Origin of the sequence: Micromonospora sp. NPDC049114 (assembly GCF_040648635.1) — a bacterium.
Classification (GTDB): domain Bacteria; phylum Actinomycetota; class Actinomycetes; order Mycobacteriales; family Micromonosporaceae; genus Micromonospora.
Map to the genome: position 1 here is coordinate 1 of NZ_JBEZEA010000009.1, position 54,935 is coordinate 54,935.

At 71.1% G+C, this 54,935-nt stretch carries 62 protein-coding genes and 1 pseudogene (1 of these 63 running past the window's edge); 46 read left to right on the forward strand and 17 right to left on the reverse strand.

Annotated features, from left to right (window positions below):
• Positions 1-165: 165 nt before the first annotated feature.
• From AB0B39_RS23340 to AB0B39_RS23360, 5 genes are all read right to left on the reverse strand, one after another.
• A complete protein-coding gene (locus AB0B39_RS23340; protein WP_357575362.1) occupies positions 166-828 on the reverse strand; it encodes a hypothetical protein in 663 nt (220 codons plus the stop codon).
• Entirely contained in the window at positions 825-3,500 is a 2,676-nt protein-coding gene (locus AB0B39_RS23345) for an FtsK/SpoIIIE domain-containing protein (RefSeq protein ID WP_357490177.1), read from the reverse strand. The genes AB0B39_RS23340 and AB0B39_RS23345 overlap by 4 nt, the downstream gene beginning before the upstream one ends.
• Positions 3,493-4,584, reverse strand: a complete 1,092-nt coding sequence (locus AB0B39_RS23350) for a hypothetical protein (protein WP_357490179.1) — start codon at positions 4,582-4,584, stop codon at positions 3,493-3,495. The genes AB0B39_RS23345 and AB0B39_RS23350 overlap by 8 nt, the downstream gene beginning before the upstream one ends.
• A 6-nt stretch (positions 4,585-4,590) precedes the next feature.
• Positions 4,591-4,851: a hypothetical protein gene (locus AB0B39_RS23355; protein ID WP_007076395.1), complete on the reverse strand. Its 261-nt coding sequence runs from the start codon at positions 4,849-4,851 to the stop codon at positions 4,591-4,593.
• A 152-nt stretch (positions 4,852-5,003) separates the two neighbouring features.
• Complete coding sequence (locus AB0B39_RS23360) at positions 5,004-5,384, reverse strand: hypothetical protein (RefSeq protein ID WP_234582026.1); 381 nt, start codon at positions 5,382-5,384, stop codon at positions 5,004-5,006.
• Between the two features lie 140 nt (positions 5,385-5,524).
• On the opposite strand from AB0B39_RS23360, the gene AB0B39_RS23365 reads away from it, so the two are divergent.
• Genes AB0B39_RS23365 through AB0B39_RS23375 form a run of 3 tightly spaced genes read left to right on the forward strand, consistent with a single transcriptional unit; the run spans position 5,525 to position 8,645 of the window.
• Positions 5,525-8,080, forward strand: coding sequence for an ATP-dependent Clp protease ATP-binding subunit (locus AB0B39_RS23365; RefSeq protein WP_357490181.1), 2,556 nt, complete (start codon positions 5,525-5,527; stop codon positions 8,078-8,080).
• On the forward strand, positions 8,077-8,295 hold the full coding sequence (locus AB0B39_RS23370) for a hypothetical protein (protein ID WP_357490183.1): 219 nt from the start codon (positions 8,077-8,079) through the stop codon (positions 8,293-8,295). Before AB0B39_RS23365 ends, AB0B39_RS23370 begins: the two co-directional genes overlap by 4 nt.
• Positions 8,295-8,645 carry a DUF3140 domain-containing protein gene (locus AB0B39_RS23375; protein ID WP_234582023.1) on the forward strand — a complete coding sequence of 117 codons (351 nt, stop codon included), beginning with the start codon at positions 8,295-8,297 and terminating at the stop codon, positions 8,643-8,645. Before AB0B39_RS23370 ends, AB0B39_RS23375 begins: the two co-directional genes overlap by 1 nt.
• Positions 8,646-8,700: 55 nt before the next feature.
• On the opposite strand, the gene AB0B39_RS23380 is transcribed toward AB0B39_RS23375, so the two are convergent.
• A complete protein-coding gene (locus AB0B39_RS23380) occupies positions 8,701-8,946 on the reverse strand; it encodes a hypothetical protein (protein WP_266241928.1) in 246 nt (81 codons plus the stop codon).
• An 80-nt stretch (positions 8,947-9,026) separates the two neighbouring features.
• On the reverse strand, positions 9,027-9,770 hold the full coding sequence (locus tag AB0B39_RS23385) for a TetR/AcrR family transcriptional regulator (RefSeq protein ID WP_357490184.1): 744 nt from the start codon (positions 9,768-9,770) through the stop codon (positions 9,027-9,029).
• Positions 9,771-9,793: 23 nt separating this feature from the next.
• Between AB0B39_RS23385 and AB0B39_RS23390 the strand changes: the two genes are divergently transcribed.
• Complete coding sequence (locus AB0B39_RS23390; RefSeq protein WP_357575363.1) at positions 9,794-10,948, forward strand: NAD(P)/FAD-dependent oxidoreductase; 1,155 nt, start codon at positions 9,794-9,796, stop codon at positions 10,946-10,948.
• 15 nt (positions 10,949-10,963) lie between these two features.
• On the opposite strand, the gene AB0B39_RS23395 is transcribed toward AB0B39_RS23390, so the two are convergent.
• Positions 10,964-11,935, reverse strand: coding sequence for a LysR family transcriptional regulator (locus AB0B39_RS23395; protein ID WP_357490188.1), 972 nt, complete (start codon positions 11,933-11,935; stop codon positions 10,964-10,966).
• An 88-nt stretch (positions 11,936-12,023) separates the two neighbouring features.
• Positions 12,024-12,632 carry a hemerythrin domain-containing protein gene (locus tag AB0B39_RS23400; RefSeq protein WP_357490189.1) on the reverse strand — a complete coding sequence of 203 codons (609 nt, stop codon included), beginning with the start codon at positions 12,630-12,632 and terminating at the stop codon, positions 12,024-12,026.
• Positions 12,633-12,806: 174 nt separating this feature from the next.
• Here AB0B39_RS23400 and AB0B39_RS23405 point away from each other — a divergent pair, with 174 nt between their 5' ends.
• A complete protein-coding gene (locus AB0B39_RS23405) occupies positions 12,807-14,135 on the forward strand; it encodes a M20/M25/M40 family metallo-hydrolase (protein ID WP_234582017.1) in 1,329 nt (442 codons plus the stop codon).
• Positions 14,136-14,193: 58 nt separating this feature from the next.
• On the forward strand, positions 14,194-14,853 hold the full coding sequence (locus tag AB0B39_RS23410) for a hypothetical protein (RefSeq protein WP_234582016.1): 660 nt from the start codon (positions 14,194-14,196) through the stop codon (positions 14,851-14,853).
• 136 nt (positions 14,854-14,989) lie between these two features.
• On the opposite strand, the gene AB0B39_RS23415 is transcribed toward AB0B39_RS23410, so the two are convergent.
• A complete protein-coding gene (locus tag AB0B39_RS23415; RefSeq protein ID WP_053655860.1) occupies positions 14,990-15,181 on the reverse strand; it encodes a DUF5703 family protein in 192 nt (63 codons plus the stop codon).
• Positions 15,182-15,344: 163 nt separating this feature from the next.
• Positions 15,345-16,316 carry an aldo/keto reductase gene (locus AB0B39_RS23420; RefSeq protein WP_357490191.1) on the reverse strand — a complete coding sequence of 324 codons (972 nt, stop codon included), beginning with the start codon at positions 16,314-16,316 and terminating at the stop codon, positions 15,345-15,347.
• 187 nt (positions 16,317-16,503) lie between these two features.
• Between AB0B39_RS23420 and AB0B39_RS23425 the strand changes: the two genes are divergently transcribed.
• From AB0B39_RS23425 to AB0B39_RS23480, 12 genes and pseudogenes are all read left to right on the forward strand, one after another.
• Complete coding sequence (locus AB0B39_RS23425) at positions 16,504-17,556, forward strand: LLM class F420-dependent oxidoreductase (RefSeq protein ID WP_357575364.1); 1,053 nt, start codon at positions 16,504-16,506, stop codon at positions 17,554-17,556.
• The gene (locus tag AB0B39_RS23430) at positions 17,553-18,389 is read left to right on the forward strand and encodes an undecaprenyl-diphosphate phosphatase (protein ID WP_357575365.1); all 837 of its coding nucleotides are present in this window, start codon (positions 17,553-17,555) and stop codon (positions 18,387-18,389) included. The genes AB0B39_RS23425 and AB0B39_RS23430 overlap by 4 nt, the downstream gene beginning before the upstream one ends.
• Before the next feature lie 179 nt (positions 18,390-18,568).
• Complete coding sequence (locus AB0B39_RS23435) at positions 18,569-20,026, forward strand: sugar porter family MFS transporter (RefSeq protein ID WP_357490195.1); 1,458 nt, start codon at positions 18,569-18,571, stop codon at positions 20,024-20,026.
• 173 nt (positions 20,027-20,199) lie between these two features.
• Entirely contained in the window at positions 20,200-20,502 is a 303-nt protein-coding gene (locus AB0B39_RS23440; protein ID WP_179778963.1) for an urease subunit gamma, read from the forward strand.
• Positions 20,503-20,546: 44 nt separating this feature from the next.
• Positions 20,547-20,882: pseudogene (locus AB0B39_RS23445) on the forward strand (urease subunit beta); the annotation flags it as partial.
• Between the two features lie 174 nt (positions 20,883-21,056).
• Entirely contained in the window at positions 21,057-22,775 is a 1,719-nt protein-coding gene (locus AB0B39_RS23450; protein WP_357490196.1) for an urease subunit alpha, read from the forward strand.
• A 63-nt stretch (positions 22,776-22,838) separates the two neighbouring features.
• Positions 22,839-23,402, forward strand: a complete 564-nt coding sequence (gene ureE / locus AB0B39_RS23455; protein WP_234582009.1) for an urease accessory protein UreE — start codon at positions 22,839-22,841, stop codon at positions 23,400-23,402.
• A gap of 22 nt (positions 23,403-23,424) precedes the next feature.
• Positions 23,425-24,102 carry an urease accessory protein UreF gene (locus AB0B39_RS23460; RefSeq protein WP_357490198.1) on the forward strand — a complete coding sequence of 226 codons (678 nt, stop codon included), beginning with the start codon at positions 23,425-23,427 and terminating at the stop codon, positions 24,100-24,102.
• A 60-nt stretch (positions 24,103-24,162) separates the two neighbouring features.
• Positions 24,163-24,792 (forward strand): urease accessory protein UreG, encoded by a 630-nt coding sequence (gene ureG / locus AB0B39_RS23465; RefSeq protein ID WP_357575366.1) that lies wholly within the window; start codon positions 24,163-24,165, stop codon positions 24,790-24,792.
• A complete protein-coding gene (locus AB0B39_RS23470; RefSeq protein ID WP_357490200.1) occupies positions 24,789-25,706 on the forward strand; it encodes an urease accessory protein UreD in 918 nt (305 codons plus the stop codon). The genes ureG and AB0B39_RS23470 overlap by 4 nt, the downstream gene beginning before the upstream one ends.
• A gap of 19 nt (positions 25,707-25,725) precedes the next feature.
• A complete protein-coding gene (gene yut, locus AB0B39_RS23475; protein ID WP_357575367.1) occupies positions 25,726-26,751 on the forward strand; it encodes an urea transporter in 1,026 nt (341 codons plus the stop codon).
• A 26-nt stretch (positions 26,752-26,777) separates the two neighbouring features.
• Entirely contained in the window at positions 26,778-28,436 is a 1,659-nt protein-coding gene (locus AB0B39_RS23480) for an ammonium transporter (RefSeq protein WP_357490203.1), read from the forward strand.
• A gap of 2 nt (positions 28,437-28,438) precedes the next feature.
• Here the strand turns inward: AB0B39_RS23480 and AB0B39_RS23485 are convergent, their stop codons facing one another.
• The gene (locus AB0B39_RS23485) at positions 28,439-29,158 is read right to left on the reverse strand and encodes a YoaK family protein (protein ID WP_234582003.1); all 720 of its coding nucleotides are present in this window, start codon (positions 29,156-29,158) and stop codon (positions 28,439-28,441) included.
• Positions 29,159-29,315: 157 nt separating this feature from the next.
• Between AB0B39_RS23485 and AB0B39_RS23490 the strand changes: the two genes are divergently transcribed.
• From AB0B39_RS23490 to mshC, 4 genes are all read left to right on the forward strand, one after another.
• On the forward strand, positions 29,316-30,038 hold the full coding sequence (locus AB0B39_RS23490; protein ID WP_357490206.1) for an MSMEG_4193 family putative phosphomutase: 723 nt from the start codon (positions 29,316-29,318) through the stop codon (positions 30,036-30,038).
• Between the two features lie 115 nt (positions 30,039-30,153).
• Positions 30,154-30,735: a DUF3090 domain-containing protein gene (locus AB0B39_RS23495; RefSeq protein ID WP_234582001.1), complete on the forward strand. Its 582-nt coding sequence runs from the start codon at positions 30,154-30,156 to the stop codon at positions 30,733-30,735.
• Positions 30,732-31,550 carry an SCO1664 family protein gene (locus AB0B39_RS23500; RefSeq protein WP_357575368.1) on the forward strand — a complete coding sequence of 273 codons (819 nt, stop codon included), beginning with the start codon at positions 30,732-30,734 and terminating at the stop codon, positions 31,548-31,550. The genes AB0B39_RS23495 and AB0B39_RS23500 overlap by 4 nt, the downstream gene beginning before the upstream one ends.
• A gap of 66 nt (positions 31,551-31,616) precedes the next feature.
• A complete protein-coding gene (mshC, locus tag AB0B39_RS23505; protein WP_357575369.1) occupies positions 31,617-32,855 on the forward strand; it encodes a cysteine--1-D-myo-inosityl 2-amino-2-deoxy-alpha-D-glucopyranoside ligase in 1,239 nt (412 codons plus the stop codon).
• Positions 32,856-33,120: 265 nt separating this feature from the next.
• Here the strand turns inward: mshC and AB0B39_RS23510 are convergent, their stop codons facing one another.
• Both AB0B39_RS23510 and AB0B39_RS23515 read right to left on the reverse strand, forming a co-directional pair.
• Positions 33,121-33,912 carry a GntR family transcriptional regulator gene (locus AB0B39_RS23510; protein ID WP_234581998.1) on the reverse strand — a complete coding sequence of 264 codons (792 nt, stop codon included), beginning with the start codon at positions 33,910-33,912 and terminating at the stop codon, positions 33,121-33,123.
• Between the two features lie 124 nt (positions 33,913-34,036).
• Positions 34,037-34,906, reverse strand: coding sequence for a PAC2 family protein (locus tag AB0B39_RS23515; RefSeq protein WP_007459801.1), 870 nt, complete (start codon positions 34,904-34,906; stop codon positions 34,037-34,039).
• A gap of 262 nt (positions 34,907-35,168) precedes the next feature.
• Between AB0B39_RS23515 and metH the strand changes: the two genes are divergently transcribed.
• A complete protein-coding gene (gene metH, locus AB0B39_RS23520) occupies positions 35,169-38,684 on the forward strand; it encodes a methionine synthase (RefSeq protein WP_357575370.1) in 3,516 nt (1,171 codons plus the stop codon).
• A gap of 64 nt (positions 38,685-38,748) precedes the next feature.
• On the opposite strand, the gene AB0B39_RS23525 is transcribed toward metH, so the two are convergent.
• The 3 genes from AB0B39_RS23525 to AB0B39_RS23535 form a co-directional block, all read right to left on the reverse strand.
• The gene (locus tag AB0B39_RS23525; RefSeq protein ID WP_357575371.1) at positions 38,749-38,973 is read right to left on the reverse strand and encodes a hypothetical protein; all 225 of its coding nucleotides are present in this window, start codon (positions 38,971-38,973) and stop codon (positions 38,749-38,751) included.
• Positions 38,974-39,036: 63 nt separating this feature from the next.
• Positions 39,037-40,113 (reverse strand): tyrosine-type recombinase/integrase, encoded by a 1,077-nt coding sequence (locus AB0B39_RS23530; RefSeq protein WP_357575372.1) that lies wholly within the window; start codon positions 40,111-40,113, stop codon positions 39,037-39,039.
• 94 nt (positions 40,114-40,207) lie between these two features.
• Positions 40,208-40,888 carry a helix-turn-helix transcriptional regulator gene (locus AB0B39_RS23535; protein ID WP_357575373.1) on the reverse strand — a complete coding sequence of 227 codons (681 nt, stop codon included), beginning with the start codon at positions 40,886-40,888 and terminating at the stop codon, positions 40,208-40,210.
• 141 nt (positions 40,889-41,029) lie between these two features.
• On the opposite strand from AB0B39_RS23535, the gene AB0B39_RS23540 reads away from it, so the two are divergent.
• The 23 genes from AB0B39_RS23540 to AB0B39_RS23650 form a co-directional block, all read left to right on the forward strand.
• Positions 41,030-41,218, forward strand: coding sequence for a helix-turn-helix domain-containing protein (locus AB0B39_RS23540; protein ID WP_328382970.1), 189 nt, complete (start codon positions 41,030-41,032; stop codon positions 41,216-41,218).
• 85 nt (positions 41,219-41,303) lie between these two features.
• Positions 41,304-41,888, forward strand: a complete 585-nt coding sequence (locus AB0B39_RS23545; protein WP_357575374.1) for a hypothetical protein — start codon at positions 41,304-41,306, stop codon at positions 41,886-41,888.
• Positions 41,885-42,724, forward strand: coding sequence for a hypothetical protein (locus tag AB0B39_RS23550; RefSeq protein ID WP_357575375.1), 840 nt, complete (start codon positions 41,885-41,887; stop codon positions 42,722-42,724). Before AB0B39_RS23545 ends, AB0B39_RS23550 begins: the two co-directional genes overlap by 4 nt.
• On the forward strand, positions 42,721-43,767 hold the full coding sequence (locus tag AB0B39_RS23555) for an AAA family ATPase (RefSeq protein WP_357575376.1): 1,047 nt from the start codon (positions 42,721-42,723) through the stop codon (positions 43,765-43,767). Before AB0B39_RS23550 ends, AB0B39_RS23555 begins: the two co-directional genes overlap by 4 nt.
• Before the next feature lie 233 nt (positions 43,768-44,000).
• The gene (locus AB0B39_RS23560; RefSeq protein WP_357575377.1) at positions 44,001-44,570 is read left to right on the forward strand and encodes a hypothetical protein; all 570 of its coding nucleotides are present in this window, start codon (positions 44,001-44,003) and stop codon (positions 44,568-44,570) included.
• Positions 44,571-44,619: 49 nt separating this feature from the next.
• Positions 44,620-44,862 (forward strand): hypothetical protein, encoded by a 243-nt coding sequence (locus AB0B39_RS23565; protein WP_357575378.1) that lies wholly within the window; start codon positions 44,620-44,622, stop codon positions 44,860-44,862.
• A 17-nt stretch (positions 44,863-44,879) separates the two neighbouring features.
• Positions 44,880-45,047, forward strand: a complete 168-nt coding sequence (locus tag AB0B39_RS23570; RefSeq protein WP_357575379.1) for a hypothetical protein — start codon at positions 44,880-44,882, stop codon at positions 45,045-45,047.
• A gap of 2 nt (positions 45,048-45,049) precedes the next feature.
• Positions 45,050-45,718: a hypothetical protein gene (locus tag AB0B39_RS23575; RefSeq protein ID WP_357575380.1), complete on the forward strand. Its 669-nt coding sequence runs from the start codon at positions 45,050-45,052 to the stop codon at positions 45,716-45,718.
• The gene (locus tag AB0B39_RS23580) at positions 45,715-46,101 is read left to right on the forward strand and encodes a hypothetical protein (protein ID WP_357575381.1); all 387 of its coding nucleotides are present in this window, start codon (positions 45,715-45,717) and stop codon (positions 46,099-46,101) included. The genes AB0B39_RS23575 and AB0B39_RS23580 overlap by 4 nt, the downstream gene beginning before the upstream one ends.
• A 289-nt stretch (positions 46,102-46,390) precedes the next feature.
• Positions 46,391-46,675 (forward strand): HNH endonuclease signature motif containing protein, encoded by a 285-nt coding sequence (locus tag AB0B39_RS23585; protein WP_357575382.1) that lies wholly within the window; start codon positions 46,391-46,393, stop codon positions 46,673-46,675.
• A 19-nt stretch (positions 46,676-46,694) separates the two neighbouring features.
• Complete coding sequence (locus tag AB0B39_RS23590; RefSeq protein ID WP_357575383.1) at positions 46,695-46,967, forward strand: hypothetical protein; 273 nt, start codon at positions 46,695-46,697, stop codon at positions 46,965-46,967.
• 383 nt (positions 46,968-47,350) lie between these two features.
• A complete protein-coding gene (locus tag AB0B39_RS23595) occupies positions 47,351-47,746 on the forward strand; it encodes a bifunctional DNA primase/polymerase (RefSeq protein WP_357575384.1) in 396 nt (131 codons plus the stop codon).
• 10 nt (positions 47,747-47,756) lie between these two features.
• Positions 47,757-48,071: a hypothetical protein gene (locus tag AB0B39_RS23600; protein WP_357575385.1), complete on the forward strand. Its 315-nt coding sequence runs from the start codon at positions 47,757-47,759 to the stop codon at positions 48,069-48,071.
• A gap of 16 nt (positions 48,072-48,087) precedes the next feature.
• Positions 48,088-49,560: a hypothetical protein gene (locus tag AB0B39_RS23605; protein ID WP_357575386.1), complete on the forward strand. Its 1,473-nt coding sequence runs from the start codon at positions 48,088-48,090 to the stop codon at positions 49,558-49,560.
• The gene (locus AB0B39_RS23610; RefSeq protein ID WP_357575387.1) at positions 49,557-50,999 is read left to right on the forward strand and encodes a phage portal protein; all 1,443 of its coding nucleotides are present in this window, start codon (positions 49,557-49,559) and stop codon (positions 50,997-50,999) included. Before AB0B39_RS23605 ends, AB0B39_RS23610 begins: the two co-directional genes overlap by 4 nt.
• Positions 50,983-51,696 carry a hypothetical protein gene (locus AB0B39_RS23615; protein WP_357575388.1) on the forward strand — a complete coding sequence of 238 codons (714 nt, stop codon included), beginning with the start codon at positions 50,983-50,985 and terminating at the stop codon, positions 51,694-51,696. Before AB0B39_RS23610 ends, AB0B39_RS23615 begins: the two co-directional genes overlap by 17 nt.
• Before the next feature lie 66 nt (positions 51,697-51,762).
• Positions 51,763-52,284 (forward strand): hypothetical protein, encoded by a 522-nt coding sequence (locus AB0B39_RS23620; RefSeq protein WP_357575389.1) that lies wholly within the window; start codon positions 51,763-51,765, stop codon positions 52,282-52,284.
• An 18-nt stretch (positions 52,285-52,302) separates the two neighbouring features.
• Complete coding sequence (locus AB0B39_RS23625) at positions 52,303-53,199, forward strand: phage major capsid protein (protein ID WP_357575390.1); 897 nt, start codon at positions 52,303-52,305, stop codon at positions 53,197-53,199.
• A 12-nt stretch (positions 53,200-53,211) separates the two neighbouring features.
• Positions 53,212-53,481, forward strand: a complete 270-nt coding sequence (locus AB0B39_RS23630; protein ID WP_357575391.1) for a hypothetical protein — start codon at positions 53,212-53,214, stop codon at positions 53,479-53,481.
• Between the two features lie 17 nt (positions 53,482-53,498).
• The gene (locus tag AB0B39_RS23635) at positions 53,499-53,978 is read left to right on the forward strand and encodes a hypothetical protein (RefSeq protein ID WP_357575392.1); all 480 of its coding nucleotides are present in this window, start codon (positions 53,499-53,501) and stop codon (positions 53,976-53,978) included.
• Positions 53,969-54,325, forward strand: a complete 357-nt coding sequence (locus tag AB0B39_RS23640; RefSeq protein WP_357575393.1) for a hypothetical protein — start codon at positions 53,969-53,971, stop codon at positions 54,323-54,325. Before AB0B39_RS23635 ends, AB0B39_RS23640 begins: the two co-directional genes overlap by 10 nt.
• Positions 54,326-54,625 (forward strand): hypothetical protein, encoded by a 300-nt coding sequence (locus AB0B39_RS23645; protein WP_357575394.1) that lies wholly within the window; start codon positions 54,326-54,328, stop codon positions 54,623-54,625.
• On the forward strand, positions 54,625-54,935 hold the 5' portion of the coding sequence (locus tag AB0B39_RS23650) for a hypothetical protein (protein ID WP_357575395.1). It continues 145 nt past the right edge of the window; 311 of the gene's 456 nt are visible here — the first part of the coding sequence; its start codon is at positions 54,625-54,627; its stop codon lies off the right edge, out of view. Before AB0B39_RS23645 ends, AB0B39_RS23650 begins: the two co-directional genes overlap by 1 nt.

The following is a 54,935-nucleotide window of genomic DNA, read 5'->3' on the forward strand; positions in this document are numbered from 1 at the left end:
CTGGCCGACCAGGCCCGCAAGGAACACACCCCGTAACCCCGCCTGCCATGCAGGGACGGGGAGGAACCGGCGATGACTCTGGGGTATACCGCTCACCGCCACCTTCGCCCCGCCGGACGTGACTGACAGTGACCGCGGCCAGCGGGCCGCAGGTGTCGGCTCAGGTCAGCGGCCGAGCACCAGCAGCAGCACCGTCGTGACCAGCCCGGCGCCGAGCACCACGGTGATCGGTCGAGGGCCGAGCACCGCGTGTCGGCGGTCGGCGAGCACCCGCGCCGGCACGAGACCGATCAACGGCCCGAGCAGGGTCACCACCAGCGCCAGCACCGGCATCCCGACTGCCAGGTCCCCGCCGTACCCGACGCCGAGCGCCCGTGCGCCGGAGCCCAGCGCATACGCCACGACCGCGCCGGCCACCCCGCAGAGCGCCAGCAGCGGGTTGACCGAACCCGGCAGCTCACCGGGCTGCCCGGCCCGGTCGAGCAGGTCCCGGACCCGACCGAGCAGCAGCACCGGCTCGCCGGCCGCACTGTCGTTGGTCGGCGCGGGCGGCGCACCGAGGCGGCGGGCGCCGAGGCGGGCCCGCACCTGCTGCCACAGGTGCGCCACCTCGGCGTCGACGCGTTCCTGCTCCTCGCGGGCGTCGACCAGCTCCTGCTCGGCGCGGCGTACGTCGTCGGCGGCGTCGGCGACGGCCCGCTCGGCCGCCGCGCACTGCCGCTCGTACCAGGTGTGCGCCTCGGCGCGCTGTTCGCGTACCCGGGCGCTCAGCTCGGCCAGTCGCCGCAGTTGCGCCGTGTACGTGTCACTGGTCACCGGTTGGTTCATCGCGACGGTCCATAGGGGATGAGCACCTGGCCGGTGCGGTGCACCGCCCGGTCGAAGAAGAGCCCGCGCCAGGGCCGGGGATACCAGTCCGGGCCGCCGGTGCCCGGATACAGCGAGGCGCCCAGCTCGCCGCCGTGCGTGTCCAGAGCAACCCAGGCGCCGATCTGGTCGGTGCGGGCGGCCGGGCCGCCCAGGTCCGCGCGCATCCGCGCCACGCCCCGCCACCAGGCCAGCACGTGGGTGCGCCGCTCCGGACCGTCGTGCAGGATCCGGCGCAGATGCTCCAGGCCGGTGCGCCGACCCGTGCGCGCGGCGAGGGCGCCGGCCGCCGCGTCGACCGCGAACAACAGCAGGTAGTGCGGGCTGCCGGGGCCGGACAGCCCGTCGGCCGTCTCGCCCATCAACTCGCCGACGGTCTCCTCGTCGTACCAGGAGGCGTCGTCGGCCAGGTCGTCGTAGAGCGCGCGGGCGATCGGATCGGCGTCCGGGTCGAGGCAGGCGATGGAGAACCGGGCGGTGCCCGGCGGGTGTTGGCGGGCCAGCGACCGGGCGGCCGAGTCGAGCACCGCGCACGCCTCGTCCACCCGCGTACCCAGCACCGCCAGGTTGCGCCCGGGCGCGCGGGGCAGCCGCAGCGCCGCCGAGCGGGACTGCACGTCGATGATCTCGCCGAGCAGGGCCACCGGGTTGCGCGGCGCGCGGCCGTCGGTCGGGGCTTCGAGGCCCCGGAAGTCCGGGGCCTCGTCCAGCCGGGGGATCGCGTCACCGTCGAAGAGCCGGGCCGGCGCGGCGTCCGGCGGGCGCATCCGCCACAGCCGGTGTTGCAGGCCGCTCCACGTCTCCCAGTCGCTGGCCGACGGGATCCGCGCGACCTCGTTGCCCTCCACCATCCCGGACTCGGCGTTGACCACCGCGTGCCAGCGGGGCAGCGACTGCGCCGCGTCGTTGCGCTCGGCCAGGATCCGCAACGCCTTGGGCAGCGCGATCCGCAACGTGAACTGGGCGACCAGCGCCGGACGGCCCCACAGCGCCTCGATGCCCCGTACGTCCTGCGAGGCGAGCACCAGGTGGATGCCCTGCGACCGGCCGCGGCGAGCCAGGTCCTCCAGCAGGTCGGCGGCCTCCCGGGCGACCACGTCCCGGCCGGCCAGCAGCATCTGGAACTCGTCGACAACGGCGACGATCCGGGGCCAGTGCCCGGTCGGGTCGACCGCCCGCAGCTCGGCCAGCTTGGTCACCTCGTGCTTCTTGGCGGCGTCGGCACGGCGACGCAGCTCCTCGGTGAGGAACCGCAGCAGCGCCAACCCGAACTCCCGGTCGGTGTTGACGTTGATGCCGACCAGGCGCATGTGCGGCAGCCAGCTCGGGTCGCGTCGGCCCTGCGCGAACCGGGCGAAGGACACCCCCTCCTTGAAGTCGAGCAGATAGAACTCCAACTCGGCGGGGGAGTAGCGGGCGGCGAGGGCGCCGATCCACGCGAAGATCAGGTTGGTCTTGCCGGTGCCGGACGGCCCGCCGATCAGCGCGTGCGGTGGATAGTCGCCCAGGGTCAGGCGCACCGGTCGGCCCTGCGGCCCCTCGCCGATCGGGGCGGTCAGCCCGCTGGCCGAGTCCTCCCGCCACATCTGCTCCGGCGGGGGCAGCAGGTCGGCGAACGGGGTCGGCGGCGGGCCGGCGTTGACGCGGGCCGCGATCTCCCGGCAGGTGTCGGTGACAAGCGTCGCCGGTGGCGGCGGGTCCAGCCGGACCGACAGGCCGGACGGGCCGCCGATCCACGCGCCGGACGCCTCGGTCACCACCCGGGTCACCGTCGGGTCGTCCGGCAGCGGGATGCCCCGGACCACGAGGTGCACCCCGCAGGCGGCGCCGGCGCGGACCACGCGTTCGAGTTGGCCGCGTTCGTGCCGGCTCAGCTCGTCGCCGCCGAGCAGCACCGCCACCCGCCACGGCTCGGGACGGCGGCCGGTCGCCGCGGCCAGCTCCCGCAGCGAGCCGTGTTCGCCGGCCAGCACCGTCTCGTTGATGCGGCGGATCTGCTCGACCAGGTCGTCCAGCAGCGGACCCAACCCGCCCGGGCCGACGAAGGTGAGCAGCCCCGCGGTGCCCAGGGGCGCGAACCCGGCCAGGCCGCCGCCAAGGTGCTCCGGGTCGTAGCCGACAAGGCGTACCCCGCCCGGGTCGGCGCGGCCGACGGCCCGCAGCAGCAGCGCGGACACGACCGCGTCGCAGCCGGCGCGGTCGTCCCCGGACAGGTGCACGTGCCCCGCGTCGAGCAGCGGCACCAGCGCGGGCACCGGGTCGACGTCGTCGAGCCGGACCGTGCCGACCCGCAGCGCGCCGGGCGGCTCGGCCCGGCGGGTGGGCGTGGGCGTCCAGCCCGGCCAGTCGGCGCCGGCGCAGCCGGGTGCCTCCCGGCGGGCGGCGTCGGCGGCGTGGCGGGCCAGCTCGGCGAGCCGGGTGGCGTGCCGGGCGTCGATCTCGGCGAGGCGGCGGTCCCGTTGGGCGCCCACCCGCTGCGGTACGGCGGCCGCCGCGCGCCGGACCCGGGTCAGCCGTTCGCGACCAGCCGTCAGGTCGGCCTGGGCGGCCGACAGTCGGGTACGCGTGGCACCCAGCGCCTCGGAGAGGGTGTCCCGGATGCGGGTGACGAGTTGGCTCCGCCGGTCAGCCATCGGAACCCCGGCGGGCCGGCGCGTCCCGCCACGGGCTGCCGGTCTGCGGCGGCAGCCCGGCGGGCCGCTGCGGTACGACGCCGCCGGACGCCTGCCTGCCGTTCACCGCGCCAGGACGGGGACCGACGCCGCCCGAGGGTGGTGGTTCGGGGGGCCGTGGACGACTCGCGTTCCCGGAGCGTTGCTCGGCGGGACGAGCACCCGCGTCGCCGGTGCGCTGGTCACCGGTGGCCGGTGGCGTGCCGGTGGCAACGGGCAGGTCGCGGCCGAGGCGGGCGAGCAGCAGCCCGGTCGCCACGCCTGCGGTGACCGCGGAGTCGGCGGCGTGCGGCGGTTCCCCCGAGGAGCGGGGTGGCGGCATCCGGCACACCCGGGTCAGCAGCGTCTCCAGCACCGGCGGCGGCAGTCCGGGGAGCAGGTCCCGGACCCGCCCGTCCAGCTCGCCGCGCAACCGGCCGAGGTCGGCGGCGCGCGGCGGATGACCCAGCAGCTCGCCGGCCAGCTCCCGCAGCAGCGGCGGCGCGAGCGCGGCCATCCCGAGCCCCACGTCGGCGGACGCCCGCCGCAGCTCGGTGCGCAGCCGGTCCCGGTCGCCGGCGCGCACCCCGCCGACGACCCGGCGCAGCAGCTCCTGCGAGTCGCGCAGCCGTTCGTCGGGCTCGTCGGGGCCGCCGTCGCGCCCGCCGGTCAACTCGGCCACCCGTACCGACCACCAGCGACGCATCCGCACCTGCTCGGCCTGCTCCGGTGCCACAGTGGTCGGCCCGTGCGGCGGGGGCGCGTCGTGGCGCGGGTCGCGCTGCTGCGGGCGGGGCGCCGGGGCGCCGTCGGCGGCCAGCCCGATCGCGGCCAGATACGCCGACAGCTGCTCCTGCGCCACCCGCAGCGCGTAGTTGGCGCTCTCGGCGTGCTCGGTCGCGGCGGACAGCTCGGGCACCCCCATCGGGTTGGCCGACTCCTGTCGGACCCAGCGCAGTCGTTCCGCGGCCAGGCCGAACTTCTCCAGGGCCTGCCCGAGCAGGCCCACCGGGAACTCCTCGCTGGCCGCGCGGACCTGGCCGCCGATGTCCTCGATGATGGACACGGTGGCCTACAGGGTGGAGACGTAGAGCTGCGCCTGCTCGACCGCGACAAGTGTCGCGGCGAGGCACTCCTCCAGCTCCTGGCTGGCCTGGGTCAGCGACGCCTGGGCCGCCTCGACCGTCTCGTGCCCGCTGCCCTCCAGCGCGCCGGCAAGGGTCTGCTGCGCCTCGGCGAGCTTCTCACCGGCTGCCTGGACGGCTGTCTGCCCGTCGCCGATCTGTTGGAGGGCGACATCGATGGCAGCCTTCAGCTCGGCGACGCTCGCCACGGCGGAACCTCCTGGGGGCGGGGAGATCTCCATTAGAGCTTACTGGCGTCGGTGGGAGAACATCCGCCCTGGCGGTGTTCCTGCCCGACTGACCGTTAACCCCCCTGAAGTGCCGGGAGTCCGTTCTGTGGGAGTCCCAGTATGAGAACTTCTCAATTATCGCGGAGCCAGCGCGGCCCGTACACCTCCGCGCCGAGGGCGGTCACCCGCTCGCGCAGCTCCCGGTCGGCGGTGACCACCAGCCGACGGCGCTGCGGCGCCGCCTGGACCAGTTCGACAACCGTGTCGTCGCCGGAGCCGGGGGCGGAGACGACGCGGACGTCGTCGGTGCCGGGTACGTCCCGGGCGGCGCCCTCGACCACGAGCACCACCTCGACCGGGGCGGTCAGACGGGCGGGCAGGCCCGTGGCGGCCACCGGGGCCAGGGAGTCCCGCAGCCGGGCGGCGGCCCCGGCCCGGTCCCGCCACCACCCGTTCGGGCGGGAGCCCACCACGTTGGCGCCGTCCACGATCAGCAGCGGGTTCTCAGTCATGGCGTCAGCCTGCCACCCGTGGCCGGCGCCGGCCGGGTGCCACTCCACAACGCGGTGTGCGCCGCCACGTGCGGCGTTTGTCGGGCCGAGCGCCGGGTAGCCCCTGGCGACCGTGCCGCGCCCGACTGCGGAGGACAGACATGATGGGACCCGGTGACCTCGGCTCCGACCCGTGGGACGAATTCCTGGCCCGGTACTTCGGCCGGGGTGAGGGAGGACGCCGACCGCCGCACCGGGTCGACATCACCCGACTGATGACGGCCGACGCGCGCGAGATGCTGGCCGACGCGGCCCGCCGCGCCGCGCAACGGCAGAGCAACGACCTGGACACCGACCACCTGCTCTGGGCCGCCCTGCAACGCGAACCCCTGCGCGACCTGGTACGCCGCGCCGGCGCCGACCCGGACACCCTGCTCAACGCGTTGGGCGGCAAGGGCGACGGCGCACCGCGCGGGGAGGTACCGCCCAACCTGTCGCTGACCCCGGCCGCCAAGCGGGCGCTGCTCGACGCCCACCAGCTGTCCCGGGCGATGGGCGCCAACTACATCGGCCCCGAGCACATCCTGATGGCCCTGCCGCTCAATCCCGAGTCGCCGGCCGGACGGATGCTGGCGGCCGGCCGGATCCAGCCCGAGTCGTTGCAGGCCGCCAATGCCGAACGCGGCCCGATGACCGGGCCGAAGCCGGACCGCGGCACCCCCACCCTGGACCAGTACGGGCAGGACCTCACCGACCTGGCCCGCGCCGACCAGATCGACCCGGTGATCGGGCGGGCCGACGAGATCGAGCAGGCGGTGGAGATCCTGTCCCGGCGGACCAAGAACAACCCGGTGCTGATCGGCGAGGCCGGTGTCGGCAAGACCGCGATCGTCGAGGGTCTGGCCGAGCGGATCTGCGACGGCGACGTGCCGCAGACCCTGCTCGGCAAGCGCGTGGTGCAACTCGACCTCGCCGGCCTGGTCGCCGGCACCCGCTACCGGGGCGACTTCGAGGAGCGCCTCAAGAAGGTGATCGACGAGATCCGGGCGCACCGGGACGAGCTGATCATCTTCCTCGACGAGATCCACACCCTGGTCGGCGCCGGCGGGGCCGGCAGCGAGGGCGGAATGGACGCGTCCAACATGCTCAAGCCCGCCCTCGCGCGGGGTGAACTGCGGGTGATCGGCGCGACCACGCTCGACGAGTACCGCAAGAGCATCGAGAAGGACGCCGCGCTGGCCCGGCGGTTCCAGCCGGTGCTGGTGCCCGAGCCCAGCGTCGACGACACCATCGCCATCCTGCGCGGCCTGCGCGACAGGTACGAGGCCCACCACCAGGTGCGCTTCACCGACGAGGCGCTGGTCGCCGCCGCCGAGCTGTCCGACCGGTACGTCACCGACCGGTTCCTGCCGGACAAGGCCATCGACCTGATCGACCAGGCCGGCGCCCGGGTCCGGCTGCGCACCCGCACCCCGGCCTCCGACGTGCGGGAGCTGGAGCAGGAGCTCGACGACGTACGCCGGGACAAGGAGCAGGCAGTCACCGACGAGCAGTACGAACGGGCCTCGGCGCTGCGGGACCGGATCTCCGAGCTGGAGGAGGAGATGCGCCGCGCGACCGGCGCCGACGGCTCGTCCTCGCAGGTGCCCGAGGTGGGCCCGCAGGAGATCGCCGAGGTGGTCTCGCGGGCCACCGGCATCCCGGTCAGCCAGCTCACCGAGGAGGAACGCGACCGGCTGCTGCGCCTGGAGGGTCATCTGCACGAGAGGGTGGTCGGTCAGGACGACGCGGTCACCGCGGTGGCCGAGGCGGTGCGCCGCTCCCGGGCCGGGCTGGCCGACCCGGAGCGCCCGATGGGCAGCTTCCTGTTCCTCGGCCCCACCGGCGTCGGCAAGACCGAGCTGGCCCGGGCCCTGGCCGAGGCGTTGTTCGGCGAGGCGGACCGGATGGTCCGGGTGGACATGAGCGAGTTCCAGGAGCGGCACACGGTCAGCCGGCTGGTCGGCGCCCCACCCGGGTACGTCGGTTACGAGGAGGCCGGTCAGCTCACCGAGGCGGTGCGCCGCCGCCCGTACGCGGTGGTGCTGCTCGACGAGATCGAGAAGGCCCACCCGGACGTGTTCAACATCCTGCTCCAGGTGCTCGACGACGGGCGGCTCACCGACAGTCAGGGCCGCACGGTGAACTTCAAGAACACCGTCCTGATCATGACGAGCAACCTCGGCTCCGAGCTGATCACCGGGGCGCAGCGGGCCGTCGGGTTCGGCACCGGCGCACCCGGCAGCGAGCAGGAGAACGACGAGCTGCGCGAACGCCTGATGCGCCGCCTCCAGGAGAACTTCCGGCCGGAGTTCCTCAACCGCATCGACGAGGTCATCATCTTCCGCCGGCTGGAGGCCGAGCAGTTGCGCGACATCACCGCGCTGCTGCTGGAGGAGACCCGCCGCCGGATGCACGCCCAGGACATCCAGGTGGAGTTCACCAACGCCGGCATCGACTGGCTGGCCGAGCACGGCTACCAGCCGGAGTTCGGGGCCCGTCCGCTGCGCCGGGTGATCCAGCGGGAGGTGGACAACCACCTGTCGCGGATGCTGCTGGAGTCGGCGATCTCGCCCGGGCAGAAGGTCACCGTGGACGCCCGCGACGGGCAGCTCACCTTCGACGTGACCGCAGGTGAGCGGGGGTACACCGCCGCCACGACAACGCACCCCCGATGACCGGGCCGGCGCGACGGGACGACCACGAGGACCCGCACGAGCACGCGGGGTCCGCGAAGCCCCGGGACGAGGACGACGACGAGCATCCCGACCCGATCCTGGCGCCCCCGACCGCGAACCCGCGCCGCACGCGGGTGCCCGCCGAGGGCCTGCATCCGAAGACCGACCAGGACGACCCGGAGACGTCGGGTCACCATCGTCGAGAGGAGACCTGATGGTACGCGACACGCGGCTCGACCCCGAGGTGGAAGTGCTCTGGGAGGACTTCCACGCCGAGGTGAACGTCCCGTCGGAGCAGCTGCGCACCTGGCTGCTGACCCGGGGCTCCGGCGAGGAGTCGTTCAGCCCGAACCCGGACCTCGACCTGCCCCAGCCGGGACGGGAGATCCTCAAGGTGCTCAACAAGCGCAAGGTCGATCTGACCCCGGAGGACATCGAGGTGATGCGGGAGGCGGTCGAGCGGATCCGCGAGCTGATGGACGCCAAGCCCCGACGGGGCAACGCCGACGACGAGTGGCGGCACTCGCTGCTCGACCTCGGTCACGACCCTCTCGTCGAACGCTGAGCGAGGCCGTACGCGACGGTGCCGTCCCGGTGTGGGGCGGCACCGTCGCGTGCCGCTACTGGCCCTGGTCGGGTTCCAGGCTGCCGATGGTCAGTCCCGCCGCGTCGGCGGCGGCGTCGCGCTCGCCCCGGGTCTGGTCCTCCCGGGTGAGCAGGTTGGCGTACTCGGTGACGTCGGCCGGGTCGGGCACCTCCGGCAGCCGGCGCAGGAACGCCTCCACCTGGCGGGTGGCGGCGGTGTGCGCGGCGGCGGCCTGGCGGAGCAGTTCCCGGTCGTCGGCGGGCGGGTAGAGATCGGTCATGTCCGCCAGATACCCCGACAGCGGCCGTTCGCACCGCCACCGACCTGCCAGTAGGCGGCGTCCGGGTCGCGTCGCCGGGACTACCCGCCCGTACCGCCGGTCGGTTGGGGGTGGCCGGTGATGCCGTCCAGGATGGTGGTCAGGTTGTGGTTGAAGGTCTCCTCGGCGCTGAGGTGGGCGCCCTCGATGACGAGCCGGGCGACGGTGGGGTAGCGGCCGGTGTCGAGCATGCGGGTCAGGTAGGGGCCGAGGCTGGTCTGCCAGGCGCTGAACTCGGTGCCGGTGGAGCGGGCGGTGCGTCGCTCGGTGACCTCTCGGCGCAGGGCGCCGCCGACGAAGGCGTTGAGGGCGCCCAGGGCGCGCTGAAGGTCGTCGATGCCGTGTATGCCGGGGGCCTGGCTGAGGGCCGCGGCTGTCGTTTCGCCCACGGCGAGCGCGTGCGGGCCCAGGTGTGGCCGCCCGCCGAGCAGGTCGGCGAACCACTCGTGGTCGAGGGCGGCGGCGCGGGTCCGCCGAAAGACGGCAAGCACGGTGGCCCGCCACCCGGCCTGCTCGCCGGTCTCGGCGATCCGGGCGTAGACCGTGTCGACCATCAGGTCGAGCAGCTCCGATTTGGTGGCGACGTAGTCGTAGAGCCGCATCGGACCGACACCGAGCTCTTTGGCGATCTTGCGCACCGACAGTCCGTCGAGGCCGTGCGCGTCGGCGAGCCGGATCGCCGTGGCGGCGATCTTCGCACGGCTCAACGGCACCGGCGTCGCCCGGGGCTGGGGCTCGGGGCGTTCCCAGACGGGCACGACCTCATTACCGTACGATGTATCCACGCAATACAGTGTACGGTAAGGGCATGACGAAGCGACTGGCGATCGCCGGTGGTGGCCTGGGTGGCCTGACGCTGGCACGGATCCTGCACCGGCACGGCATCGACGCGGTGGTCTACGAACGCGAGGCCGGTCGCACCGCGCGCTCCCAGGGCGGAATGCTCGACCTGCACCCGGAGTCCGGGCAACTGGCCCTCGCCGAGGCGGGTCTCGACGACCGGTTCCGGTCCGAGGCCCGGCCCGAGGGCGAGGAGCATCGCATCCTCGACCCGGCCGGGCGCACCCTCGTGCACCACACGCCCCAACCCGGCTCGTTCGCCGGCCGCCCCGAGATCGACCGCACCGTCCTGCGTGATCTTCTGCTCGACTCGCTGCCGCCCGACGCGGTGGTGTGGCGGCGCCGCCTCGTCGCGGCCACGGCCCGACCGGGCGGGGGCTTCGGGTTGACCTTCGACGGCGGCCACCGGGCCGACTGCGACATCCTCGTCGGCGCGGACGGCGCACGCTCCGTCGTCCGGGCGCTGCTGACCGACGCGGGCCTGTCCCACGTGTCCAGCCACGTGGACCTGACCATCGACGACGCCGACCGACGCCACCCCGATCTCGCCGAGCTGGTCGGCCCGGGAAACCTCTGGTGCGTCGGCGTGAGCCAGATCCTCGCGGCGCAACGCCTCGGCGACGGCAGCATCCGCGTCGGGATCTCCCTACCCGCCGACGACCGGGACCTCGACACCTACCGGGACAAGCGTGCCCTGCTGGGCCTGTTCGACGGCTGGGACACCCGCCTCACCGCCCTGATCGACGCGGCCGACGGCCCACCGACGCCGCGCCGGGTCATGGTGATGCCGGTCGGCGCGCGCTGGGCCCACCAGCCGGGAGTCACCCTTCTCGGCGACGCCGCGCACCTCATGCCGCCCGTCGGCGAGGGCGCCAACCAGGCCATGCTGGACGCCGCCGAACTCGCGCGCGAACTCGCCGAGAACCCGGCCGACCCGGACGCGGCGATCCGGGCGTACGAGGAGGCGATGTTCGCCAGGATCCAGCCGATCGCCGAGATGTGCGCGCGAGTGCAGGCGATGATGCTGTCCCCGACGGCGGCGGACGACCTCGTCCGCTTCTTCACGCCCCGGTCCGCCACGCCGTCGGGTGGGGACGAGGAACCCGTCGCCGCGCACCGGTAGACCGCTCGTGCGCCCTCACACCTCGCTGGGCTGCCGGACGCCGAAAGCCGGATTGCGCACCAGCCAGTCCAGGTAGGTGGGGTGCGGCGCCAGCGAGTCGGTGTACGCCGCCTTGGCCGTGGCCAGCAGCAGCTCCGCGTCCCCGGCGGCCGGCGAGTCCGGATGCCACCCCAGCAGCAGCCGCCAGCGCAGCGGGACACCGGCCAGCCGGCGGGTGACCAGGCCGCCGACGGGGCGGAACGTCGCCTGGCAGAGGGCCACCGCCACGCCCGCCTCCACCAGATCGACGCAGCCACGGATGTCGGTCTCGTACACCTTGCGCGGGGTGAAGCCGGCGCGGGCGCACGCGGCGGCGAAACAGTCGCCGAAGCAACCGTCGCCCGGCGCGGCCACCCACTGCTCATGGCCCAGGTCCGCCAGGCGCACCTCGGCCCGCGCCGCGAGCGGGTGGGTCTCCGGCAGCAGCACCAGCACCGGGTCGACGGCCACCTCCCGCCAGCTCAGTCCGAACGCGGCCGACGGGGTGGCGTCGCCGCACACACCGGTGAGGGCGAAGTCCAACCGCCCACCGGCCACCAACTGCGCAAGCTCGTCCACCGACCAGGAGGCGTACGTGGTGATCTGGGCCGGTGGCTGCTCGGCGGCCAGCCGGTGCACCAACCGGCCCAGGATCGGGCTGTTCACCCCGCCGAGGCGGTAGCAGCGGGGCGCCGCGCCCGCGCCGGCGAGCCGGGCCGCCTCGTCCTGCAGGCCCTTCATCGCCGGCAGCAGCACCCGGGCGCGGGCGAGCACCAGCTCACCGAGCGCGGTGGGCCGGGCGCCGCGCCGATCCCTGTCGAACAGCGGCCCGCCCAGCGTCCGCTCGATCCGCTGAAGCTGGGCGGTGAGCGCCGGCTGGGCGAGCCCGAGCGCCGACGCCGCCTTGGTCACACTCCCTGTCTCCGCGATCGCGCAGACCACCCGCAGGTGTCGCAGCTCCAGGTTCATACGGTGACGGTAGGACCACGCCGCAGCCTGCGGAAGAGGCCAAGCGGATCGGTGACGTTGAATGCATTTAGTGGCGCGGCCCGCGCTGTCAGTCGCGCGGCGGCTCCGGCAGGTCCGCCAGGTACGTCGGCCGCCGCGTCACCGCGTCACGGACCTTGTCCACCACGCCCACCGCCGGCTCGACGATCCGGTTCCACGGTGGCGTGGCCGGCGTGCCCGGGTGCGGCCGGGTCGGCGCGGCCTCCTCGGCGATCTCCAACCGGTTGCCCAGGCGGATCAGCTCCTCGGAGGTGGCCACCGCGCGCAACTCGGCCACGAGCGCGCCCACCCCGTCGACGTGGCGGCGGACCCGCTCGGCGACCTCGGTCAGGGTCTCGTCGGACAGTCCCTTCAGGGCCGCCAGCAGTGCGGCGTCAGCGTCGATCTCCGCGTCCACCCGGTCGGCGCGGGCCGGCAGCGCCGCCCGTACCGCCGGCAGCAGGTACTGCTCCTCGGCGGAGACGTGTCGCGACAGCGCGGCGGTGAGCACCGCCAGCCCCTCCTGCGGCGTGGCGTCCGGGCCGGTCAACTGGTCCACGAGAGCCAGCAGCTGCCGGTGCTCGCGGTCCACGATGTCGGCGATGCTGCGGCCACCGGGCCGGTAACCGTCCTCGGACACGGGCGCGGGCGGCAACGGGGGCAGGGGGACGGCGGACATGGTGCCCTCCTCGACTGGCGGGCGGAAGCTCCGGCAGGGGATGTGCGGTCGTGGGCGGCGGTACCCGAACGCGGACGCCGCGAAACCGGCACGCGGATCCGCCGAGGTGAATGCCCGGCCCCGGCACGCCGGTGCGCCGGCCCGCCGGTCACCGCGGACTGGTATGAAGGGGCGATGACGAGCGACGCCGCCTCCGCCCGACCGGACCCCAGCGCGGAGGTCGTGGACCTCTGCCGCGACCTGCTGCGCATCGACACCACCAACACGGGTGACAACGCCACGAGCGTCGGCGAGCGCCGCGCCGCCGAGTACGTGGCGGAGAAACTCGCCGAGGTGGGCGTCGAATCGGTCCTGCACGAGTCCGCGCCCGGCCGGGCCAACGTGGTGGCCCGCATCCCCGGCGCCGACCCGAGCCGGGGTGCGCTGCTGGTGCACGGCCACCTGGACGTGGTGCCCGCCGACGCCGACGAGTGGTCCGTGCACCCGTTCTCCGGCGAGGAGCGCGACGGCTACCTGTGGGGTCGCGGCGCCATCGACATGAAGGACTTCGACGCGATGGTGCTCGCCGTGGTGCGGCACTGGCAGCGCACCGGCGTACGGCCCCCGCGCGACATCGTGCTCGCGTACACCGCCGACGAGGAGGCGGGCAGCGACTACGGCGCGCGCTTCCTGGTGGAGAACCACCGCGGCCTCTTCGACGGCTGCACCGAGGCGATCGGTGAGGTCGGCGGCTTCTCCTACTCGGTCAACGACAGCCAGCGGCTCTATCTCATCGAGACCGCCGAGAAGGGCATCGACTGGCTGCGGCTGCACGCCAAGGGCCGCCCCGGGCACGGGTCGATGGTGCACGACGACAACGCGGTCACCGCGCTCGCCGAGGCCGTGGCCCGCATCGGCCGGCACCGCTTCCCGGTGGTGGTCACCGACACCGTACGGGCGTTCCTGGAGGAGGTCTCGGACCTGCTCGGCATCGAGCTGGACCCGAACGACCCGGAGACGGCGATTGCCAAGCTCGGCCCGATCGCCAACATCATCGGGGCGACCATCCGCAACACCGCCAACCCCACCCGGCTCAGCGCCGGTTACAAGGACAACGTCATCCCCGGCCGCGCCACCGCCACCATCGACTGCCGCAGCCTGCCCGGCCAGTCCGAGCTGCTGGAGCGGCAGCTGCGCGAGCTGGTCGGCCCGGACATCGCCATCGAGTACGTCCAGCGGCAGCCGGCGCTGGAGACCACCTTCGACGGCGACCTGGTCGAGGCCATGTCGGCGGCCCTGCGTGCCGAGGACCCGGGCGCGCGGCCGGTTCCGTACATGCTCTCCGGCGGCACCGACGCGAAGGCGTTCTCCCAGCTCGGCATCCGCTGCTTCGGGTTCGCGCCGCTGCGGCTGCCCGCCGACCTGAACTTCTCGGCGCTGTTCCACGGCATCGACGAGCGCGTTCCGGTCGACGGACTACAGTTCGGCGTGCGGGTTCTCGACCGGTTCCTCCGCTCCTGCTAACCGTGTCCGGTAGCTGCACCCGGCGCGTTATCTCCCCATCGTGAAGGGACTGCCCCACATGACCGACCAGCACGGTGAGCTGGACGCCGCTCTCGAGCGGGTGATCGAAGCGGCCCGCCACCACCTGGCCGCCGTACGCGCCGCGCAGGGCCGCGTCGACGACGACGACGTCTGGCAGGCGTACGTGGCGTTGAACAACGCGTCCTTCGCCTACGACGAGCAACTCCTCGACGCCTTCGGCGAGGTGACCCCGTGGGACGTCGACTCGATCGACCCGGACGAGGCCGACGAGCGCTTCGGCGGTGAGGGCGCCGAGGCCAGCGACCCCCATCCGCGGGTGATCTCGGTTCGTCAACGTCGCGACTACCGGGTGCCGAGCATCGCCGCGCTGCTGCGGGCGGCCGAGGCGGCCCGACGCGAGGGCACCCCGGAGGACGACGAGCCGGCGCCGGTGGAGGGCGTCGGCGAGGCGGTGCTGGAGCTGCTGCAGAGCGGCGACGGCTCGCTCGGCGCGCTGGACGTCCCCGAGTTGGAACCCCTGGACGGGGTGGTCATGGTCAGCGAGGTGGGCACACCCGTGGACCTGGAGTCGTTCGACGATGACGACGCCGTCGGCCCGTTCCAGCCGGCGAGTGACGACCGGCTCGTCGGCCGACTCGACGAGCACCCGTTCCTGGAGCTCGACGACGACCACGACCACGCCGGGCACCAGCACTAGGGCCGGCGTCCCGCCCGTCGCCGGTGCGCCTGCGCCTCGCGCGACCGGGGACCAGGCACGAGGCCAGGTGAGGCCCGGGGCCCGAACCGTTCGCGGTTCGGGCCCCGGGCGTGTCGCCGCCCGTGCGGGCCCGGCGTCAGTACGACAGGCCCGGCTGCGGTTGGTTGACCCGCCGACGACGCAGCACGACCTGCCGCGTGCCGTCACGGAACAGCCGCACCCGAGCCAACTCCCAACCGGAGAACTCGGCCTGGATCGCCAACTGCGCCGCTGCGGTCAACCGGTCGACGTTCGGCGGCAGCCGCAGCGGCGCGTACTCGTAGTCCATGCCGTCCATGCTGCCCAGCCCAGCGGCCGTCCGCCACCCCCTCGGGGGTGACCAACGCCGCTGCCCTGCCTGATTCGTGCCGTCCCGGGTGCCCGCGCGTGGTCCTCGTCGCGGTCCGCGGGCGCCCCCGGTCAGCGCCCGACCCGGTGCGCGCGCACGTGCGTCAGCCGTCGCGCTCGGGGTAGCCGATGGGCACCGACGAGACGTCGTCAAGCGCCGTGGTGATCTCCTCGGGCAGCGTGATCCGCTCGACCTGCAACGCGCCGAGCAGCTGCCCCACCGTCCGGGCGCCGAGGATCGGCGCGGTCACCCCCGGTCGGTCCCGGATCCACGCCAGCGCCACCTCCAGCGGCGACACCCCCAGGCCGCCGGCCGCGGTCGCCACCGCCTCCACGATGCTCGAGCAACGCGGCTCCAGGTACGTGGAGACGAACCGCTCGAAGTGCGGCGAGGCGGCCCGCGAGTCCGCCGGCCGGCCGTGCCGGTACTTGCCGGTGAGCACGCCCCGACCCAGCGGCGACCAGGGCAGCACGCCGAGGCCCAGCGCGTCGCACGCCGGCAGCACCTCCCGCTCCACGCCCCGCTCCAGCAGCGAGTACTCGACCTGGGCGGCGACCACCGGCGCCCGGCCCGGCCAGGCCGTCTGCCAGGCGGCGGCCCGCGCGGTCTGCCAGCCGGAGAAGTTCGACACCCCCACGTAGCGGACCTTCCCGCTGGCCACCGCGTGGTCCAGGGCGGCCAGGGTCTCCTCCAGGGGGGTGTCCGGGTCGTACCCGTGCACCTGGAACAGGTCGACGTGGTCCGTGCCGAGCCGGCGCAGCGACGCCTCCAGGGTGCGCAACAGGTGGCCCCGGGAGCCGTCACGACGCCTACCGCTGCCCGGCCGCAGCCCCGCCTTGGTGGCGATCAACAGCTCGTCGCGCGGAACGAGGGTGCCCAGCAGCGACCCGATCACCGACTCGGCGTCGCCGTCGCCGTACACGTCTGCGGTGTCGATCAGGTTGCCGCCCGCGTCCAGGTAACTCTTCAGCTGGGCGGCCGCATCGTCGGCGTCGGTGTCCCGGCCCCAGGTCATGGTGCCGAGCGCGAGCCGCGAAACCGCCAGCCCGCTTCGGCCGAGCGGTCGCTGTTGCATGGGTGAACCTTATTTCGAACCCGCCGCCACGGATATCCTCGCTCCCGTCATCTCTGCCGGTTCTGCCGGTTCCGCCTCCGGCGGACACCGTGACGGGCGGGGGATCATTGGCGGTGAGCCGGTGACAGGGTCCGTTTTCGGCATTGCGTAACCTGGTGCGACCTGTGCCACGGATGGGGGAGGACCAGTGCGACTCGGGCTCAACCTTGGATACCAGACAGCGTGGAGCACACCCGCCGACCACCTGGCGCTGGCCCAGGAGGCGGATCGCCTCGGCTACTCGGTGGTGTGGGCGGCGGAAGCCTACGGCTCCGACTCGCCGAGCACGCTCGCCTGGATCGCCGGCCAGACGCAGCGGATCGACGTGGGCTCGGCGGTGATGCAGATTCCCGCCCGTACGCCGGCCGCGACCGCGATGACCGCCGCCACCATCGACGCGCTCTCCGGCGGCCGGTTCCGGCTGGGCCTCGGCGTGTCCGGCCCGCAGGTCTCCGAGGGCTGGCACGGGGTGCGGTTCGCCAAGCCGCTGGGCCGGACCCGCGAGTTCGTCGACATCGTCAAGCTGGCCGTCGCCCGCAAGGAGGTGGCGTACGACGGCGAGCACTACACCCTGCCGCTGCCCGGCGGCCCCGGCAAGGCGCTGCGGCTGAGCTTCCACCCACCCCGCGAACACATCCCGATCTACCTCGCCGCGGTCGGGCCGAAGAACCTGGAGTTGGCCGGCGAGATCGCCGACGGCTGGCTCGCCGTGTTCTACGCCCCGGAGTTTGCCGACGAGCACCTCGCCGCGGTGGCCGCCGGGCGGGCCAAGGTCGGCAAGGAACTGGCCGGTTTCGACGTGGTGCCCTCCGTGCCGGTCGTCGTCGGCGACGACGTGGCCTCCTGCGCCGAGCTGGTGCGCTGGTACGCCGCGCTCTACGTCGGCGGGATGGGCAGCCGCACGCAGAACTTCTACAACCAGCTCGCCACCCGGATGGGTTACGGCGACGCCGCGCGCGAGGTGCAGGACCTGTACCTGGCCAAGCGGCAGCGCGACGCGGCCGCCGCGGTGCCGATGGAGTTCATCGACCGCACCTCGCTGCTCGGCCCGAAGGAGCGCATCGCCGAACGGATGCGAGAGTACGCAGCCTCCGGCGTCACCACGCTGTCGGTGACCCTGTTCGTGGCCGACCGGGACAGTGGCGTGCAGACCCTGCGTACGGTCGCCGAGGCGCTCGACCTTTCCGGAGTCGGCGAGTGACCTGGATCGAGGCCATCGTCCTGGGCGTCGTCCAGGGGCTGACCGAGTTCCTGCCGGTCAGCTCGTCGGGGCATCTGCGGATCACCTCGGCGATCTTCTTCGACCGCGACGCGGGCGCGTCGTTCACCGCCGTCACCCAGCTCGGCACCGAGGCGGCCGTGCTGATCTACTTCGCGAAGGACATCTGGCGGATCACGCGTACCTGGCTGGTGGGGCTGCGCGACAAGTCGGTGCGTTCCAGCCTCGACTACCGGATGGGCTGGTACGTGATCGTCGGCTCGATCCCGATCGGGCTGTTCGGTTTCGTGTTCAAGGACCAGATCAAGACCGCCGGACGCAACCTGTGGGTCGTGGCGACCACGCTGATCGTGTTCGCGTTCGTGTTGGCGTTCGCGGAGTACTGGGGGCGGCAGACCCGCACCCTGGAGAACTTCCGAATGAAGGACGGCATCGTGATGGGCTTCGCCCAGGCGATGGCGCTGGTCCCGGGCGTGTCCCGCTCCGGCGGCACGCTCACCGCGGGCCTGCTGCTCAACCTGACGCGGGAGGCGGCGGCGCGCTACTCGTTCCTGCTGGCCATCCCGGCGGTCGTGATGTCCGGCGTGTTCAGCCTCGGGGACGTCTTCGAACCGTCCGCTCCGGGCACGTCAGTGCCCACCGTGGCCCAGACGATCGTGGCCACCGTCATCGCGTTCGGTATCGGCTACGCGGCCATCGCCTGGCTGCTGCGCTACGTCGCCCACCACACCCTGTACGTCTTCGTGCTGTACCGGGTGGCGCTGGGCACCCTGGTCCTCGCTCTCCTGCTGACCGGCACGATCAGCGCCACCTGAGTCGACCGCGCCCGGCCCCCATCCCGTGGTTGAGGGGTGGGGGCCGGTCCCTGTCCACGGGCCGGCGAAACTGGTCGTTTCCCCCGTTGTGCACGCAAGCCACTTAGCGCACCTATCCTGCTGATATCGGGCTGTCCCCGGGTGGGATCTGTCGGTGGCTCGCGTCGGAGGGGGCGACAGTGACTGCCAGTGCTGGCCCGAAGCGCGGCCGGGGGCTGCCGCCGAGGCGCAACCTCGTCGCCGTCGTGTCGATAGTGGTGCTGTCCGGCGCGTTCTTCGGCTACGACCAGGGCATCATCAGCGGCGCGCTCCGCGACATTCGCCAGACCTTCCACGCGGACACCTTCGCCGTCGAGGTGGCGGCGAGCTGGGTGACGCCCGGGGCGTTGGTGGGTGCGTTGCTCGGTGGTCACCTCGCGGACCGGATCGGTCGGCGGGGGGCGCTCTGGGTCGCCGCCGCCACGTTCGCGGTGGGCACCGTCGTGCAGGCGGTGGCGCCGGTCATCGGGGTCATGTTCGGTGCGCGGTTGATCCTGGGGCTGGGCATCGGCGTGGCCTCGGTCGCCGGCCCGATGTACGCGGCGGAGGCCGCGCCGGAACGGATCCGCGGCAGTCTCCTGGCGATCTACCAGTTCTCCACCACGTTCGCCATCTTCATCGGCTACCTGGCGGACGAGCTGTTCGAGGCCGGCACCTCCTGGCGTTACCTGCTGGCGGCGGCCTCCCTGCTGGGCGTGGCCCTCGCTCTGGTCACCACGGTCATCCCCGACTCGGCGGTCTGGTACTTCGGACGGGGGGACCGGCGCCGGGCGGAGGCATCCCTGCGGGCGACAGTGCCGCAGTCGAAGGTGCCCCAGCGGCTGCACGCCATCGAGGAGAGCCTCTCGGCCGGCAAGGCGGGGTGGCGGGAGGTGCTGTCGCCACAGTGGCGGCGTCCGCTGGTGCTCGGTGTCGGCATGGCGCTGTTCCAGCAACTGACCGGGATCAACGGGATCATCTACTACGCCGATGAGATCTTCTCGTCCGCCGGGTTCCACACCCCGCAGGCGCAACTGGCCGCGACCACCTGGGCGATCGGCGCTGTCGACTCACTCTTCACGCTTGTCGCTGTCGCCTTCCTGGATCGGCTCGGTCGCCGGCCGCTGCTGCTGGTCGGGCTCCTGGGCATGGCGGTCTCGCTCGTGGTGGTCAGTCTCAGCTTCGCCCGGATGGCCCCGGGGGCGCAGAGCGCCGGAGCGACCGGGCACCATCCCACCGACGCGGGCATCTTCCTGCTGATCGGCGTGGTCATGTTCGTGGCGTTCTACGCGATGTCCATCGGGCCCACCGCCTGGACGGTCATCAACGAGATCTTCCCGGGTCGCATCCGGGGCCGGTGCGTCGCGATCGCCTCCGCCACCCACTGGGGCACCGAGTACCTGATCACGCAGTTCTTCCTGAGCATGCTCGACGCCCTGGGAAGGTCGGGCGTGTTCGCGCTCTTCGCCGGCACCTGTGTGCTCGGCTTCGTGTTCGTCTGGCGGTACCTGCCGGAGACCAAGGGCAAGACCCTCGAACAGATTCAGCGGATGTGGCAGACCGACGCGCGTGCCCGCCGGCCGCACCGTCGCGACGACCGGTCGGCCGGTACGGCGTGATTCTCGGCTTCTGACCCGCGACGCAGGGGATCGGGCGTACGGTTCCGGTAAAGCCGTCCAAAACGGATTTAGTGGACAAATAAGTTCATTCGGGTGGAGCGTTGGTGCCCACCCGGGGCGAATCCGCTCGGCGGGCTGGCGGCTCCCGACCGACCGTCGCGAAGGACCAGGACGTGCATCTGACACCAAGGGAATTCGACAAGCTGACGATCCTCTCGATGGCCATCGTCGCCAACGCCCGCAAGGCCAGGGGGATCAAGCTGAACCACCCCGAGGCCGTGGCGGTGATCTGCGCCGCGGCCCTGGAGGGGGCCCGGGAGGGCAAGACCGTCGAAGAGGTCATGAACGACGCCCGTAGCACCCTCAGCGCCGACGACGTGATGCCGGGCGTACCGGACATGCTGCCCATGATCCAGGTCGAGGCGGTCTTCACCGACGGCTCGCGCCTGGTCACCGTGCACTCACCGATCCGCTAGGCGCAGCCAGCCCAGAGGCGATCTCCAGGAAGGTGGAGCAGGAAATGGCCACGCAACATCCCGGCCCCAACTCGAAGCACGTGCGACCCATCGGGGGCTACGTGCTGAGCGATCAACCGCTGGAGCTGAACGCGGGGCGGCCCGTCACCGAGGTCGTCGTCCACAACACCGGTGACCGGCCGATCCAGATCGGCTCCCACTTCCACTTCTTCGAGGCCAACCGGATGCTCGCCTTCGACCGTGAGGCCGCCTTCGGCAGGCGGCTGAACATCCCGGCGACGACCTCCATCCGCTTCGAGCCGGGCGACAAGAAGACCGTCGAGCTCATCCCCTTCGGCGGGCAGCAGCGCGTCTACGGATTCAACGGCCTGGTGCAGGGGTGGAGCGGCAGCGAGTCGACCCCCAGCTACCGGCCGGACCGTACCGAGGCGATCCACAACGCCAAGACCCGGGGCTTCAAGTTCGCCCCGGAGCAGCAGGACGACCCCAAGGGCAAGAAGAAGTAGATCGATTAACCCGCAGGGCTGCGCGCCTCGGGCAGGAGAGATGATTCGATGAGCCAGATTTCCCGGCAAGAGTATTCCGGCATGTACGGCCCCACGACGGGTGACCAGATCAGGCTCGGCGACACCGACCTGTACATCGAGATCGAGAAGGACCTGCGGGTCCTCGGCGACGAGGTGATGTACGGCGGGGGCAAGACGCTGCGCGACGGCATGGGGGTCAACAACCAGTACACCAACGCGCAGGGTGGCCTGGATCTGGTCATCACCAACGTGACCATCCTCGACGCGACGCTCGGCGTGGTGAAGGCCGACGTCGGGGTCAAGGACGGCAAGATCGCCGGCATTGGCAAGGCCGGTAACCCGAACATCATGGACGGGGTCACCCCCGAGCTGGTGACCGGTCCGGGCACCGAGGCCATCTCCGGCGAGCACCTCATCCTGACCGCCGGGGGCATCGACACGCACGTGCACCTGGTGACGCCGCTGCAGGCGCAGGCCGCCCTGAGCAACGGCGTGACCACCCTGTGGGGCGGCGGCACCGGCCCGACCGACAGCACCAACGGCGTCACCATCACCCCCGGGCCCTGGAACATCCACGCGATGATGCGGGCCTTCGAGAGCATCCCGATCAACATCGGCCTGATGGCGAAGGGCAACAGCACCGGCCGCGCGCCGCTGGTGGAACAGATCATGGCCGGTGCGCCGAGCTTCAAGATCCATGAGGACTGGGGTGCCCCGCCGGCGGTGATCCGGGCCTGCCTGGACGTCGCCGACGAGTTCGACGTGCAGGTCAGCATCCACACCGACACTCTCAACGAGAGCGGATACCTCGAGGACAGCATCGCCGCGTTCGAGGGCCGGACGATCCACACCTTCCACACCGAGGGCGCCGGTGGCGGCCACGCGCCGGACGTCATCAAGGTCGCCGGCCAGATGAACGTGCTGCCCAGCTCGACCACGCCTACGGTGCCGTACGGCATCAACAGCCAGTCCGAGCTGTACGACATGATCATGGTCTGTCACAACTTCAACCCGCAGGTCCCCTCGGACGTGGCCTTCGTGGAGAGCCGGATCCGGACCGAGACGATCGCGGCCGAGGACGTCTTGCTCGACGAGGGCGTCATCTCGATGATGCAGAGCGACTCGCAGGCCATGGGGCGCGTCGGCGAGACCTGGCTGCGCACCATCCAGCTCGCCGGGCAGATGAAGACCGCCCGCGGCAAGCTCGCCGAGGACTCCAGCGCCAACGACAACTTCCGGGTGCTGCGGTACGTCGCCAAGATGACCATCAACCCGGCCATCACCCAGGGGATCTCGCACGTGCTGGGATCGGTCACGCCGGGCAAGATGGCCGACCTCGTGCTCTGGGAGCCGGCGTTCTTCGGGGCCAAGCCGAAGCTCGTGCTCAAGGGCGGCATGATCGCCTGGTCGATCATGGGTGACCCGAACGCGTCACTGCCGACACCGCAGCCGGTCTACTACCGGCCGTCGTTCGCCGCGTTCGGCAGCCAGCTGGCCAAGACCTGCGTGACCTTCGTGTCCCGGGCCGCGCACGAGGCCGGCATCGCCGAGCAGCTCGGCCTGCAACGGCAGGTCATGCCCGTGTACCGCACCCGCGGGCTCACGAAGCGGGACATGGTCCGCAACGACCGGCTTCCCAAGCTCGAGGTCGATCCGGAGACCTTCGCCGTGAAGATGGACGGCGTGCACGCGACGGTGCCGCCGGCCCGGAACCTGCCGCTGAGCCAGCTCTACTTCTTCAGCTGACCCCCCCGCCGGGACCGCCTCGTGGGTGGCTGGTCCCGGCACACCTACCGAAAGGAGAGGCCCGTGCTCGTCGAGACGGTGCTGGGCAACATGAACGAGCCGGACTGGACGCTCCGCCTGAAGGAAGCGCGCATCGACGACCTGGTCCTCGACCAGTGGGACGCCCAGAAGAGCCGCATCCGCAAGATGACCAGCTCCGGGGCCGAGTTGTCGGTCGCGCTCGCGCGTGGGGTCCGCTTGCGCGACGGCGACGTCCTGGCCTGGGACGACCTCACCGCCACGGCGGTGGTGGCCCGGGTGCAGCTGGGCGAGGTGATGGTGGTCCACCTCGACCAGCTGCGCGGCGAGTCGGCTGAGCTGCTCATCCGCTCGGCCGTCGAGCTGGGTCACGCCATCGGCAACCAGCACTGGCCCGCCGTGGTCAAGGGCACCAAGATGTACGTCCCGCTGACGGTGGACCGCAAGGTGATGGACTCGGTGATGCGCACCCACGCCTTCACCGGGATCACCCACGAGTTCGTGCCCGGCACCGAGGTCATCGCGTACCTCGCGCCGCACGAGTCGCGGCGGCTGTTCGGCGGCGCCGACTCGACGCCGCACTCCCATCTCCCCGCCGACCTCAACTGAGCGGGGCCGCACGGTGCGCACGATGGCCGAAACCCTGAAGCTGCTCCAGTTCGGCGACTCCGTCTTCCCGGTCGGCGCCTTCTCCTTCTCCAGCGGCCTGGAGATGGCCGTCGAGCACGGTGTCGTCCACGACCGGACGACCCTGCAGGACTACGTCCGGACGGTCACCCGGCTCGCCGCCACCGGGGACGGGGTCGCGCTGCTCGCCGGTCACCGGGCCGCCGGCGCGGGGGACCTCGACCGGATCCGGCGGGCCGACGAGGCCGTCCACCTCCGCAAGATCAACGAAGAGATGCGGACGATGTCCGTACGCATGGGACGCAAGCTGGCCGAAGCCGCGACCCGGATCGTCGGGGAGACCCTGCTCAAGAAGCGCCTCAGCGAGTCGGCCGGCGGCGTGCCGGTCACCTACCCGGTCGCGCTCGGGGTGGTCTTCGCCGACCTCGGCGTGCCCGAGGAGGACGCGTTCGCCGCCCACCAGTACGGCGCGGCCTCGACGGTGCTCAGCGCCGCCATCCGGTTGATGCGGGTCGACCATCTCGATGCGCAGTCGATCCTGTTCGCGGTCAACGAGAAGGTCACCGACGACTACCGCGACGTGCGCACGGCCGACCTCGACGACATGCAGACCTTCGGGCCGCACCTCGACGTCCTGGCCGCCGCGCACCAGCACGTCCACGTGCGGATGTTCATGAGCTGAGAGCCGAACATCCGCATTCTCCCGCACCTGAAACGCCTTTCGAGAAGGACAGGTCACATCATGAAGTCGGCAAGTCGTATCGGCGTCGGCGGCCCGGTGGGCAGCGGCAAGACCGCGATCATCGAGGCTGTCGTGCCCCGTTTCGTGGACAACGGACTGCGCGTACTGGTGATCACCAACGACGTCGTCACCACCGAGGACGCGAAGCACGTGCGCCGCGCCCTGACCGGGGTCCTGGTCGAGGAGCGGATCCTCGGAGTGGAGACCGGTGCCTGCCCACACACCGCAGTGCGGGAGGACCCGAGCATGAACCTGGCCGCGGTCGAGGACATGGAATCCCGCTTCCCGGACAGCGACGTCGTGCTCATCGAGAGCGGCGGGGACAACCTCACCCTGACGTTCAGCCCCGCGCTCGTCGACTTCTTCATCTACGTCATCGACGTGGCGGCCGGCGACAAGATCCCGCGCAAGAACGGTCCGGGGATCTCCAAGTCCGACATCCTCGTGATCAACAAGACCGACCTCGCCCCCTACGTGGAGGCGGACCTCGGCGTCATGGCGCGCGACGCGGACCTGATGCGCAACGGCAAGCCCGTCGTGTTCACCAACTGCAAGACCGGCGAGGGCATCGACGAACTGGTGTCGCTTATCCGCCGCAACGCGCTCTTCGACGCCGAAGTGGTCGCATGATCACACTGGACAGCGCGCGGGAACTGGAGCCGTACCAGGACCAACCGGCCCAGTTGCCCGCGGCGTCCAATGGCAAGGTCGGCATCCTGCGCCTCGGGTTCGAGCGGCGCGGCGACCGGACGATCCTGCACGACCTCTACCGGCAGTCGCCCCTGCTCGTCCAGCGGGCCCTCTACTGGGACGAGGAGATGCCGCAGCTGCCCTGCGTCATGATCCTCACCACCTCCGGCGGTGTGCTCCAGGGCGACCGCCTGCACCTGGACGTCGACCTGGCGCCGGGCAGCCAGGCGCACCTGGTCACGCAGGCCGCCACCAAGATCCAGGAGATGGACGCGAACTACGGCTCGCAGATCCAGCGGTTCACCCTGGCCGAGGACACCTATCTGGAATACCTCCCGGAGCCGACGATCCCGTACCGGGGCAGCCGGTTCGTCACCGACACCGAGGTGCGGCTCCCGGAGAGCGCCACCATGCTCTACGGCGAGATCCTGCAACCCGGCCGGAAGTACTACCGCGACGGCGAACTCTTCGCGTACGACCTCTTCTCCTCCTGTCTGCGGGCCGAGCGTCCGGACGGCCGGCGGTTGTTCGTGGAGAAGTTCGTGGCGGCCCCCGGCCGGTTCCCGGTGGCGCGGCTCGGGGTCCTGGACCGCTTCCACATCTTCGGCAACGTCGTGCTGCTCACCAGCGCCGAGCGGGCCGCCCGCGTCTTCGAACGGACCGCGACGCCGGTCTGGGACGAGCAGACGCCGCTGGCCAGCGCCGTCAGTCGGCTGCCGAACGACGCCGGCCTCATGTTCAAGGTCCTGGGGCAGGAGACCGAGCCGGTTCGTGCCGCGGTCCGCGCCTTCTGCGTGGCCGCCCGTGAAGAGGTGACCGGCCGCACCTTCCCGCCGACGTTCAGCTGGCGATGACGCATCCGAGGAGAGTGTCGTGACGAGCGTGACCCAGGGCTGGGACAGGCTGAGTGACCGCAACCCGTTCCTCGGGTTCGTCGACGCCTGCCTGCGCGGGCCCGCGCAGGTCGTCCTGCAGAACAACCCGCTCACCGGCCTGCTCGTCCTCGTGGCGGTCGCCTGGGGGGCCGTCGAGAACGGGCAACCGCGGATTTTCGGGGGAGCGGTCCTCGGCCTGGTTGTCGGCACCGCCACGGCCGTCGCCCTGCGGGTCGACGAGCCCTCGTTACGTAAGGGACTGTTCGGCTTCAGCCCGTTCCTGACCGGCATCGCCGTCCCGACGTTCCTCGACGACCGGCCGCTCATGTGGCTCTACCTGGTGCTCGGCGCGATCGCCACGACGGTGGTGACCCTGGCCCTGAACGCGATCTTCAAGACCTGGGGGCTGACCGCGTTCACCATGCCGTTCGTGCTGACCACCTGGGTCCTGCTGATGGCCGCCTACCAGTTCGACAGGTTCACCGTGCTCACCAAGCTGAAGCCCATGTTCCCCGGTGCGGGGCAACTGACCGGGGGCCGCTTCGACTGGGACCTGATCCCCACCTTCCTGCGCGGGGTGTCCCAGGTCTACCTGATCGACAGCTGGGTCACCGGTCTGCTCATCCTGGTCGCGTTGCTGGTCAACTCCCGCTGGTCGGCGCTGTTCGCGGTGATCGGCGCCGTCGGCGCGACCCTGCTGGCGCTCTGGTTCGGCGCCGACGCGTCCTCCCTGGACAAGGGCCTGCTCGGCTTCAACGCGGTGCTGACGGCGATCGCCGTGGGCGCGGTGCTGCACCGTCCCGGAGCGATGGTCACCCTCTACACCCTCTTCGGCATCGCGCTGACGCTCTTCGTCCAACTGGCCCTGGCGACGGTCCTCACCCCGCTGGGCATTCCGGTGCTGACCGGGCCGTTCAACATCGCCACCTGGCTGCTGCTGCTGCCCAGGCGGCACTTCGCGCCGGTGCCCAACCACGAACGCGTCAAGGAGTCCATCCTCACCGAGGTGAGACGCACCGTCTGACGTACCGAAAGGAGAGGTGAGCTCCCATGCTCGCTCAGGAAGCGGTGAACTCGGGCGACACCGCCTGGGTGCTCGTCTGCGCCGGCCTGGTGCTGTTCATGACTCCCGGCCTGGCCGCCTTCTACGGCGGGATGGTCCGCACCCGCAACGTGCTCGCCATGCTCCAGCAGAACATGATCGCGCTCGGCGTGGTCAGCCTGACCTGGGTCCTGGTGGGCTACACCATCGCCTTCGGTGACGACGCCGGCACCGGCCTCTTCGGCAACCTCGAACTCTTCGGCCTGACCGACCTCCGGGTGCCGCCCGCGCCCCACCTGCACGTCATCGCCGGTCAGGTGACCATACCGACCCTGGCGTTCGTCGCGTACCAGATGATGTTCGCGGTGATCACCCCCGCGCTCGTCACCGGCGCGACGGCGGGCCGGCTCAAGTTCGCCGGCTGGGTCGCGTTCCTGGCGATCTGGTCCATCGTGGTCTACGCGCCGGTCGCGCACTGGCTCTGGCACCCCGACGGTTGGCTGGCCAGGTTGGGCGCCCAGGACTGGGCCGGTGGGATGGTCGTGCACGCCTCGGCGGGTGCCGCCGTGCTGGGCACGTTGCTGGTCGTCGGGCGCCGGCGCGGTTGGCCACGGACCGCCTCCCCGCCCAACTCGATCCCGCTGACCATCCTGGGCGCGGGCATCCTCTGGTTCGGCTGGTTCGGGTTCAACGGCGGCGACGGACTCCAGGCCAACGGTCTGGCCGCCCAGGCGCTGATCAACACCCATCTCGCGGCCGCCGCCGGAATGCTCGTCTGGCTGGTGGCGGAGCGGGTGAAGGACGGCCACAGCACCGTCGTGGGTGGCGTCTCCGGCGCGGTCGCGGGGCTCGCGACGGTCACCCCCGCCGCCGGGTACGTCAACACGGTGTCCGCCATCGCCATCGGCGCGATCGCCGGATTCGTCTGTCACTTCGCGCTGCGGTTGAAGTACCTGCTGCGGCTCGACGACGCGCTGGACGTCCTCGCGGTCCACTTCGTCGGCGGAATGCTCGGCTCGCTGCTGGTCGGCTTCTTCGGCGACAGCGGCGTCAACCCGCTCGGCAAGGACGGCCTGTTCTTCGGCGGCGGCGGATCCCTGCTGTGGCACCAGATCGTCGGCGTGGTCACCGTGGTGGCGTTCTCGTTCGTGCTCAGTTGGGCGATCGCCGCCGCGGTGCAGGCCGTGCTCGGGCTGCGTGCCCCCGCCGACGTGCAGGACAACCTCGACCACGCCCAACAGGACGCCGACGCCTACCACCTGGGCGGCGTGGCGGGTCTCAACGGCAGCGGGGCGCCGCAACGCCGCCAGCCGGGAGCGGGACGCGCCGCCGAACGGCCCACCCGGCCGGTCCAGAACGCCCGGCTGGTCACCGCGACGGTCAACCCGACGCTGCTGCCGACGACCCGGGAGCTTCGCGACGCCCTGGTCGGCGCGGGAGCCACCTCCATCGTGCTCTCCGACGCGACGGTCTCCACCGCCGAACCGACAGCCCGTTCGCTGCCCCGGGGCTACTGGCAGGACCAGGATCTCGTGGGCCGGGCCCGGGTCGAGGTGGTGGTGGAGCGCGAGGCGGTGCCCGCGGTGCTGGACGTGCTGGGTCGGTACGGCGCCGAGCGGTCGGACGGCTTCGTGCAGGACGTCCAGCTCGCGACCGACGTGCGCTGAGGTCAGGTGCGGGCCCGTCCGGAGCGGACCAGGAACGCGAGGGCGGACAGGCCCAGCGCTCCCCACGCCGGCACCCAGAGGGGTTGTTCCTGCGCCATCGTGCCGAGGCCACCACCGGCGGCGTAACAGGTCAGGGCCAGGAGCCCGAGGAAGGTGCCGTGGCGGGCCCGCCTCCTGCCGGTGTCCGGTCCGGCCAACCAACGACCGATGCGTTCACCGATCTTGTCCACCGTGCCGGACTGGTAGGTGATGGCGGTGGTGATCCCGGCGGTGCGGACGAACAGGGTCGCCAGGGCGCCCATGGCGAGACCGCCGGCGGCGGCCAGCGCGATCCGTGGCCACCCGCCGTGACGGCCGTAGTGCAGCAGGACGTTCAGCACCGCCCAGAGCGCCAGGGCGACCACGGCGCAGCCGAGGCCCCGGTAGGACGGCGACCATCGGCTCCGCGCCGCCCGTACCTGGGAGACCACGCCCGTCCCGGCGGCGAACGCGATCAGTGACGCCGCCGACTCGGGCCAGGCGGCGTGCCGCCCGGCCAGGCCGATGCCGAGCAGGACGGCGTTGCCCGACTGGTTGGCGACGAACGCGCCGTAGCGCAGGAACGCGAAGGCGTCCACGAAGCCGGCGATCCCGGTGGTGAGGGCGAGGACCAGCAGCGGGTACCGGAACTCCCGGGACGCGTCCTGCGGGTCCGACTGCTGTCCGGAGGTCGAGTCGCCCATCGCGTTCCCCACCTCCGGTAGCGCGGACCCGGACACGCCAGGCATCCCGTATTTTACGGTCACGCTGCTCCTTCATCCCCTTTTCGTCCAGCCCGACCGCAGCGGCCCGGACGCGCCCCCGCCCGACGGCGACGTCCGGTCGGGCGCAGGTCATAGGGTGGTCCCCGTGGCGACCCTTCTGCTTCTGCGACACGGCCGGACGACCGCGAACGCCGACGGCGGCCTGGCCGGCCGCCAGCCGGTCGAGTTGGACGAGACGGGCCGGGCCCAGGCGGCGGCGGTCGGCGAGCGCCTGCGGCGGGTGCCGCTGGCCGCGGTGGTGACCAGCCCGCTCATCCGGTGCCGGCAGACCCTGGAGCTGGCGCTGCCCGACGCCGCCCCGATCGTAGAGGACGGGTTGATCGAGTGTGGCTACGGAGCCTGGGAGGGGCAGCCACTGAAGAAGCTGGCGAAGGAGTCGCTCTGGCCGGTCGTCCAGCAGCACCCGAGCGCCGCGGTCTTCCCCGAGGGTGAGGCGATGGCGGCGATGGCCGCTCGGGCGGTCGCGGCGGTGCGGGCCTGGGATGCCCGGATCACTGCCGAGCACGGCCCGGAGGCGGTCTGGCTGGCGTGCAGCCACGGCGACGTGATCAAGGCGATCGTGGCCGACGCGCTCGGCGTACACCTTGATCTTTTTCAGCGGATCGTGGCCGACCCGGCGTCGGTGACGGCGATCCGGTACACCCCGCTGCGGCCGTTCCTGCTGCGGCTCAACGACACCGGTGGCGACCTGGGCGCACTGGCGCCGCCGCCCCGCAAGCGCCGCCGGGCGACCCGGGCGGCGGCGAGCGCCGCCGACTCCGACGCGCCGGTGGGCGGCGGCGCGGGGGCCGGCCGGTGAGCCGGCGTCCGCCACGCCCGGGTGCGAGGGGTGGTACGCCGGGCGTGGCGAGCAGCACGGTGATTAGGGTCGGTGGGGTGCGCGATGCCATGGCGGGCCGGATAGGGTCGTGGGTATGACCCACCAGGTGCACGCCTTCGAACCGCCGGAGCGGTTCGTCGCCGGGACCGTCGGGCCGCCGGGGGAGCGCACGTTCTTCCTGCAGGCCCGCGGCGGCGGCAGGCTGGTCAGCGTCGCGCTGGAGAAGGTCCAGGTGTCCCTGCTCGCCGAGAAGCTGGAGGAGCTGCTCACCGAGGCGCAGCGTCGCTTCGGGGTGGACCTGCCCGAGCTGGCCCCGGTGATCGGCGACAACGAGCCGCTGGACACTCCGGTCGACGAGGAGTTCCGGGTCGGGACCCTCGGGCTGGCCTTCGACGTGGACACCGCGACCGTGGTGATCGAGGCGATCGCCGCCGGCGAGGTGGAGCCCGAGGTCGAGCTGGGCGACGAGGACGACGAAGACGACGAGGACGAGGACGAGGAGCCGGACGAGGACCTGGACCGGCTCCGGGTCCGGCTCACCCCGCAGGCCACCCGCCAGTTCATCGAGCGGGCCCGGCGCGTGGTCAACGCGGGCCGGCCGCCGTGCCCCCTGTGCGGCCAGCCGTTGGATCCCGCCGGGCACCTGTGCCCGCGGCACAACGGTTACCACCGGTGACCTTGTCCGGCCTCGAACCCCTGCGCGACGGTGACGCCGCGCTGCGGCTGCTGCGCGACGGCACGCTCGACCTGGAGGGCCGGCTGGTCGACGCCTCGAACACCACCCTGCGGGGCATCCTGACCCTCGACGGCGTCACGGCCCGCTGTGTCTACAAGCCCGTGCGCGGCGAGCGGCCGCTGTGGGACTTCCCGGATGGCACCCTCGCCGGGCGGGAGGTGTCGGCGTTCCTGGTCTCCGACGCCACCGGCTGGGGCCTGGTGCCACCCACCGTGCTGCGTGACGGTCCGTTCGGCCCCGGCTCGTGCCAGCTCTGGATCGACGAGCCGGCCGACGCCGAGCCGCTCGTCGGGTTCGTGCCGGCCGACGAGCTGCCGCCCCGCTGGCACCCCATCGCGGCGGCGCGGGACGACGACGGCGTCGCGTACGCCCTCGCCCACGCCGACGACCCGCGGCTGGCCCGTCTCGCGGTGCTCGACGCGGTGATCAACAACGCGGATCGCAAGGGCGGCCACGTGCTGGTCGGCGCGGACGACCGGATCTACGGCGTGGACCACGGGGTGAGCTTCCACGTCGAGGGCAAGCTGCGGACGGTGCTGTGGGGCTGGGCGGGCAGGCAGTTGCCGCCGGACGCCGTGGAGATGCTCGACGGGCTCGCCGAGCAGGTCGCCGGGGCGCTCGGCGACGAGTTGGCCGATCACCTGACGATCAGCGAGATCGCCGAGTTGGCCACTCGCATCGACGTCCTGCGCAAGACCGGGCGCTTCCCGCAGCCGCCGGAGGACTGGCCGGCGGTGCCCTGGCCGCCCATGTGACCCGCTGTCATCTTGATCACCCGTGGGGCGGCCCGGTGCCGCCTGAGGGCTGGTTAGGCTGAGGCCATGGAGTCTTGGGCGGGACACGAGGTGCCACGGCTGCCGGGCAGGGGCGAGCCGCTGGCGTTGTACGACTCGGCGCGGCAGGGTGTCCACCCGAGCGAGCCGGCCGACGCGGGAAGCATGTACGTCTGCGGCATCACCCCGTACGACGCGACCCACCTCGGCCACGCCGCCACCATGATCACGTTCGACCTGGTGCAGCGGATGTGGCGGGACGCCGGCCGTCAGGTGCGCTACGTGCAGAACGTCACCGACATCGACGACCCGCTGCTGGAGCGGGCCGCCCGCGACGGCGAGGACTGGGTGGTCCTGGCGATGCGGGAGACGGCGCTGTTCCGCGAGGACATGGAGGCGCTGCGGATCATCCCGCCGGAGCACTACGTGGGCGCCGTCGAGTCGATCCCGGACATCGCCGACAAGGTCGAGGTGCTGCTCAAGGACGGCGACGCGTACCGGCTCGACGACGGCACCGGCGACGTCTACTTCGACATCTCCGCCACCGGCCGGTTCGGCTACGAGTCCAACCTGACCCGCGAGCAGATGCTGGAGATCTTCCCCGAGCGCGGCGGTGACCCGGACCGCGCCGGCAAGCGCGACCCCCTCGACCCGCTGCTGTGGCGTGGCGCCCGCGAGGGTGAGCCGTCCTGGCCCGGCGGGGAGCTCGGCCCGGGCCGCCCCGGTTGGCACATCGAGTGCGCGGTCATCGCGCTGAACCTGCTCGGCGACCGGATCGACGTGCAGGGCGGCGGCAACGACCTGCTGTTCCCGCACCACGAGGCGTCCGCCGCGCACGCCGAGCGGCTCACCGGCCAGGCGCCGTTCGCCGAGCACTACGTCCACGCCGGGATGATCGGCCTGGACGGCGAGAAGATGTCCAAGTCGCGCGGCAACCTGGTCTTCGTGTCCCGGCTGCGCGCCGACAAGGTCGACCCGATGGCGATCCGGCTTGCGTTGATCTCCGGGCACTACCGCGGCGACCGCACGTGGACCGACGAGCTGCTCACGGCCGCGCAGGAGCGCCTGGACCGCTGGCGGCGGGCCGCCGCCGCGCCCGCCGGGCCGTCCGGGGCCGAGCTGCTGGCCGGAGTACGCGAACGCCTGGCCGACGACCTGGACACCCCGGGTGCCCTGGCCGTGGCCGACCGTTGGGCCGACGCGACCCTGTCCGGCACCACGGACGACACCGAAGCCCCGACCCTGTTCGCCAAGACGGTCGACGCCCTCCTGGGCATCCACCTCTAACAGCAGCCCGCCCCCGCCAGCCCTCGCGCGCCCGTGGGGCGCCTCGCGCGCCCATGGGGGCGTCGATCATGGAGTTGTGGTGGCCGGTGTGCGGTGCTGCGCCCGCTATGCGAGGCACCACAACTCCATGATCGATGACGCGACCGCCACACCTCTGCGTCGATCTTGCACTTGCTGTCGTGACGAAGGTTGCCTATCGGGGCAAAGCGGCGACAGAAAGTGCAAGATCGGCGGGGCGGGGCGGGTGCGGGGGGTGGGAGCAGGGTCAGCCTAGGACCAGGCCGGGGTCGGGCTCCGGGTCGGGGGTTGGGCCGGGGATCTTGTACTCCTCGGTGAGGGTGGTCATCGGGCCGGGCCAGGTGGCCTGGGCCACCTCGATGGGCTTGCGGTTCGCGTCGTACGCGACGTGCAGCAGGTGCAGGACCGGAGTGTCGGGCCGGATCTGGAGGGTCTCGGCCTCTTCCCGGCTGGGCTGGCGGGCGCTGATCGTGTCGGTGGCCGAGACGTACCGCCGGCCGGTGGCCTCCTCGGCCTCCTGGTAGAGCGGCCGGCCGAACGCCTCGGCGCGCTCCAGCGAGGTGCCGGCGGTGTCGGCGGGCAGGAACCAGGAGGCGCCCACCTCGACGGGGGAGTCGTCGGTGCGCACGAGGTGGCGGCGGCAGAGCAGGTCCGTGCCGTCGGAGACGCCGAACGCGTCGGCGACCTCGGCGGGCGCGGGGGCGCGGCCGACGGAGACGAGTTGTTGGCGGTACCGGGCGGCCAGGTCCGTGTGATAGCCCCGGAAACCGCCGTACCGGCCCCGGGAGAGCCGGTTGAGTCGGCGCCGGGTGCCCCGGACGTACGTACCGGAGCCGGGTTTGGTGATCAGGATGCCCTCGACCCGCAGCTGGTCGACGGCGCGTTGCACGGTCTGCTTGGCGACGCCGAACATCTCGGCGATGGCCGGGATGGACGGTAGGCGTTCGCCAGGCGCCCAGTCACCGCGGCGGACCTGGGCCTTGAGCTGCGCGGCGATCTGCCGGTGGGGGAACTCGGCCGCGCCGGGGTTGATCTGCACACCCGCCTCCTTGATCACATCTAGGTTCCTAGGATGACCTAGAGGGTGTGACGACGCCACCCCGGACACGCCAAAACGGGCCCCCGGGACCACAAAAGGTCCGAGGGCCCGCCGGTGAACGGTGCTACCAGGAGCCGGCGGTGGGGCCTGCCGAACCGCCCCGACGCCGCAGGTACTTCTCGAACTCCTGCGCGATCTCGTCGCCGGTCAACGGGGTGATGCCCTCATCGCCGACCCGTTCCTCCAGCTCGCGGACGTACTCGCCCAGCTCGGCGTCCTGCTCGGCGGCGCTGCGCACCCGCTGCTCCCACTCGGCGGACTCCTCGGCCAGGTCGGCCATCGGCACAGGCAGGTCGACGACCTCCTCGACGCGGTGCAGCAGCGCGAGGGTGGCCTTGGGGCAGGGCGGGTTGTTGGCGTAGTGCGGCACGTGCACCCAGAACGACACCGCGTCGACCTCGGCGCGGGCGCAGGCGTCGTGCAGCACGCCGACGATGCCGGTCGGCCCGTCGTAGCGGGTCGGGGTGAGCTGGTAGCGCTCCGCGGCCTGCGCGTCGGAGGCGCTGCCGCTGATCGGCAACGGCCGGGTGTACGGCACGTCGGCCAGCAACGCGCCGAGCAGCACCACCCGTTCCACCTCCAGGCTGTGGCAGATCTCCAGAACCTGCTCGCAGAACGTCCGCCACCGCATGCTCGGCTCGATGCCCCGGATCAGCACCACGTCGCGCTCGGTGCCCTCGGGGCTCGCGACCATGAACCGGGTCGTCGGCCACTCCACCCGGCGGGTCTCTCCGTCGGCCATGGTGATGGTGGGCCGGCTGACCTGGAAGTCGTAGAAGTCCTCCGGATCCAGCTCGGCGATCTGCCGCGCGTTCCAGACCTGTTCCAGGTGCTCGACGGCCGCGGTGGACGCGTCGGCGGCGTCGTTCCAGCCCTCGAATGCGGCAATGGCCACGGGGGACCGCAGTACCGGCAGTCCGTCGAACTCGGTCACGCCGTCACCTCACCCTGCTCGTCGCGGCCGACACCGGGACCGCGCCCGGTCGTCGGGCCGTGGTGCACGGTGGCGTCCCTGTTGTCCTTCACGTCCGCCAGCCTACGTGCCGGGCAGGGATGCGGCCCGTCGGCCGCGCCGGTCCGCCCGGTCCACGACCGGGCATACGGCGGCGAACCGGACAGCGTGATCCGCCCGACACAATATGGGATCGGGCGCGGACGGCGCTCGGGTTCGCGCAGGACCGCACTAACCTGAACGGGTGCGGACTTCGTTGCTTGATGTGCTGGCCGATCGGATCCTCATCGCCGACGGGGCGATGGGCACGATGTTGCAGGCCGCTGACCTCACGCTCGACGACTTCGACGGGCTCGAAGGGTGCAACGAGATCCTCAACGTGACCCGTCCCGACGTGGTGCGGGGGGTGCACGACGCCTATCTGGCCGCCGGCGCGGACTGCGTGGAGACCAACACCTTCGGCGCCAACCTGGCCAACCTCGGTGAGTACGACATCCCGCACCGCATCCGCGAGCTGGCCGAGGCCGGCGCCCGGATCGCCCGGGAGGCGGCCGACGCGGCCAGCACCCCGGCGCGGCCCCGGTTCGTGCTCGGCTCGATCGGGCCGGGCACCAAGTTGCCGACCCTCGGGCACGCCGGCTACGCGACCCTGCGCGACGCCTACCAGGAGAACGCCGCCGGTCTGATCGTCGGCGGCGCGGACGCGTTGATCATCGAGACCTGCCAGGACCTGTTGCAGGTCAAGGCCGCGGTCGTCGGGTCGAAGCGGGCGATGGCCGAGCTGGGGCAGCAGGTGCCGATCATCTGTCACGTGGCGGTGGAGACCACCGGCACGATGCTGGTGGGCAGCGAGATCGGCGCGGCCCTGGCGGCGATCGAGCCGCTCGGGGTGGACCTGATCGGCCTCAACTGCTCCACCGGCCCGGCCGAGATGAGTGAGCACCTGCGCTACCTGTCGCAGCACTCCCGGATCCCGCTGTCGGTGATGCCGAACGCCGGCCTGCCGGTGCTGACCGCCGACGGGGCGTACTTCCCGCTGACTCCCGTGGAGCTGGCCGACGCTCTGGAACGGTTCATCACCGAGTACGGCGTGGGGCTCGTCGGCGGCTGCTGCGGCACCACGCCGGAGCACATCCGGGTGCTGGCCGAGCGTCTGCACGGCGTCACCGCTCCGGCGCGCGAGCCGCAGCACGAGGCGGGTGTCTCGTCGGTCTACCACCCGGTGCCGTTCGCCCAGGACGCGTCGGTGCTGATGGTGGGGGAGCGGACCAACGCCAACGGTTCCAAGGCGTTCCGGGAGGCGATGCTCGCCGGTGACTGGCGGGCCTGTGTGGAGATCGCCCGCAGTCAGGCACGCGACGGTTCGCACCTGCTGGACCTGTGCGTGGACTACGTCGGCCGCGACGGCACCCAGGACATGCGCGAGCTGGCCGGCCGGTTCGCCACCGCGTCCACCCTGCCGATCATGCTGGACTCCACCGAGCCGAACGTGGTGGAGGCCGGGTTGGAGATGCTCGGCGGCCGCTGCGTGGTCAACTCGGTGAACTTCGAGGACGGCGACGGCCCCGACTCCCGCTACGCGCGGGTGATGCCTGTCGTGCGCGAGCACGGCGCCGCCGTGGTGGCGCTGCTCATCGACGAGGAGGGCCAGGCGCGTACGAAGGAGTGGAAGGTCCGGGTCGCGGCGCGGCTGATCGAGGACCTGACCGGCCGGTGGGGCATGGACCGCGCCGACATCCTGATCGACGCGCTGACGTTCCCGATCGCCACCGGTCAGGAGGAGACCCGCCGCGACGGCCTCGAGACGATCGAGGCGATCCGGGAGATCTCCACCCGCTACCCGGGGGTCAACTTCACCCTGGGCATCTCGAACATCTCCTTCGGCCTCAACCCGGCGGCCCGCCAGGTGCTCAACTCGGTGTTCCTGCACGAGTGCGTGCAGGCCGGCCTGACGTCGGCAATCGTGCACGCCAGCAAGATCCTGCCGATGTCGAAGATCCCCGACGGGCAGCGCGAGGTCGCGCTGGACCTGGTCTACGACAGGCGTCGCGAGGGGTACGACCCGGTGCAGCGCTTCCTGGAGCTCTTCGAGGGCGTCGACGTGACCAGCGCGCGGGCCACCCGGGCGCAGGAGCTGGCGGCGCTTCCGCTGGACGAGCGGCTCAAGCGGCGCATCATCGACGGTGAGCGCAACGGCCTGGAGGCCGACCTGGACGAGGCGATGGCCGGCGGCCGGTCCCCGCTGTCGATCATCAACGACATCCTTCTGGACGGCATGAAGGTCGTCGGTGAGCTGTTCGGCTCCGGGCAGATGCAGCTGCCGTTCGTGCTCCAGTCCGCCGAGGTGATGAAGACCGCTGTGGCGTACCTGGAGCCGCACATGGAAACCACCGAGGACGGCGGCAAGGGCCGGATCGTGCTGGCCACCGTGCGCGGCGACGTGCACGACATCGGCAAGAACCTCGTGGACATCATCCTGTCCAACAACGGCTACGAGGTCGTCAACATCGGCATCAAGCAGCCGATCAGCGCCATCCTCGACGCCGCCGAGCAGCACCGCGCGGACGCGATCGGCATGTCCGGGCTGCTGGTCAAGAGCACCGTCATCATGAAGGAAAACCTGGCCGAGATGGCCACGCGCGGGGTCGCGGAGCGCTGGCCGGTCCTGCTCGGCGGGGCGGCGCTGACCCGCGCGTACGTCGAGGACGACCTGCGGTCGATGTTCCCCGGGCAGGTGCACTACGCGCGGGACGCGTTCGAAGGTCTGTCCCTGATGGACAAGGTGATGACGGCCAAGCGCGGCGGCGCCCCGGTCATCGACCCGGAGCGCGAGGCGGCCCTGGCGGCCCGTCGTGCCCGCCGGGAACGACAGCGGTCCATGGTCACCGAGTCCCTGCCGGAGCTGCACGACTCGTCGGTCCGCTCCGATGTGGCGCTGGACGTGGAGGTGCCCGCCCCGCCGTTCTTCGGCACCCGGGTGGTCAAGGGTGTGCCGATGGCCGACTACGCGGCGCTGCTCGACGAGCGGGCCACGTTCCGCGGGCAGTGGGGGCTCAACGGCGCCCGCGGCGGCAACGGCCCGTCGTACGACGAGCTGGTGGAGACCGAGGGTCGCCCGCGCCTGCGGTACTGGTTGGACCGGCTGATCGCCGACCAGATCCTCGAAGCGGCTGTGGTGTACGGCTACTTCCCCGCGTACTCCGAAGGCAACGACCTGGTGGTGCTCGACGAGAACGGCCACGCGGAGCGCGCCCGGTTCTCCTTCCCCCGCCAGCGCCAGGAGCGACGGCTCTGCCTGGCCGACTTCTTCAAGCCCAAGGGCGACCAGCTCGATGTGGTCGCGCTGCAACTGGTCACCGTCGGGCAACCCGTCAGCGAGTACGCGGCGAAGCTGTTCGCCCGCAACGAGTACCGCGACTACCTGGAGGTGCACGGGCTGTCCGTGCAGCTCACCGAGGCTCTGGCCGAGTACTGGCACCGGCGCATCCGCGCGGAGCTGACCCTGCCCGACGGGCGCCCGCTGGGCCACGACGACCCGACGGACCTGGCCGGCATCCTGCGCAACGACTACCGGGGCTGCCGGTACGCGTTCGGCTACCCGGCCTGCCCCGACCTGGAGGACCGGGCGAAGATCGTGGAGCTGCTGGGGTCGGAGCGGATCGGCGTGGAGCTGTCCGAGGAGTTCCAGCTGATGCCGGAGCAGGCCACCGATGCCATCGTGGTCCACCACCCGGAGGCGAGCTACTTCAACGCCAAATAGGCTGCTGGGTGGCTAAAGTGCCTCTGACCTCCTGTTTCTCTGGGTGGGAATCGGTTCTTGGGCACTAGGTGGGCACATCAGCTTTCGGGGTGCCCGCCAGGTACGCCTCAACCTCGTCGATGGTGAGCCCGGCGGGGTCACCCTGAATCGACCCCTGGGCGTCGGCGAGCCAGTACCGGCCGAAGTCCAGGGCGCGAGGGTCGCGCCTCCGGGACCTCGACAGGGTCAGGCCCTGCCGTGCGGCAGCCCGGCGGAGCCGGTTCTCCCTGACTTTGTCGTCGCTGCTCATGGCACAACTATACCGCGAGTGATGCTGGAAGCGAAGCGGGAAATGATGCCGGAATGGTGTCGGCTACCTGACAGTCCCGAACGCCTCGTCGACCGCCTGTCGCGTCCGATCCTCGTCTTCCGGCCAGAGGTGCGCGTAGACACGCAACGTCATCGCCGCGTCGGCGTGACCCAGGCGCTCGGCCACGGCCTTCGGGTTGTGGCCAGCGCCGATTAGCACACTGGCGAACCAGTGCCGCAGGTCGTGGAACGTCACCTCTGGCAGGCCGGCCGTCGTCCGGGCCGGCGCCCACACGTCCATGTTGAAGCGGGTACGGCTCAGCGGTCGACCGTCCTCGTCGCGGAACACCCACTGCGCACCCTCGGCCGGGAAGGCGTCCAGGTGGCGCCGGAGGGCATCAACCACGACCTTCCCCACCGGCACCGTCCGGTACGACGACCGGTTCTTCAGCGGGCACTCCTCGACCACACCACCCGGTCCCGGCTGAACCTGCCGATCCACCTTGACCGTCCCGGTCTTCAGGTCCAGGTCGCGTGCTTGGAGGCCGAACGCCTCACCCTGCCGCAGTCCGACACCGGCGCCAACCTGAGCCAGCGCCCGGTAGCGAGCTGGCAGGGCCGACGCGAGTCGCTGCACCTCGGCGAGGGTCAGCGGGGTGATCTGCTTGCGGGGCAGCTCGGGCAGCTTGATCCGGCTGCACGGGTCGAACGGGATCAGCCGGTCCCGCACCGCCGCACCGAGGATCGCCCTCACGGTGCCCCAGAGCGGCCGGACCGACCCGGCGGCCAGCGGCACACCGGTCACGAACGCCTGTAGCTCCGACGACCGCAGTTGCGACAGTGGCCGGTCACCGATGGCCGGGTAGACGTGCCGGGTCAACTGCGACTTGGTGCGCGCCACCGTGTTCGGGCGGTGCGGCTGCATCGCCCGCCACCGCTCGGCGTACTCCCGGAAGGTGATCAGCCCGGCCTTCGGGTCGACGTAGGTACCGGTGTTCAGCTTGTGTTCGATCTCGGCGCGGTACCGGTCGGCGTCGATCTTGCGGCGAAACCCCTGCTTGCGCTGCTTGCCGGCCTCGTCGTACCACCTGCAAATCCACGGCGTTCGTTTCCGTGTCGGATCCTTCGCGACCGTCGCCACCCGCACCCCCAGCAGACGAAAACACGCCGGGCGGCGAGTGAGGCTGTCGCACCTCACTGCCGCCCAGGGCGATCACATCATGCAGGACGTCGAGCTATTCCGAGGGGATGACCCTGTCGGCCTCGCCGATCAGTTCCTCAACCTCAAGGTTCGTCCGGCGTAGCGCCTGGGTGACGACCGCGGCGGGGTCGACGTCGACCATCTCCAGCTGCGCCCGGCCGAGTGCCGGATCCCGGCGCCGGAACGTCGGCGTATCCCCGGGTACCGGCAGGTAGTCCAGCTCGGTGTCCGCGCCGTCGCTGGTGAGGAACATGATGAGGTTGTCGATCAGGGCTGCGAGCCGGCGCGCTGACCGGGCGGCAGGGTGGGACCGCCGTAGCCGGAAGTCGACCGGCCGGGTGTGCTGCGAGAAGTCGTCGACGATCTCCCCCTCGCTCATCTCCTTCGGGTACGTGGAGACCAGGGGGAACTCCCCGTTCGCCCAAGCCCACGCCCGGTGGCCCGTGGTGGCGACGGTCGGGGTGAGGGCTACGCCGTTGGTGCCGGCGTGTGCGCCGAACAGCAGCCGGTTCGGGGTGGTCCTCAGCGCCACGGCCAGGGCGACAAGGTCGTCGGCGTCAACGGTCCGCTTGCCTGTCTCGATCTTCGAGATGCTGGATTGGGCGATGCGGTGGCCGAGCTGGTCGAGCCGGTCGGACAACTGCTGGGCGGTGAGTCCACGGCTCTTGCGTAGCTCGGCGACGGAGCGGCCAACGCGGTCGGACGGCGTAGTCATGAGCGAATACTAACCCTTCACAATGACTAGCGAAAGCACCACTTGACTACACGTCGCATGAGTGCGACCCTGATGTCGGGCCAGTCAGTCTGGACCGCTCTTAGTCAGATCGGAATAAGCTCAGTTCAAACGGGAGAAGTCTTGAACAACGTCAAGGAGCGGCGGTCCCTCGCCACCACGGAGGAGGTCGCCGACTACCTCCAGGTTTCCGTGCCGTCCCTCCTCCAGATGCGCCACAAGGGCCGCGCGCCCAAGGCGTCGAAGGTCGGCCGCAGCCTCCGCTGGCGGTGGTCCGACGTTGATGCCTGGCTTGAGCAGCGCGCGTCCTGACCGTCCAGCCACCACAGAACGAACCGGCCCGTCGGCCGCCGCTGGGGAGCGAGCACGACGCACGACAGAAAACTGGTGCACACCGATGAACGACAACACCCCCAACAGCACCACCGCCGACGCGTTCGACGCGACCCAGGCGGGGGAGCCGGACAACCTGCTCGACCTCCTCGCCGCCACCCCGCCAGCCGTGGAAGAGGACAGCGGCGATGCCGACGAGGACACGCCGCCCGCCCCGGTGAACATCGCCGAACGGCAGGCGCAGATGGCCACCGACCTGTACGAGATGCTGCACCAGATCAACGGTGTGGAGATCAAACCCGCGCCGCGGCACCTGGCGATCGAAGAGCAGTTCATGGACTTTCACCGGGGGAACCCTGGCGTCTACGTCGCGGTGCGGACCCTCTCCTACCAGCGGCACCGGATGGGCAAGACGCGGCTCAGCATGGGCTGGGCGTTCGAGTATCTGCGCGACGTGTCGTTCGTGACCACCGGCAGCCCATGGCTTCTCGACAACAATTTCAAGCCGGGGTTTGTCCGTTTGTTGGAGTTCCACGAGGTGCCGCTGCGGGGCCTGTTCGAGAAGCGGCCAAGCTGGGCCGACGAGTGGATCGTCCGGTACGCAGCCGAGCAGACCGGCCAGGGTGAGCAGACCGGGCGTGCCGCATGACCCCCTACGAGTGGATGAGCGGCCTCCTCGACGTGATCGGCTCCGGCGTGGCCAACTCGAACACCGAATCCGGGCGGCGGTTGCGGCAGTGCCCGGCCCACCTCGACCGCACGCCCAGCATGAGCGTTCGCCCCGGCGTCGGCGGCCGGGTCCACCTTCACTGCTTCGTCTGCGACGGGCAGGCCATCCTTTCGGCCCTGCGCTGCTCGTGGGACCGGCTCACCGTCGCACCCCGCGTCAGCCCCGCCGAGTACGCGGCCATGGTCGGACTGCGGATCGACTTCCCCCCGGTCGTCGCCAGCACCAGCGCGAGCGACATGCGCGGCTGGAAGCTGGAAGCTGTCCACGACTACGGCGACGCCCGCCTGTTCCGGCACCGTGCGCCCGGTGGGCAGAAGCGGCTGTCGTGGGAGTCCCGCACGCCGGGCGGCGGCTGGGTGCCTGGCTTCTTCGGTGGCGTCACCACCGCGGGCCTGCCCCTGTACCGGCAGGCTGAGGTGCAGATGGCTGTGGCCGTCGGTGAGCCGGTGCTCCTGGTCGAGTCGGAGTCCAGCGTCGACGCCCTGCGCGGCTGGTACGCGACCACGTGGGCGGGTGGTGCCGCTGCGGTCAACATCGGCCGCATCGCCCAGGTGCTCGGCGGCTACCCCAACACCATCGTCATCCCCGACAACGACCCTGCCGGGCTGGCGTGCCTCGCCCGCCTCCACGCGGCAGGGCTCGCCCCGCACGTGCTGATGCCCGGCGCCGACGAAGACGCCCGGGACCTCCACAGCCGCCTCGGGCCGGCCGGGTTCGACCACGCGATCCGACACCTCGTCCGGGCGGTGGCGTGAACAACCACTACGACGACGACACGTGGACCGCTCTGGACGTCGACGAGCCGTCATGGTCCGACCACGTGCCCGACTCCCCGGCCGCATTGGCCGGCCCACGGCACACCGGGCGAACGCCAGCTGAGGTCGACGCGTACGACGGCGAGGCCCTGAACTGGGGCGACTTCCTCACCCAGGACCTGTCGCAGGTCAACTGGACGGCCGGCCGGCTGATGGAACACGGCCAGCAGGTCGCCCTGGTGGGCGCCGGCAAGGTCGGGAAGTCCCTGTTCACCCTGGAGTGGGCGGCGTGCATGGCCTCGGGACGCGCCTTCCTGGACGACGAACCACGAGACCCGATCCGGGTGCTGTACGTCGACATGGAGAACGGTCGCCGCGACATCCAACGCCGTATTCACGCGCTCGGGTTCCGGCCGACCGATCTGGGCAACCTGGCCTATCTGTCGTTCCCGCCCATCGGCCCGTTGGACACCCGCCAGGGCGCGGCTGCCTTCGCCGCCCGGGTGCTGCACCACAACCCGCAGGTTGTCGTCCTGGACACCATCTCCCGGTTCATTCAGGGCAAGGAGAACGACAGCGACACCTGGTTGGACCTCTACCGGCACACCCACCGCGGGTTGAAGGCCCGGGAGATCGGGTGCATCCGGCTGGACCACTTCGGCAAGGACACCGAGCGGGGCAGCCGGGGCAGCAGCGCCAAGACCCAGGACATCGACCACGTCTGGGAGCTGACGAGTTCCGGCGGCGACAAGTTCCGGCTGTCGCGTACGCACACCCGCACCGGAATGGGTGAAGGGGAGATCAACCTTCTCCGCGTTGGCCGTCCGGGGGAGTGGGGGACCACCCGGCATGAGGTGACGTTCGAGGATCCGGAGAAGGCGAAGTGGCTGGTTGCTTCGGGCTTGGCGGACAAGCTCGACGAGATCGGCGTGCCGCCGCAGTTCGGCCGTGACCGGGCCAAGGCGGAGGCGCAGAAGCACGGCATCACCGCGTCGAACGAGGTGTGGGCTGAGGCCCTGAAGATCCGGAAGCAGCGGTCGTGAGGACCTGTCTCCAAGATCAGGACAGGTCCCCTCGGCTGACCTGTCCCCACAAGATCAGGACAGAACGACGTTTCCGCAGCTCACACCTGTCCCGGACAGCTCAAGGACAGGACAGGACAGTGCCACTCCAACCTGTCCTGTCCTCCCCTCCCACGAAGGGGGAGGACAGGTAGGTGCACCAGCCCGAAGACAACACCCGCAACCCCGACACCAGCAACCGAAAGGACCACCCGATGAGCCCTGAACCGCGTGCCACGCTCTGCATCACGAACCTGACCGTTGACACCCGCTGGGACTACGGGGTCATCGACGTTGACGGCGAGCCCGAACCGCTCACGCTGCCGTTCGTCGGCTGGGGCGATCAAGCATGGACCGACGCGGAAGGTCCGGGTCGTGTGGACGCGGCGCCCGTGTTCCTCGCGGGCCAGATGCTGGTCACCGCTGAACGGCTCAGCGAGTACGCGGGCGTGGATCACGTGCTGCGGCACCTGGTGCCCGTCGACCGTCACGCTGCGACCGCGACTCACGCCGTGCCGCCAGGCGCCACCAAGCGGCACGCCGCCGTCGACCACACCGGCCTGCACGCCACCACCCGCGTTGTCGCCGACGCCATCTGCCAGCGCCTCGACCTCGACCACTTCGACCGGTCCGGCTGGCCCACCATCGCCGCCGACCTTGCCCAGCAGATCACCCCCGATCTGCTGCGCGGTGTCGCCCTCTACCTCGAACGCACCCACCCGCTGGCCGCCGCCGAACTGACGATCCTCGCGGACACCGTCGACCCGACCAGCCCCACCGGATAGCCATCCGCAATGGCTATCCGATAGCCATTCGAGCAGGGAGAACGCCCTCATGGGACACACCGTCGCCGTCAGCCGTAAACCCCTCGACGATGCGCCCGGACCCACCCGCGCCGTCGGGCAGCGCCTCACCCTCTGCCGCTACCTGACCGGCCGCGGCCAGTTCGCCGTCCGGTGCACCGCCGAGCCGGTCACCACCGCCGACGACGACAGCCTCGAACTGTGCTCCAAGCACCTCGGCCTGGCCGCCGCCGCGTTCAGCCGGATCACCACCACGATCGGAGCCTCGGAATGAGCTGGCCTGAAGCAGTCATGAACCTTGGGCTGATGGCGTTGATCGGCTTCGTCGTTTGGACGTTCGCCAACCGCAACCGCAGCCGAGCCGACGGCCCGCACGTGGCCGAACTCCGGAAGCTGACGGCGGAAGTCGCGGCGCTGCGCGGCCAGATCGACCACCGCACCACCGACGGCCAGGAGTAGCAATGGACCACCCCCACAACCTGCACGCCGCCGCGAACTGCTGGAGCCTGCGCCGATCCTGGGCGACCCTCCGGGACAGCAACACCGCCCCCGACGACGACGCCGGCACGATCCGATCCTGGCGGCCCGGCACCGGAGGCGGACACGGCAGCGGACACGGCGACCCCCTCGGCGACGCCGTCACCGCCAGCGTCAGCCGCGGGGACACTCAGACCCGGATCGCCGAGACCATCCGAGACGACGTCGACTCGGCCCGGTGGCTTGCCACCTCCGCGCTCCGCCACACCGGGATGCCCATCGGCCCCGCCCTCGCCGTGCTCACCCGGATCATCGGCGACCTGACCCCCGACGTCGCCGGTGAGGTTGCCCGCTACGTCGACCACGCCGACAAGGCCGCCCGCCGCGCACTGCGCCTCGGCGACGACCACTGGCCGATCCCCTCGAACCCGGCATGCCCGAGCTGCGGGGTGCGGATGCTGCGCGCCCGCCGCTCCGCCCCCGACAGCGCGACATGGCCCGTGATCTGTGGCGCCGGCTGCCAGTGCACCGGAACCACCTGCGGCTGCGGGATGACCGTGCAGGTACGGCGGGTCGCCCACATCTGGCCCGCCGCCTGGGCGCGAGACACGCTCGACCTCAACACCGGCGACAAGGAGGCGACCAACGCATGACCAGCACCCCCAGTCGCAACGAGCCACCCACCACCATCAGCGGACTGATCGCCCTCTCCGCCGACCGTCTCCTCAAGGTCCAACATGCGTACGCGTTCCCACAGACGATCCTGGCGGGTATCCCTCCGCTGCCCCGCGACCGCGACGGATTCGAGTACGGGACCGCCGCACAGCTCGCCGCGTTGATCACCTCGGCGGACAAGGCCGTCACCGCCGGCACCATCCGCAACTGGGCGTACCTCTCCCGACAGCAGGGCCACCACCTATACGGGCAACTACCCGCCATCCACATCCCCGGCAGGCGAACCGGCCAGACGTACTACCGGCTACTGGACGTTGCGCAGGTGGCGGCCAAGATCGAGGCCGGTGTACGATCGCCGTGACACTAGCCGGGCAGGTGGTCTATGCCCACAGTGCGAACACGGCCCGCCCATCCGGCGGGCCTTTCGCGTACCCGGAGCACGGCGTCGGCTTTCGTGTCACGAACCCTGCACCCGGCGGACACTGCCACCGTGGCGCAGTTGACCTCAACCCCAGCCCGGAAGACACCCGGCCCCCGGGGTGCAAGCCCACCACCGACGGCAACACCTCCCCTCCCAGGCGAGAAGTTGACCTAACCCGGACCCCCACAAGGCCGGCACCGTGCGGGCCTTTCGCGTACCCGGAGGTGGGATGCCGCGCCCCGGACGCAACACCGCCATCCGCGACCGCCACCGCGCAGCCATCGCCCGCGGCCGACCACCATGCGGGATCTGCGGCCAGCCCATCGACTACCGGCTGCCCTACATGGACCCCGCCGAGTTTGTGGTTGACCACATCGTGCCGCTCAAGCGCGGCGGAGCAGACACGCTGGCCAACAAGCAGGCAGCCCACCGCCGGTGCAACCGGGCCAAGAGCGACAACGCCGACGGCGGACCCATCCTCCGACGATCCGGCAGCCTGGCCCGACCACGCTGACGCCCTGGACGGAGACGCAGTGCCCCGCACGCCTGAGCAGGTGACCGCAGACGACGTCCTCACCGCAGCGATCGAGCAGGCTCTGAAGGCGTACGGCGACGACCGGGCGTACGTACTCACCGAGTACGTGGTGATCACATCGCAGCAACGGTTCGACGAAGACGGCGGCGGTGTCACCGCCGTCGGCCTGGTCTACCGAGACGGCGACGTGCCGACGCACCGAGCCCTTGGCCTGTGCGAATACGCAGCGACCAGGATGCGTCACTACATCTCACAGGACGAGGACGACTGACCCCAGGGGGAGGTACCCCACCCCCGACCCCACCCGCACTCCCCGGCTTAGGCGGCTTCCCTCCCCGGGCTTTTTCCACGTGGGCTCGGGATCGTGCTGTGGTGGCCTTGGGTGGCTGGGCGGCGGGTGGTGGTGGTTCGGTGGTGGCCGGTTTGGCGTAGGCGCTCTGAGCGGGTCGCCGCCTTGGGCCTGTAGAGTCATTGCAGGTCAGAGCGTTGTTTCGTTACAATGGACGGGTGCGGATCACCTGTGGACACTGCGGCGCCGAGTTCGTCGCGGCTGCCACCGGCAGGACTCCGCGCTACTGCTCCGGTCGGTGTCGGGTCGCTGCGCACCGGGCTCGCCCTCGCATCCCGGCCGAGTTGACGTCTCGGGATCGGTGGGTGCGGCACTACCGCAAGCGTCCGATCGACGTCCACGGCAAGGCCGCGTCCAGTACCGATCCGGCGACGTGGTGTTCGTACGCTGCCGCGAAGCGCGCCACGGTTGGCCACGGCCTCGGGTTCGTTCTCGGCGACGGGATCGCCTGCCTTGACCTGGATCACTGCCTGGTCGACGGGCAACCGGACGATCGGGCGCGCGACGTGCTCGCCCGCGTCCCGGGCGCGTACGTGGAAGTCAGCCCGTCGGGTGATGGGCTGCACGTGTGGGGGTTGGCGCCGGAACAGCCGGGCCGCCGCCGCGCGGGCATCGAGTCGTACTCGGTTGGCCGCTACATCACGGTGACTGGTGAGGTGTTCCAGGCTGGCCGGCTGGTCGACCTGAGCGATTTCTTCTGAGGAGGTGACCATGCCACCGCGTGCACGTAAGGCAGCTCCGCTGCGGGTGGTCGCTGCCGGTGAGGTTCCACCGCCGCCGGTGAAGCCGAAGACGGTGACGGAGGCCGCGGACCGGGGCACCACCCGGGAGTTGCTGGTGGCGATGCGGTCGCGGATCGCCACTGCGGTTGAGGATCCGAACACCCCGGCTCGGGATCTGGCGGCGTTGACGAAGCGGCTGACTGAGGTGGTGAAGGACATCGAGGCGATCGACGCCCGCGACGACCAGGAGGCGGAGCGTGCCGGTCCGGTCTCCGACGAAGCGTTCGACTCGCAAGCTATCTGAGGTAGCTCGCCACGTCGTGCTGCCGTCCGGGATCGTGTCGACCGGTTGGCCTGCGGTGCGGGACAAGTGCGGCGAGTTCGGCGACGTCTTCGACACCTGGCAGGACGGCGCGGGCCGGGCGATCCTCGGCAAACGCGCCGACGGGATCTACGCGGCCACGATCGGCGGGGTGGTGCTCTCCATCCCCCGGCAGGTGGCGAAGACGTTCCTGGTCGGCCGGATCATCTTCGCCCTGTGCGTGCTGTTCCCCGGTTTCAGGGTGATTTGGACAGCGCACCGCACCCGAACGTCGTCGATGACGTTCAAGAACCTGCAAGGGTTCGCCCGGCGGAAGAGGGTCGCCCCGTACATCGCGTCGGTGCGGACGACGAACGGTGAGCAGGAGATCCTGTTCCGCAACGGCTCCGTGATCATGTTCGGGGCGCGGGAGCAGGGGTTCGGGCGGGGCTTCGACGAGATCGACGTCGAGGTGTTCGACGAGGCGCAGATTCTCACGGAGAAAGCCCTTGAGGACATGGTGGCGGCGACGAACCAGTCGCGCCACGAGCACGGCGCGCTCTTGTTCTTCATGGGCACCCCGCCCCGGCCGATCGACCCGGGCGAATTGTTCTCGGCGAAGCGTGCCAAAGCGTTGTCGGGTGACTCCGACGACATGGTGTACATCGAGTGCAGCGCCGATCAGGACGCCGACCCGGACGACCGGGAGCAGTGGGAGAAGGCGAACCCGTCGTTCCCGGACCGGACGCCGTTGCGGTCGATGCTGCGGTTGCGCGAGAACCTTCCCTCCGATGAGGGGTGGCTGCGTGAGGGCTTGGGCATCTGGGACGCGGCGAAGGGTTCAGGTGTCATCCCGGCGCTGTCGTGGCGGGATCAGGCGGATGAGCTGTCGATCGCGGCGGACCGGTTCGCCCTGGGCGTGGAGTGCGGCCCGGATCTGGCGTGGGCGTCGGTCGCTTTGGCTGGCCAGCGTGCGGACGGGCAGTGGCATTTCGAGCTGGACGAGGACCAGCACACGCGGGGCCGCGGCGTGGCGTGGCTGGCCCCGCATCTCCGGGCGACGGTGGCGGCGAACCCGCAGATCCGCGCGGTGGTGGTGGATGTGGCTGGGCCGATCGCGGCGCTTCTTGAGCAGCAGGGCGGCCGGTGGTACTTCAAGCGCGCCACACCCGACGAGGCCAGGCTGGAGGCGACGCCGGTGAAGGTGGCCGAGTTGGGCGCCGGCTGCTCGCGGGTGCTCGACGGGATCGTGACGGGCTGGCTCTGGCACATCGGGCAGCCGCAGTTCACCTCGGCCGCCCTGCCTGCGGGCAAGCGGCCGTTGGGTGACACCGGAATGTGGGTCTGGTCCCGCAAGACTGCGGAGTCGGACATCACGCCGATTCAGGCGGGGACGCTGGCGCTGATCGGCGCCCAGCAGGCGAAGGTGCGCAAGCCCGGCCGGACCGGTACGGGGCGCAGCGGCGGTAGACGGAGGGGGATGGTGCTGTGACCGACAGGATCACCCTTCCGGGTGTCGGCGACGACGACAATCGCACGTTGAACGGGCTGCTCGACCAGCTGGGCAAGAAGAAGACCCGCAACGAGCTGCGGTCCGCCTACTACGACATGCGCCACGCGGTCCGCCTGGTGGGGTCGGTGATCCCGCCCCAATATTGGCAGCTCGGGATCGTGTTGGGCTGGTCGGGCAAGGCAGTCGACATCTTGGCCCGCCGCTGCAACCTGGACGGGTTCGTGTGGCCGGGCAACGACTTGAACAGCGTCGGCTTCGCCGAGGTGTGGGACGACAACAACCTCGACGCCGAGGTGTCGCAGGGCACCATCTCGTCCCTGATCCACGCCACATCGTTTGTGGTGAACACGACCGGTGGCGACGGCGAACCGGAAGCCCTGATCCATTTCCGGTCGGCGTTGGACGCGACCGGGGAGTGGAACGGTCGCACCCGCCGCCTCGACAACCTGCTGTCGATCAACGCCCGCGACGATGAGGGGAAGCCGACCGCGCTGGCGTTGTACCTCGACGGCCGGACCGTCGTCGCAGAGAAAGACTCGTCGGGCTGGTCGACCACCGTGCAGGAACACCCGTGGGGTGTTCCTGCGGAGCCGCTGCCGTACAAGCCGCGGTTGGGTCGCCCGTTCGGGTCGTCTCGGATTTCCCGCGCGGTCATGTCGTACCAGGACATGGCGGCGCGGTCGGCGATCCGGTTGGAAGCCCACTCGGACATTTACGCCATCCCGGACCTGTGGATGTTGGGTGCCGACGCGTCGATCTTCAAGAACGCCGACGGCACGCAGCAGTCCGCCTGGAAGGTGGTCATGGGGCGTATCAAGGGCATCCCCGATGACGAAGACGCCCAGAATCCGCGCGCTGACGTGAAGCACATTCCGGCGTCGGACCCGGAACCGCACCTGAAGGCACTCAAGCAGCAGGCGCAGTTTTTCAGCGGGGAGACGTCCATTCCGTTGACGTCACTGGGTGTGTCGGACATGTCGAATCCGACGTCGGCGGAGTCGTACCTGGCGTCGCGTGAGGATCTGATCGCCGAGGCCGAGGGTGCCACCGACGATTGGGCTCCGTATCTGCGCCGGGCGGTGGTGCGGGCGTTGGCGATGAAGAACGAGATCCCCGTCGACGACATCCCGGCGTCGTGGTCGACGATCCAGCCGAGGTGGCGGCCCCCGATGTACTTGTCGCGGGCCGCGCAGGCCGACGCGGGCATGAAGCAGCTTTCGGCGGTGCCGTGGCTGGCGGACACGGAGGTTGGCCTGGAACTGCTGGGGTTGGACCCGCAGCAGATCGTCCGGGCGCAGGCTGACCGCCGCCGCGCGCAGGCGCAGCAGCGCACGACGATGCTCGCCGCGGCGGCGCAGGCGGCCCGTCAGGGTTCACCGGTGTCAGCGGCGGGGGGCATTGGTGGCGTCGCCGGCTGACGTTGCCGCGTTCCGGACGTCGCAGACGGACGTGGTGACGTTGGCTCTCGCGGAACTGTCGGCCTGGTGGGAGCAGTTGCTGGCTCTGCTGACTGGCGACGTGCCGGTGGCGGAGTTGGAGTCGTTCACCGCCGATCTGGTGGCCGTGTATGGGGATGCTGCCGCGTTGAACGCCGCTGACTGGTACGACGAGCTGCGCGGGCAGGCCGACGTGCAGGGCAGGTTCCGGGCGAGGATGGCGGAACCTGCCGCGCAGGGGCAGGCTGCTGCGGTGGCCCGGTGGGCTGCTGGCCCGCTGTTCGGCGCCGATCCGGATCCGGCGTTGGCGTTGGAGCACCTGTCTGGCGGTGTGCAGCGGCTCGTGTTGCAGCCGGCCCGGCAAACTATCGCGGACAGCGTTGACCGGGATCCTGCGGACGCCCGGTGGGCGAGGGTGCCCACGGGGGGCACCACGTGCGCGTTCTGCCGCCTGCTGGCCTCACGGGGCGCTGTGTACCACTCCGAGGAAACCGCCGGCGGTTTGGCGTCCAGCTACCACGGCACATGCGACTGCGTTGCGACGCCGGTGTGGCCGGGCGAGCAGGAACCGTACGACGTCGACCGGTACTTCGAGGAGTACGCCGCGGCCCGCGCCAAGGCAGGCGGGGACACGGCGGCGATCCTCGCTCAGATGCGCCAGGACTTGGGCATCCGCTGATGACTTCCCGCCGAGGGCGGGGTACGCCGACGCGCGGCGGTCAACGCGCGGACTTGCGAGGAACAGATGAGCGAGACGGGCACGTCGACTCAGGGCGGTAACACCACCAGCGGAACCACGCCCGACGCTGGCGACGGCTTCAAACCGATCACGTCGCAGGACGAGCTGAACCGGATCATCGGCGAGCGTGTGAAGCGGGCCAAGCCCGCCGACTACGACGAGCTGAGGACGAAGGCCGGCCGTCTCGACGAGATCGAGCAGGCGAACAAGTCCGAGATCGACAAGGCGAACGAGCGGGCCACCAAGGCGGAAGCCGAGGCGGCGAAGGTGCCGAGCCTGGTCGCGGGCCAGTTGCGCGAGCACCTGGTGAAGCTCCACAAGATCGAGGCCGACGACGCCGAACTGTTCCTCACCGCGACCGACCCCGAGCTGCTGCTGAAGCAGGTGGAACGCCTGCTGGCGCAGGGCTCGCAGCGCAAGAAGACCGGCAACATGGTGACCCGCGAGGGCACCACCCAGCATCACGACAAGACGAACAGCGACATGCGCGAATTCACGCGGAACCTGTTCGGCAGTGTCGTCGACTGACGTCCTCAGGAGGACACCGTGGCATCACTGGCGACGGGATCCCTCACGATCCCCAAGCAGAAGCTGAGCCCCTGGCTCGGCAAGATCAAGGGCGGCTCGTGTGTCGCCACTCTCTCGGCCGCAACCCCGATGACGTTCGGGGAGGGCGAGTCGTGGACCTTCGACATCGGCGAGGCCGAGTACGTCGCCGAGGGCGGCCAGAAGGGCGCGTCGACGATCACGCCGACGAGCAAGCCCGTCAAGCCGTACAAGTTCCACAAGACCCTCCGCATGAACGAGGAGGTTTTGTGGGCTGACGAGGACCGGCAGCTGGAGGTCGTCGACGACATCCTCGACCTGATCCAGCCGGCGCTCTCGCGCGCCCTGGACTTCGGCGTGTTCCACGAGATCAACCCGACCGGCGGCGCCGTGGTGGCGGCGATGAACGGCGGTCTGACGGACACGACGAACCTCGTCGAGTACGTGGCGGCCGACAAGCCGTACGTCAGCCTCGACGCGGCCGACGCGCTGGTGCTCGCCGACGGGTTCGTTCCGCGCGACATCGCGGTGGACCCGACCTACGCGTCGAAGTTTTCGGCCCTGCGGGGCACGAACAGCGAGCAGAAGCTGTACCCGAACTTCCGCCTCGGCACCGAGGTGTCGGAACTGGACGGCCACCGCGCGTCGGTGTCCAACACGGTCCGCGGTTCGGGCGTTCTCGCGGTCGACACGAAGGTGCTCGGCTTCGTCGGCGACTTCTCGGCGATCCGGTGGGGTGTGCAGAAGTCCATCGGCCTGGAGGTCATCCGCTACGGCGACCCGGACGGCGGCGGCGACCTGAAGCGCAACAACCAGGTCGCGTTCCGCGCCGAGGTCGTCTACGGCTGGGGCATCGCCGACCTGAACGCCTTCGCCAAGATCCACGACCTGGTCTGAGGGGCGGATCTGATGGCTCGCTACACGCACATCGTCAGCGGCGCCCGCGTGCAGGTCCGCGACGACAAGGTCATGGACTCCTCGTGGGTGCCCGAGGGGCAGGCCAAGCCGGCGGCCGGCAACTCCGACAGCGGGTACGAGGGCATGAAGGTCACCGACCTGAAGGCCGAGATCGAGCGACGCAACCAGGGCCGCGCCGAGGCCGACCTGGTGTCGGCCGAAGGGCTGAAGGCGGACCTGATCGCCGCCCTCACGGCCGACGACGACCGAGCCGAGCAGTGACCGGGAGGGGGTGACCCGTGGCCGAGATCATCAAGGTGACCGACCTGCCCGCCGCCTTGCAGCAGGCGGAACTGGTCGACGCGATGGTGGCCGGCGCGAACGCCAAGGCGTCGCGGGTCGCCCCCTGTCTGGCCTCCACCGACCCAGCCCCCACCGTCGACCAGCTCGCGGAGGCGAAGCTGATCCTGTTGGGTGCGGTGAAGCGGTGGGCGGAGGCCGGATCGGGTGCGCTGCAACAGCAGACCGCAGGCCCGTACTCGGTCACCGTCGACACCCGGCAACGGGTGGGGTTCAACTTGTGGCCGTCGGAGATTGAGGCGTTGCAGGCGCTGTGCCGCGACGAGGGGCCACGGGCGGCGTTCTCCGTCGACACCGCCCCCGGCGGGGGCATCTCGCATTCCTTGGTCTGCGCCGTGAACTTCGGCGCTCTGTACTGCTCGTGTGGGGCGGACCTGACCGGGTCCGGCCCGCTGTACGAGGTGGTGTCGTGGCCGTGACGTTCCCGGCCGGGGAAACCGTCACGGTTGTCCGCGCCGGCCTCATCGGGGACGACTACGGCAACGAGGCCCGCGACTGGGCGACCGCAGCGACCACGCCCTACGACGGGTGCGCGGTGGCGCAGGGAGCCAAGGGTGGCGGGACGGAAACCCTCACCGGTGACCGCAACGCGGTCGTCTCCGACCTGATGGTGTTCATGCCGTCCGGCGCCGACGTGACGGCAGCGGACCGGTTGGAGGTTCGCGGCCGGTCGTACGAGGTGACTGGGGAGCCGTTCGACTGGGTGAACCCGTTCACGGCGACCGCGTTCGGGACCGTCGTCTACTGCAACCGGGTGGAGGGGTAGATGTCCATCAAGGTGACCCGCGTTCGACTCAAGGGACGCGGGATGCGGGACCTACTGCGTTCCGAAGAGGTGCAGGCGATCCTGGGGCGCAAGGCGTTGGCGGTGGCCGCCGAGGTGGAGGCCGCGGGGATCCGGGTTGATGGTGATCCGGGTCGGATCGCGCTGCCGGTGACGGTGAATGTGGGCGCCGGTCTTGGCCGGGCACGTGCCACCGTGACTCTCGACCATCCCTCGGGGCTGGCGGTGGAGGCGAAGCACGGCATTCTGACGTCCAGCATCGACGCGGCGCGGAACGCCTGATGCGCCCAGTTGCCCTGTACCCGGACGCGGAGCTGGTGGCGGTGACGTGGCTACGTGCCCGCCTCGCCGACCGGTCTGAGCCGTACGCGTCCGGGGTGACGGTCGGCACGAAGGTGACCCCCGGTTCGTCGCCGACGAAGTATGTGCGCCTGCGCCGGCTCGGCGGCACGGAGTTGCACATGGTGGCCGACAACCCACGGTTGCAGGCGCAGGTGTGGTATTCGACCGGCGCGACCAGCGATGAGGCGAACCGGCAGGCCCTTGCCCAACTGGTGTGGGCGCTGCTGCGCGGCATCCAGGGCCAGGACGT

Coding starts and splice junctions, on each gene's coding strand:
- AB0B39_RS23495 (WP_234582001.1), top strand. CDS start 30,154: ATGACCCACCAGGTGCACGCCTTCGAACCGCCGGAGCGGTTCGTCGCC.
- AB0B39_RS23525 (WP_357575371.1), bottom strand. CDS start 38,973: ATGAGCAGCGACGACAAAGTCAGGGAGAACCGGCTCCGCCGGGCTGCC.
- AB0B39_RS23545 (WP_357575374.1), top strand. CDS start 41,304: ATGAACGACAACACCCCCAACAGCACCACCGCCGACGCGTTCGACGCG.
- AB0B39_RS23380 (WP_266241928.1), bottom strand. CDS start 8,946: ATGACCGATCTCTACCCGCCCGCCGACGACCGGGAACTGCTCCGCCAG.
- AB0B39_RS23400 (WP_357490189.1), bottom strand. CDS start 12,632: ATGTCCGCCGTCCCCCTGCCCCCGTTGCCGCCCGCGCCCGTGTCCGAG.
- AB0B39_RS23585 (WP_357575382.1), top strand. CDS start 46,391: ATGCCGCGCCCCGGACGCAACACCGCCATCCGCGACCGCCACCGCGCA.
- AB0B39_RS23565 (WP_357575378.1), top strand. CDS start 44,620: ATGGGACACACCGTCGCCGTCAGCCGTAAACCCCTCGACGATGCGCCC.
- AB0B39_RS23630 (WP_357575391.1), top strand. CDS start 53,212: ATGGCTCGCTACACGCACATCGTCAGCGGCGCCCGCGTGCAGGTCCGC.
- AB0B39_RS23580 (WP_357575381.1), top strand. CDS start 45,715: ATGACCAGCACCCCCAGTCGCAACGAGCCACCCACCACCATCAGCGGA.
- AB0B39_RS23535 (WP_357575373.1), bottom strand. CDS start 40,888: ATGACTACGCCGTCCGACCGCGTTGGCCGCTCCGTCGCCGAGCTACGC.
- AB0B39_RS23620 (WP_357575389.1), top strand. CDS start 51,763: ATGAGCGAGACGGGCACGTCGACTCAGGGCGGTAACACCACCAGCGGA.
- AB0B39_RS23550 (WP_357575375.1), top strand. CDS start 41,885: ATGACCCCCTACGAGTGGATGAGCGGCCTCCTCGACGTGATCGGCTCC.
- AB0B39_RS23360 (WP_234582026.1), bottom strand. CDS start 5,384: ATGACTGAGAACCCGCTGCTGATCGTGGACGGCGCCAACGTGGTGGGC.
- AB0B39_RS23405 (WP_234582017.1), top strand. CDS start 12,807: ATGACGAGCGACGCCGCCTCCGCCCGACCGGACCCCAGCGCGGAGGTC.
- AB0B39_RS23575 (WP_357575380.1), top strand. CDS start 45,050: ATGGACCACCCCCACAACCTGCACGCCGCCGCGAACTGCTGGAGCCTG.
- AB0B39_RS23645 (WP_357575394.1), top strand. CDS start 54,326: ATGTCCATCAAGGTGACCCGCGTTCGACTCAAGGGACGCGGGATGCGG.
- AB0B39_RS23410 (WP_234582016.1), top strand. CDS start 14,194: ATGACCGACCAGCACGGTGAGCTGGACGCCGCTCTCGAGCGGGTGATC.
- AB0B39_RS23450 (WP_357490196.1), top strand. CDS start 21,057: ATGAGCCAGATTTCCCGGCAAGAGTATTCCGGCATGTACGGCCCCACG.
- AB0B39_RS23340 (WP_357575362.1), bottom strand. CDS start 828: ATGAACCAACCGGTGACCAGTGACACGTACACGGCGCAACTGCGGCGA.
- AB0B39_RS23390 (WP_357575363.1), top strand. CDS start 9,794: ATGACGAAGCGACTGGCGATCGCCGGTGGTGGCCTGGGTGGCCTGACG.
- AB0B39_RS23485 (WP_234582003.1), bottom strand. CDS start 29,158: ATGGGCGACTCGACCTCCGGACAGCAGTCGGACCCGCAGGACGCGTCC.
- ureG (WP_357575366.1), top strand. CDS start 24,163: ATGAAGTCGGCAAGTCGTATCGGCGTCGGCGGCCCGGTGGGCAGCGGC.
- AB0B39_RS23345 (WP_357490177.1), bottom strand. CDS start 3,500: ATGGCTGACCGGCGGAGCCAACTCGTCACCCGCATCCGGGACACCCTC.
- AB0B39_RS23375 (WP_234582023.1), top strand. CDS start 8,295: ATGGTACGCGACACGCGGCTCGACCCCGAGGTGGAAGTGCTCTGGGAG.
- AB0B39_RS23480 (WP_357490203.1), top strand. CDS start 26,778: ATGCTCGCTCAGGAAGCGGTGAACTCGGGCGACACCGCCTGGGTGCTC.
- AB0B39_RS23370 (WP_357490183.1), top strand. CDS start 8,077: ATGACCGGGCCGGCGCGACGGGACGACCACGAGGACCCGCACGAGCAC.
- AB0B39_RS23560 (WP_357575377.1), top strand. CDS start 44,001: ATGAGCCCTGAACCGCGTGCCACGCTCTGCATCACGAACCTGACCGTT.
- mshC (WP_357575369.1), top strand. CDS start 31,617: ATGGAGTCTTGGGCGGGACACGAGGTGCCACGGCTGCCGGGCAGGGGC.
- AB0B39_RS23415 (WP_053655860.1), bottom strand. CDS start 15,181: ATGGACTACGAGTACGCGCCGCTGCGGCTGCCGCCGAACGTCGACCGG.
- AB0B39_RS23600 (WP_357575385.1), top strand. CDS start 47,757: ATGCCACCGCGTGCACGTAAGGCAGCTCCGCTGCGGGTGGTCGCTGCC.
- AB0B39_RS23470 (WP_357490200.1), top strand. CDS start 24,789: ATGATCACACTGGACAGCGCGCGGGAACTGGAGCCGTACCAGGACCAA.
- AB0B39_RS23420 (WP_357490191.1), bottom strand. CDS start 16,316: ATGCAACAGCGACCGCTCGGCCGAAGCGGGCTGGCGGTTTCGCGGCTC.
- AB0B39_RS23365 (WP_357490181.1), top strand. CDS start 5,525: ATGATGGGACCCGGTGACCTCGGCTCCGACCCGTGGGACGAATTCCTG.
- AB0B39_RS23570 (WP_357575379.1), top strand. CDS start 44,880: ATGAACCTTGGGCTGATGGCGTTGATCGGCTTCGTCGTTTGGACGTTC.
- AB0B39_RS23395 (WP_357490188.1), bottom strand. CDS start 11,935: ATGAACCTGGAGCTGCGACACCTGCGGGTGGTCTGCGCGATCGCGGAG.
- AB0B39_RS23460 (WP_357490198.1), top strand. CDS start 23,425: ATGGCCGAAACCCTGAAGCTGCTCCAGTTCGGCGACTCCGTCTTCCCG.